The organism is Streptomyces sp. NPDC054796 (assembly GCF_053611545.1).
On record NZ_JBSHAO010000019.1, the window covers coordinates 11,068 to 68,424 of the forward strand.

The window sequence follows — 57,357 nt, forward strand, 5'->3', positions numbered from 1 at the left end:
GCGGGGGTTTCCGCGGCCTGGTGGTGGCCGGACAGGGCGACGGCCCCGCGGCCCCCCCGCCGCTTCCGTTCCGGGGGAGGAGGCCACTGCTCCGGCCTCGCAGCCGCCGATGCCGCAGTCGTCGGCCGCGAGCGGCGGCTGGAACGACTACTCCTGCGACCCCTCCGACGCGCACCCCCGCCCCGTCGTGCTGGTGCACGGCACCGGAGGCAACAAGGTCGACAACTGGCTCGGCCTCGCCCCGTACCTGGTGCGGCGGGGTTACTGCGTCTTCTCCCTCGACTACGGCCAGAAGGCGGGCGTGCCGTTCCTGTACGGGCTCGGGCCCATCGAGAAGTCGGCCGAACAGCTCGCCTCCTTCGTCGAGAAGGTGCGGGCCGACACGGGCACGGCGAAGGTCGACATGGTCGGCCACTCGCAGGGCGGGATGATGCCCCGTCAATATCTGAAGTTCCTCGGCGGGGCCGACAAGGTCAACGCCCTCGTCGGCATCGCGCCCAGCAACCACGGCACCACCCTCAGCGGCCTCGCCCGGCTCGCCGACCAGTACCCCGCCATCGGCGACGCCGTCGAGGACTTCGGCCCGGCGCTGATGCAGCAGAAGGAGGGCTCGGACTTCCTCAAGCGCCTCAACGAGGGCGGCGACACCGTGCCGGGCGTGAAGTACACCGTCATCGCCACCAAGTACGACGAGGTCGTCACCCCGTACACGACCCAGTTCCTGGACGGGCCCGGCGTCAACAACGTGCTGCTCCAGGACCTGTGCCCCGCCAACATCTCCGAGCACCTGGCGATCGGGCTGCTCGACCGGATGGCGTTCCACGAGACGGCCAACGCCCTCGACCCCGCCAACGCCACCCCGACGACGTGCGCGGCCTGACCCGCCTGGTCAGCCCGCCCCGTCAGCCGTCGTAGAGGGTCTCCGCGTACGCGGGACCGTAGTGCTGTTCCAGCAGTTCCAGCGGATCGTTCCGGCGCTCCAGCGCCTTGGACAGCCGGGCGCGGTCGAGCGCGTGCAGCGCGGTACGGGCCTTGTCCGCCGCGTACGGCGCGGGCTCGCCGACGAGTTCGCGGAGTTCGGACTCGGACGTGACCTCCACCATTTCTTTTTCTGTTGTCATGCGCTGATCGTAAATCCGGGTCCGCGCCCGGGGGCGGATGGTGGAGGGCGCGGACCCGGCTCGTACGGCTCGGCCGCGGTGATCGCTGTGACGGATCAGCCGCGGTGACGGCCGCCGAGGGCGCGGCGGCGGGCACCGGCGAAGAGCGCGCCCGCGCCGATCGCGAGGGCCGCGGCACCGCCGATGGCGATGGTGGCGGTGTTGTCGTCGCCGCCGGTCTCGGCGAGGTTGGCCTTCTCGGCGCCGCCGTTGGGCGCGGGCGCGTTCTCCTCCGTGCCGCTGCCCTCGGTGTCCGAGGCGTCGTCGGCCGTGTACTCGGTGCCGTTGTGGCCCTTGTGGTCGGCGCCGTGGCCGCTGTGGTCCACGGTCGACTTGTCGGCCTCGGCGGTGATCTGCTCGTCGCTCGGCGCGGCGGCCTCGGCCGCGTCCTTGTCCGAAGTGGCGGTGGCGGAGCCGCCGAAGGTGACGTCCGAGCAGGTGTAGAACGCCTCCGGGCTGTCCGAGCGCTGCCAGACGCTGTAGATCAGGTGGTGCCCCGACTTCTTCGGCACGGTGCCGTCGAAGACGTAACTCCCGTTCGTCAGCGTGGGGTTGGTGACCTTGGCGAAGGGCTCGGCCTCCAGGTCCGACCACTTCAGCGGCTTGGCCGGGTCGTAGCCGTCCTTGGTGATGTACAGCTCGAACGTGCCCTTGTGCGGCGCGGTGGCCTTGTACTGGAAGGTGTGGTTGCCGCTCGTCATCTTCGAGGCGGGCCAGTCCGTGCGGGGCAGGTCCAGGCCCTTGTACTTGTCACGGCCCGCGCTGCACAGCTTCCCGTCCGGGATGATCTCCTTGTGCTTGCCGGCGGCGTTCGGGATGTTGACCTCGTTCCAGTCGTAGAACGCCTGGGTGCCGCTCGCCGCGACGGCCGCCTTGCAGGCGGCCGACTTCGGGCTCTCGGGCCCCTCGGCGAAACAGGCGGACACCCGGCTGACCGGGTCCGACATCGACCCGTGCGCGACGGCGGGGCTCGCGGCCAGCGCGGTCAGCGCGAGCGGCGCGACACCGAGGGCGGCAACGCTTGCTGCCTTTGCTGCCTTGTGGCGAACGGTCATCGTGGAGGTCTCCTCACGGTGGGACACGTCAGAGGTGTGGGGGTGCGGGGAACCGCAGGGGTGCAGGGACTGTGGGGGACGGTCCGGACCCCGCCTGGCGATCAGCACGTTAGCCCCGCTCAGCAGCGGTTTCGCCTGCTGCGGAGCGTTCTGGGCGATCCTTATGGCCCCTTTAAGACCGGCCTAATCGAGGGCTCAGGAAGAGGGCGGGGGAGGGGGCTCGGAGACGCCGTTCCGACGGAAGGGGCAGGCGTCCGGGCCGGGATCACCATTGGCGTGAATGCCAGGGAGACGTAGATTCACGCCATGGGTTCAAGAGAGAAGCGGGGTGCGGCGTCGGGGCGCGGCGGGCCGGTGCGGGTCGTCGTTCCCGTGCTGGAGGAGACCTCGCTCTTCGAGCTCGCCGTCCCCTGCGCCGTCTTCGAGCCCCCGTACTACGAACTGACCCTGTGCGACAGCACCCCGGCCCCCGGTCCCCGGCGTGCACGGGGCGGGCTGCGGCTGGAGACCGAGCGCGGCCTGGCGGCGCTGGACGAGGCCGATCTCGTGATCGTCCCCGCCTGCGTCGTGGCCTCCTACGAGCCGCCCGCCGCGCTCCTCGCCGCCCTGCGTGCCGCCCACGCGCGCGGCGCGCGGATCGCCTCGCTCTGCTCGGGCGCGTTCGTGCTCGCGGACGCGGGGCTGCTGGACGGGCGCACGGTGGCGACGCACTGGATGTACGCCGACGAACTGCGCCGCCGCCACCCCCGGGTGCGGGTGGACGAGCGGTCGCTCTACGTCGACGACGGCGACGTCCTCACCAGCGCGGGCACCGCCGCGGCGATCGACCTGTGCCTGCACATCGTCCGCCGCGACTACGGCACGGCCACCGCGGGCGAGGTCGGCCGCCGCATGGTGGTGGCGCCGCACCGTGAAGGGGGCCAGGCGCAGTACGTGCCGCCGCGGCAGGCGGCGCTGCCGCGCTCGGCCAAGGGCGCGGCGGAGGGGCTGGCTCCGGTGCTCGACTGGGCCGTCGAACGGCTCCACGAGCCCCTGACCATGGGCCAGTTGGCGTCCCGCGCCGGAACGAGCACGCGGACCTTCGGGCGGTGGTTCGCGAGGGAGGTCGGGACGACGCCGCTGAAGTGGCTGAACCAGCAGCGGGTGGCGCGGGCGCGGGAGCTGCTGGAGACGACCGATCTGCCGGTCGACTCCGTCGCGCAGCGCTGCGGCCTCGGCACGGGCGACGGCCTGCGCCAGCACTTCCGCCGCACCCTGAACACGACCCCGGCGACGTACCGGCGCACGTTCCGCCCGTGACGGCCCTCGCGGGGTGCGGAAGGAAACGGCGAGCCGAGGCCATGGGGCATCGGTGTCTCATCTGCTGCCCCCGAGGGGCCGGAGCCTGGCAGCAGTTGGTTCCACGTGCGCCCGAGACAGCCACGAAGATGATCGCGGCCAGCACCTCCCGGCCCCCATGCCGCCGTCGGCCGGTGCCCTCCGCTCGGCAAGCGAAGCAGGCACTGTCCCAGAGCACCGCAAGATCACACCAGACGAAACGACGCCTAGCTGCCTGAAATCAGTGTTTGTCGTACACGGGATGGTCAGGGGCGCCACGATGTACGCACCATCGTGAGAGGTCATACATGACTACCACTCTTGCCAAAGGCGGCAATGCGGTCTTGTCCGCAGCCATCTGCCGCGTCACTCTCTCCTCGCTTACTACGGGCATCGACGTCTCTGCCGTCCTGCTCACTCAGGACGGCAAGGTGCGAAGCGATGAAGATCTTGTCTTCTACAACCATTCGTCGCAGGACGGGATCGTGCTGGAAGGCCAAACAATCGTCGCGAATCTGGCCGCAGTCCCTGACGCCGTCGATCGCATTGCGATCGTCGCCAGCATCGACCCCGAACTGTGGGCCACCCACTTCGACGTGAGCAATACCCCCGAGGCGGTCATCGAGTGCGGAAGCGCACGGATCACCTTCGCGCCGCCGCCGCTCGCGAACCGGGAAACAGTAGCCATCCTGGTTGAGCTTTACAGGCGTGCAGGTGTGTGGAAGACAAGGGCTGTGGGGCAGGGCTGGGACACTGGACTGGCAGGTCTGGCGTCGGATTTCGGCATCGACGTGGACGACCCAGGGCCGTCCGCAGCGCAGGAGTCATCAGGAGTAAAGACCGCACAGGTCCGGCATACGTCCGCTGCGTCGCCGCCTCCGCATCCACCGCACGTCCCGCCAGCGGTTGCGTCAGTCCCTCAGATGGCACCGCCTCGCCCCCCTGTTCCGCTGGGTAAAATCGCCCTCACCAAGGCCGGCCAGGCAACCATTGATATGCGCAAGGACGATCCCAGCCTTGTGGTGACGGCCACGCTTGAGTGGAACGGCGGGAGCGCGGCCCGTCGGCGAGCCGGTGCTGACCTCGATCTGTACGCTCTCTACCTCCCTAAGAGCCTTGTCACTCCACAAGGAAAGCGCCCGAACAAGTCGGATCAGGTTGTCTACTACCGGCAGCTCGGATCGCCCTTCGCTCCGCCTTACATCGCCCTGGATGGCGACGCGCGAGCGCCAGGTCGCGAGACCATCGCCATCCGCCGTCCCGACCTCCAGGGCTATGTTCTTTTGTGCGCCTACAGCGCGGTGGAGAACGGAGCTGGTTCGTTCAAATCCTATGGGGCTCGGGCAGTCATCACCGATGGCCGGGGCTCTACCGTGACGGTGCCATTATTCAACAACCGTAACTTGTCCTACTGGGTGGCTATTGCTCTCATTGATTTCACTGTTCCTGAAGGCGTCCAGATCCGGCACGTTGAGAAATACAGCGGTAACCACGTCGAAGCCCGCCCCACTCTCTACTCGAATGGAAACTTTCGGATGAGTACCGGGAAGGTCGAGTTCAAGACCAGATAGTTGGGGAGTGCCAAGGGGCAGTGACGTGTACGTCCCACTGCCCTCGCCTACGTCGTCGGCGCCGTCGGCCGGGACGTGTCGAGGGCCAGGGTGACGGCCAGTGCACCGAGCACCGTGCCCATGACGTACCGCTGCACGCGCAGCCACGAGGGCCGGCGGCCGAGGAAGACCGCGATCGTTCCCGCGGCCAGGACGATGGCCGCGTTCACCCCCACGCTCACCGCGATCTGGAGCGTGCCGAGCGCGAGCCCCTGCGCCAGCACATGTCCCGCCCCCAGATCGACGAACTGCGGGATCAGCGCGAGGTACATGAGCGCGACCTTCGGGTTGAGCAGGTTCGTCGTCAGCCCCATCAGGAACAGCCGACGCGGCGAGTCCGGGGCCACCTCGCGGGGCTCGAAGAGGGACGCGCCGCCCGGCTTGAGGGCCTTCCACGCGAGCCACGCGAGATACCCGGCACCGGCCAGCTTGACGGCCACGTACAGCTGGGGCACCGCCAGGAACACGACCGACAGGCCCAGGTTCGCGGCGACGAGGTAGACCATGAAGCCGACGGCGACGCCGCCCAGCGAGACGATCCCCGCACGCCGCCCCTGGGTGATGCTCCGCGAGACCAGATACATCATGTTCGGTCCCGGTGTGAGAACCATCCCGAGGGCGACCGCCACGACGCCGAACACGGCGCTCGTTCCGAGCACGATGAACCCCTTCCTCCGCTGAGGCCGGGCCGACAAGCCATTGAGGCCGGGCCGACAAGCTGGGCCGACAATGCGACGCAGAGTATGTTCCCTTCACAGCTAAGTGCAATATCCTTTATTGCTCTCGGTGCAATGGGAGAAAGGGGCGGGGAGGGTGTTGGAGGAGTACCGGCGGATCGCCGACCGCATCGCGCAGGACATCGCGTCAGGACGGCTCAGACCGGGCGACCGCCTCCCGCCGCAACGCGAGTTCGCGGCCAGGAACCGCGTCGCCAACTCCACGGCGGCGCGCGTCTACCGCGAACTCGCCCGCCGCGGCCTGACGGTCGGCGAGGTCGGCCGCGGTACCTACGTACGGGCCCAGACGCCCCACCCTCGCCCCGGCCGGGGCCCCGCGCTCGCCGAGCCCGCGGACAGCGGGGTGGACCTGGAGCTGAACTACCCCGTCGTGCCGGAGCAGTCCGCGCTGCTCGCCGACGGGATCGGTCCGCTTCTGCGTCCCGACGTCCTGGAGTCCGCGATGCGGCCCGTCGGCGTGACCGGTACGGCCGCAGCGCGCAACGCCGTCGCCGCACTGCTCGCGCGCGGCGGCTGGCGGCCGGACCCGGAACGCGTCCTCTTCGCGGGCAACGGGCGTCAGGCCGTCGCCGCCGCCGTCGCCGCGCTGGTGCCGCCGGGCGGGCGGCTCGGCGTCGAAGAGCTGACGTATCCCGTGCTCAAGGCCATCGCGGCCCGGCTCGGCGTCACCGCGGTACCGCTGGCCATGGACGGGGACGGGCTGGTGCCCGGGGCCGTCGCAGCGGCGCACCGCACCGCGCCGCTGCGCGCCCTCTACGTGCAGCCCACCCTGCACAACCCGCTGGGCCTGGTCATGCCTGATCAGCGAAGGGCCGAACTCGCCGACACTGTACGGGAGTTGGGCATCCCCGTCGTCGAGGACGCGATCTGGGCCTTCCTGCGGGACGACCTGCCGCCGCTGGCCGCGCTCGCGCCCGAGTCGACGGTGGTCGTCGACAGTCTGTCCAAGCGGCTGGCCCCCGGCCTGACCCTCGGCTTCGCCGTCGCGCCCGAGGGCCTGCTGTCCGGGCTCGCCACGGCGCTGCGCTCCGGCGGCTGGGGCCCGGCGCGGTTCGCGCTGGACGCGGCGACCCGCTGGCTGACGGACGGCGCGGTACGGACCGTCGTACGGGCCAAGCGGCGGGACGCGGCGGCGCGCCAGGAGATCGCCGCGCGCCAACTGGACGGTCTCACCGTGCGCGGCGGCCCGTACTCCTACTCCTGCTGGTGGGAGCTGCCGCGGCCGTGGCGGGCCGAGACGTTCGTCGCGGCGGCGGCGAGGCGGGGGATAGCGGTCACCCCGGCGGCGGCGTTCGCCGTCGGCGACTCCCGCGCGCCCCACGCCGTGCGCGTCGGCCTCGCCTCACCGCCCCCCGACGTCCTGGCCCGCGCCCTCGGCACCCTGGCCGGACTGGCCCGCTCGGACCCGGCGGACGCCGTCGTGGAGTGAGCGCGGGCGGGTCGCCGGGTGGCGGGCGGGCTGGGTCCGGGGACGTCAGCCCAACTGGACGGAGCGCTTGGCGAGGCCGCCCCAGAATCCGTCGATGACGGTGCGCGCCCGAGGCAGGTCGGCCTCGCCCGCGCCCAGCGCGACGAACAGGGGCGCGAAGTGCTCGCTGCGCGGGTGCGCCACGCGTCCGGCGGGGGCCTTGTGCGCGAAGTCGAGCAGCGCGTCCACGTCCTGGCGGGCCAGCGCCTCGCCGCCCCACGCGTCGAACTCCCGGGACCAGCCGGGCGCCTCGTCGGGCCCCGTGCCCCACGTCATCCCGCGCAGGTTGTGGGTGAAGAAGCCGCTGCCGACGACGAGTACGCCCTCGTCGCGCAGTGGGGCCAGCCTGCGCCCCAGCTCCAGCAGCCGTGCCGGGTCGAGCGTCGGCATCGACAGCTGGAGCACGGGGACATCGGCCTCCGGGTACATCTCGACGAGCGGGACGTAAGCGCCGTGGTCGAGGCCCCGGTCGGGCGCGTCGTACACCGGGGTGCCGGGGGCGCTCAGCAGCCCCCGTACGCGCTCGGCCAGCACAGGAGCGCCGGGCGCGGCGTACCGCACGTGGTAGTAGCGCTCGGGGAAGCCCCCGAAGTCGTAGACCAGCGGCACCGTCTCCGTCGCGGCCAGCGTGACCGGCGCGGACTCCCAGTGCGCCGACACCATCAGCACGGCCTGCGGGCGCGGCAGCCGCGCCGACCAGCCGGCGAGCTGCGAGGTCCACAGCGCGTCGTCGGCCAGGGGCGGGGCGCCGTGGCTGAGGTAGAGGACGGGCATCCGGGCCCCGGGAGCGGGGGTGGTGGTGCCGCTGGTCATGGTCGTGAGCCTTTCTCGGTCGGGCACCCGGCCGGGGTACCAGCCGGGTGCCGGTCGGCCTCGGCTGCGTACGCGCGTCAGCTACGTGCGAGCAGGTCAGCTGCGTACGCGCGGGTCAGCTGCGTACGAGCAGGACGATCCCCGCCACGACGGCGCCGAGCACGACAGCGCCGGCGCCGTAGGCGAGACGGTGCGCGCGCAGCACGGGCAGCGCGCGGTCCACGGCGTACCGTCCGGGACCCGTCAGGGTGAGGCCCGCGGCCACGGCGGTGAGCAGCAGCTCGTACTCGACGCCCTCGGGCGCGAAGAAGCTGCCGTTCCACTTCACGGCGAGGGCGTTGAGCATGGTGCCGAACACGGCGGCGCCCGCGAGCGGGGTGAGCAGGCCGAGGACGAGCGCGAGACCGCCGAACGTCTCGGTGAGACCGGCGATCACGGCCATGGCCTCGCCGGACGGGTACCCGGCGGAGCTGAAGAACTGGCCGGTGCCTTCGAGGCCACCGCCGCCGAACCAGCCGAAGAGCTTCTGCGCGCCGTGCGCGGCCATGGTCAGACCGAGCGCGATCCGGAGGACGAGCAGTCCGGCGTCGTAGGCGTGCGGCGTGGCCGCCTGCGCGTCGGCGCCGGGGGCGCCGGGGGTGGCGCTGGTCGCGGGACCGGTGTCGGAGGTGTCGAGAGTGTTGGCGTGAGGGGCGTGAGGGGACGGCATGAGCGGAGGCTCCCTACGTCAGTCAGTGAGAGGTGTGTGGTTCCTGCGAGGACGGTTGGCTCGAAGAGGACGGTGAGCTTTCCGTGCCCGGTGAGCCATTGTTCAAATTCGAACCAGCTCAACCCGCCCGACGGTAGTCGATGGTTTGAATTTGAACAACCGCGTACCATAGGCGCATGGGTAAGAGCGGCTGGCTGAACGAGCGGGAGATGGCGGCCTGGCACGGCTTCGTCGAAGCGAGCAACAGGGTCGACCGCCGTCTTGAGCAGCAGCTCAAGGACGACGCCGGGCTCTCGCACCCGCAGTACGAGATCCTCGTCCGCCTCGCCGAAGCGCCCGACGGCGAGATCCGGATGACCGAGCTGGCCAGACTGCTGATCACCTCGAAGAGCGGGCTCACCTACCAGGTCGGCCAACTGGAGAAGCGGGGCCTCGTGCGCCGCCGCTCCTGCCCGACCGACGTACGCGGCGTCTTCGCCGTACTCACCGACGAGGGCAGGCGGCTGCTCGAAGAGGCCGCGCCCGGCCATGTCGCGACGGTGCGCGAGGTGCTGATCGACGTCCTCGACGAGGAGGAACTGGACGTGCTCGCCCGCGCTCTCGGGCGCGTGGGACACCGCCTTCGCGGGCCCGGCCACCAGCCCGGCCACCAGGATGAGGGGAGCCCGCGCGGGTAGAGGCGGGGGTGCGGCGCGGGTACGTGCGCGGGTGGCTGTATGCCCCGTATGCCCTTTGTCACAAGGTGGGCGGCGCGGAACCGGGAAGGTACCTTTCCGCGTTCTGTCCATCACCCGGACCGGCCACCCGGCCGACCGGCCACTCGACCGACCGACCAAGGGCGAAAGGGGAGCGCCGTGAACCTGCTCGACGTACTCCTGCTACTCGCAGTGCTCGTCTACGCCGTCTCCGGCTATCAGCGCGGACTCGTCGCGGGGCTCGTCTCGCTCGCCGGGTTCGTGGGCGGCGTGGTCGTCGGCGTGTGGCTGCTGCCCTTCGCCCTCGATCAGGTGACGGAGGGCACCACGGGCGCGACGGTCGTGGCCCTGCTGACGGTGCTGGTGCCCGCCCTCGCGGGGCACGCGCTCGCGGCGCCACTGGGCTGGCGGCTGCGGCGCGGGCTGAGCTGGGCGCCGGTGCGGTGGGCCGACGGTGCCGGGGGAGCGGTGATCAACGGGCTCGCCGTGCTGGTCGTCGCCTGGGTCGCGGCGAGCGCCCTCGCGGCGTCGCCCTCGCCGGTGCTCAACCAGGCCATCAGGGGCTCCTCCGTCCTCGGTACCGTGCACGACCGTATGCCCGCCCAGGCCGCGACCTGGTTCAACAGGGCGACCGGTGCCCTGACCACCGCCGGCTTCCCGCCCGTCTTCAACCCCTTCGAGCATGAACCGGGCGTCTCGGTCGCCGAACCCTCGGGCGACTCCGTGACCCCGGCGGCGACCCGTGCGGCGCAGCGCAGCACCGTCAAGGTCGAGGGCGTGGCCAACGTGGACGGGCGCCAGCAGGGCCAGGAGGGCAGCGGCTTCGTCTACTCCGGGGACCACGTCATGACCAACGCGCACGTGGTCGCGGGAGTCGACGACCCGACGGTGCGCGTCGGCGGCGTCGGACAGCGCTACGAGGCGGAGGTCGTCCTCTTTGACCCCGGTACCGATGTCGCGGTCCTTGATGTACCGGGCCTCGACGCGCCCTCCCTCGATTTCGCGGGCGACGCCTCACGCGGCGACCCCGCCGTGGTCGCCGGGTACCCGGAGAACGGCGGGCTCGATCTGCGGGCCGCGACCGTCGCCGAACGCGTCAGGGCACAGGGGCAGGACATCTACGGCAGCAGCCTCAGCACCCGCGACATCTACGCCCTGCGCTCCACGGTCCGCCCCGGCAACTCCGGCGGCCCCCTCCTCACCACCGACGGCAAGGTGTACGGCGTCATCTTCGCCCGCTCCACGAGCGACGCGGACACGGGTTACGCCCTGACCGCCGACCAGGTCCGCGCCCACGCGGAACGCGCGTCAAACGCGACCCAGCCGGTGGACACGGGCAACCGCTCCGCGTTGTGAGCGGGGTTCTGGGGTGGGAGCGGTGCTCTCGGGGGTGAGCGGCGCTCTGTGTTGTGGGAGGGCCCGGCCGTCCGCGACGGGGGCTGGTACGCGGACGGCCGGGCTGCCCCGGCGTGGGCCCTCGGCCCCGGCACGGGGTCCGGGTGCCGGGGTCCGGGCGCCGTCGCGCCCACGCCGGGACGTGGGGCCCGTCCCCTGGACCGCTGCCGACGGTTTCCCAGGGGGCGGGGGTTTTATGGGGTGGGTGTGACGGTGGTGAGTTGGAGTGTGCGTCCGCCGACGAGGGGTGCGGTGAGGATGACGGTGCGTCCCTCGTGTTGCAGGGCCTTGCCGATACGGGTGTGACGGGCCTGCCACCAGTGGCGGGGCGCGAGCAGGGTGCTCAGGCAGTCGCGGGTTTCGCCGTCGACGGTGAGGCGTTCGCCCTTCTCGCGGAGGCGGAGTGGGTGGCAGGCGTGGGCGGTGAGGAGGGTGGCGAGGTTGCCTTCCATGATCTCGATGACCTGCCCTCGCGGCATGGGGCGCGGGTAGCTGGTGAGGAAGACGGGGCCCTGTGGGAGTTCGTACATGAGGCGTACGGCGCGGTCCTGGATGCGGCGCATCACGAAACGCGCCTGCTGGCCTTCCAGGACCGCGACGGGGAACCCGGAGGTGGTGGCCCAGCCGTGGGGGTCGTAGAAGACGTCTTCGGGGTCGGCGGGGATGAGAACGGTGTGATCACGGGGCACGGGGCTGCTCCTGGGGTTCAGCGGGTGGCGGTGACGTAGACGAGGGTGACGATGAATGCGGCGAGGACGGTGATGGAGGCGATCTGCTCGCGCCGCCCCGGCGGGCACAGGGGGCAGGCCAGGACGGGCTGTTCCGGGCCGTGCCACTGGACGATGCGTCCTTCTGCTGTCCAGCAGCCGCAGCGGGCGCAGACTCCGTTCACGGGGTGCGTACTACGCGCAGGGTGGGCGGTGATTCGGCATCCGGCTGCGGCTCGGTGTCGTCGGTGCGGCGTTTTCCGGCGCCGGTGAAGACGGTGATGGCGCGGGCGACGGTCTCCCCCGTGACCTCGGCGCGGATGGCGGCGAGGGGGAGGTAGGCACCGTGCCCCGGACACAGCCACACCGGGTTGTGCCAGGGGTAGCGGGCTGTGGGCAGGTAACGCATGACGGGGCCCACGTGACCGCCGCCCTCCACCTCGCACGTGCGGCCGGTCACCGCTCCGCCCCCGGTCTCGCGGCGCGGGCCTCGTCCTCGGCGGCGATGTCGGCCGCGCACCCGTCACACACCTTCACGGGAACGGTGCGTGTGCGTGTCTGCGGGCTCGCGCCCCGCTCGTCACCGGAGTACAGCTCCAGGACCGTCTGCGTGCCGGGCACCCGACAGCACCGGAAACAGCGCGGGCTCACCGCCCGGCCCCACTCTCGCGGGGCCCGTGCTCGGCCCGGATCACCGCATCCAGCACGACGTACAGCAACCGTGCGTCGGTGAACCCGTGCGCGGCCCACGGCCTCATCCAGTGGGGGGACATGGAGCGGGTGCACCAGACGGGCGGGACCGTCAGGTACTGGGTGGTGCTCAGCAGTTGCACCCACGAGGTCTCCGGTACCACCCACTCCCGCGTCGCGCGGGGCGGCACCAGCCAGATCAACCGGCGCCCGTACGGATCCCGGATCACCGCACCCGACTCACGACCGAGCCGCGCCAGCATCTGATCCCCCAAGTACGCGGGCACCTGGCAGGCGTCCCAGTGCACCCCGGCGGGCTCCAGTACGGCGGCGAGCCCGACAGGCGGAGCCCACGACGGCGTGCTCGTCACAGTGCTCACCGGGACGCTCCCGCCTCTGAGACGGACAGGTCGGTTGTCTTCGGCACGTTGACGCCCCTTAGCAGCATTGGCCACGCCCCGGACCGTTCACGCGGTCGCGGGGGTCTTGCCGAAGACACTCGTGCCGGACGTCAGTTGATCCCATCCCATGGCCCTATAGCCGCGCCCTATATTGGAGATATGGGGGACTCTCACATGGACCTGTGGTCTCACCCGGCACTCGCCACCGCAGTCGCGAGCGGGGATTGGGGAGCGCTCTTCCGCGTGTACCGGAAGCTGACCGGGCTGAGCCAAACGGCGCTCGGCGAGCGCGTCGGCCTGGTCCAGCCCGACGTATCCGAGATCGAGCGCGGTCGGCGCCGCGTGACCTCCGTCGAGGTGCAGCGGCGTATCGCCGCCGGGCTCAAGATCCCGCAGCATCTTCAGACCCCTGCGGAGCATCGTCGGCCCGCACCGGTTGCGGCCCTCGCTCTTCCCGGCCCGGGGCCTGACGAGGACCTGCTGGCCCGCGTGACGAGCGTCGTGAACGCCGAGCACCGCGTCGACGCCGCCACGCTGGAGTGGCTGGACCGACTGCTCGCCGAGCACCGCAGAGCAGAGGACCTGATCGGGTCCCGGCCGCTCGTGGACGTGATGCGTCAGCAGCTCCGAACGGTCGTCGACCTGTACGCGGGGGCGCGGGGCCCGCTCGCCGAGCGCGTGGTCCGTCTGGCCTCGGAGCACGCGCAGTTCCTGGGCTGGATGGCTGAGGACCAGGGCGACGAGCCTGCCGCCCTCCTCTGGTACGACCGCAGTCACGAATGGGCGCTGGAAGCGGGGGACGCCAACATGGCTGCCACCACGCTCAACATGAAGGCACACATGGCATGGGGAGACGGGCGTGCCAGCCGATGCGTACGGCTGGCGGAGGCTGCCCGCTGGTCAGCGCCAGGCACGTCCCTCGGCGTGCAGGGCATGGCCGCGCAGATGGCAGGCCGAGGCCATGCGCTCAACGGTGAAGCCGACGACGCCGTACGGCTTCTGGACGAGGCGCAAGACATGATCAGTCGTGCGGCGCAGCGCCCGGAGGACGAGCCGCCGTGGATGTACTTCTACGGGGAGAACTGGTTCACCCTGCAACGGGGCATGGCCGCGCTGCACCTGCGGGACTGGCGGGCGGCCGTGGATCACCTCTCGGTGGGTCTGACGGCGCTGCCGGACGAGTACCGGCGGGACAAGACCTGGTTCCGGGCCTGTCTGGCACACGCGCTCGCCGGGGCCGGAGACGCCGCACGGGCCGGTGCGGTGGCCACGGCGAGTGTGCCCGACGCGGCGGACGTCGGTCGCCCGCACTCCTGGAACGAACTGCACACGACGGCCGCCGTCCTCATGCGCCGGGGAGCGAAGGAAGGACGGCACCTGATCGCCGCTCTCCGGGAGCATGACTGACGTAGGCGCCACCAGAGGGCCCTCCGACGCGGGGGCCGCCCACCGCATCAACTCCACCAGCCGGGCCGACAGATCCCGATGACCGTGCTTGCAGGCCACCGCGTCCGCCGAGCGGTACGCGGCCTCCAGCAGTCGCGCCGCCTCCAGCCGTTTCTCGTCCGGCGCCTCGTGCAGCGCGCGCGACAGCTCGTCCACCACCTCCGGCGCACGGCGTGCGATCCGCAGGTACTGGGCACTCACCCGCCAGTTCACCAGCTCCGAGACCGCGGACCGCAGCTCCCACAAGGGCCGGACCGGACCGTCCTCCGGCATGTCGTACGTCGCGATAGCCCGCGACAGGGCGGGCAGTTCGTCGTGCATCGTCGCGGCCCTGGGCGACGACGGCGCCGACGAGCGCGGAGAGAGTGTGCCGAGGGACGCCGAGCCAGTCCGCCCAGGAGCCCCAGTACCGGTCGTCGCGCGTGAGGGTCTCGCCGGCGTCGAAGACGATGCTCTCGATCACCGCACGAACCCTGCGCGCCGGGCCACGCGCCGCCCGTGTAGCCGCCGCGTAACACCGTGCGCAGGAGAAACGCCAACCACGGCGCACCCTCGGCGGCATGGCTGACGGCGCACCGTAACGCCACGTCCCGTTTGCTCGCGGCGCTGCGAGAGAATCGGCGGCGCACACCACCGACTCCCGCACCCCGACAGACCCCGGAGACCCCGTGCCGCTGAAGATCAGCATCGATCCGTCCGCGCCGGACGCCCCGTACGAGCAGTTGCGTGCCCAGATCTCGCGTCAGGCGCGCGGGGGCAAGCTGCCCACGGGGTACAAGCTGCCGACCGTGCGGGGGCTCGCCGAGGAGTTGGGGCTCGCGGCGAACACCGTCGCGAAGGCGTACCGGGCGCTGGAGGCCGACGGGGTCATCGAGACGCGGGGGCGGAACGGTACGTTCGTCGCCGCCGCGGGCGACGCCGCCTCGCAGGAGGCGGCCGAGGCGGCGCAGGCGTACGCGCAGCGGGCGCGGCGGCTCGGACTCGACCGGGCCGCCGCGCTCGCCGCCGTGGAGGAAGCGGTGCGCGCGGCGTACGGGGCGAGGTAACCGACCGCACCCTCCGTCTCACCACCGCCACCGCCACCGCCCCCACCCCGGTTCCGGTCAGTTCAGTTTGTTCACCGCCGTCGCCGTCGTCTTCTTGAAGGCGGCCAACGGGGCCTGGTCCAGATGGCCCATCTCCGCCCAGCGGACCACGGTCACCGTCTTGCCGTCCCGGCCCACCGCGAAGAGGTTCACGCCCGGCTCGGATTCGGGGATGGAAGTGTGCACGCCGTAGACGTGGGCGCTGTCCCCGGCGGCCACCGTGCCGTAGTCGTCCCAGGAGGCCGAGCCGCCCGGGGTCTCGCGCAGCCAGTCGGCGGCGCAGGCCGCGACCTTCTTCTCCAGCGACGTGGCCAGCGTCTTCGCCGCCGTCACGCTGCTCGCGACGACGCTGACCTGGGCCGCGTGCGTGTCGTAGTCGGTGCCGAAGAAACGGTGGTAGGTGCCGCCCCCGGCCGGGACGGCGCCCTCCAGGCAGAACGGCTCAGGGTCGGGCAGGCCCTTGGTGACCTCCCCGGCGAACCAGGGGGAGGAGCTGTGCGGCGGCAGCTCACCGGCGTCGAGGAACCCGGGGGCCGCGGCCACCCGCCCCCCGCTCCCGGCGGCCTCCGCCGCCCCGGCCGACCCCGTCGTCCCGGTAACCCCCGTCGCCCCCGCCGCCGCTCCCGAGGCGACCATCGTGCCCAGCGCGGCGGCCGTGACGACGGCAGCCGCGACAGCGGTACGGATCGGATTTGTGCGCATTCAATGGACCTTTCCCCCGTAAGAGTGCTGACGTCCCATAAGACAGCCCCGCCACGGTGAAGGTTGCACGGAACGCGGGCCTTCGCTTCGTCCGCCCCCTTGCCCCCTCGCCTCCTTTACCGGGCGGCGGCCTCTTCACAGACGGGAAACCAGGGGCATCCTGGTTCCCATGCCGTACACCGACGCCCGTCTTCCCAGGGCCCTCGTCCGCCGTCCCGGTCCCCGCGTCGCGGAGGGACTGGTCACGCATATCGACCGGTCGCCCGTCGACCCGGGGCTCGCTTCGCGGCAGTGGGCGGCGTACGTACTGGCGCTGCGCGCCCACGGGTGGGAGACCATCGAGACAGAGCCCGCGCACGACTGCCCCGACGCCGTCTTCATCGAGGACACCGTGGTCATATACCGGGGAACGGCGCTGCTCACCCGCCCCGGCGCCGCCTCGCGGCGCGCCGAGACCCGGGCCGTGGAGGCCGCCGTCGGAGCCCTCGGGTGCTCCGTGCTGCGGGTGGAGGCACCGGGCACCCTGGACGGCGGCGATGTGCTGAAGGTCGGCGACACCGTGTACGTCGGAAGGGGCGGGCGTACCAACGCGGAGGGCGTGCGGCAACTGCGCGCCGCGTTCGTGCCGCTCGGCGCACGCGTCATCGCCGTGCCCGTCAGCTCCGTGCTGCACCTCAAATCGGCCGTGACCGCGCTGCCCGACGGCACCGTCATCGGCTATCCGCCGCTCGTCGACCACCCCACACTCTTCCCCCACTTCCTGCCCGTCCCCGAGGAACAGGGCGCGCACGTCGTCCAGCTCGGCGGCACCGCGCTGCTCATCTCGGCCGCCGCGCCCAAGACCGCGGAGCTGCTGAACGACCTCGGCTACGAGCCCGTCCCCGTGGACATCGGGGAGTTCGAGAAACTGGAGGGCTGCGTCACCTGTCTGTCGGTACGCCTGCGCGGCTGAGCAGCCGCGTCCTGGCCGCCATCAGCGCGAACCCCAGCAGATTCTCGCCCCGCCACTGGGCCGGATCGCGCACCCGCTCATCGTCGGCGGTCAGCCCGACGCCCCACACGCGGTCCAGGGGGCTGGCCTCCACCAGCACCCGGCCGTGCGTGCCCAGAAGGAACTCGCGCAGCTCCTCGTGCTGGCCGAACTTGCGCACGCTTCCCTCGACGACGATGCCGAACCGCTCCCGCTCCCACACCCCCTCGTCGAAGCCGCGCACGGCGCGTCCCGCCGACTTCGCCTGGCGCGGGTGCGGGGCCACTATCGCTCTGTGCTCGGCGTCCGCGTCCCCGAAAAGGCGCGCCTTGCCCGCCATCATCCAGTGCTCCGCCGTCGCGTACTCCACCCCGTCAGCCGTGAAGGGCGCGGGCCACCACTGGCTGAGGCAGCCCTTCCCCGCGCTGCCGTCGCGCCGGGGACGGTGCCCCCAGAAATAGAGGTACTTGAAGCGCTCGCCCCGTGCCAGGCGCTCGGTCAGTTCGCCGACGTTCCCCACCAGCTCGTCCATGCGGCGATTCTTTCAGCGGCCACTGACAACGCACGACGCATTTACCGGACCGTGCCGCGCCCCGCCCCCTGCCAGCCCCTCGCCCGGCCGGCGCCCCCGTCACCCATGTGGCGCGGAAGAACGCGCGGCCCGCACGGACGGCGACTTAGCGTGAGGACGGCAGAACACCGCCGGAGCGCCGTAGGAGGGTTCGTGACAGACAGTCCGACCAGCCCGACCCCGGCGGCCAGCCCGGCCAGCCCGGCCAAGCCGGGGCCGGGCCTCGACGGCGCGGCCCGCGAACTCCTGCTGCGGACGGGGCGCTTCTTCACCCGGGGCGTCGTCTCCGACGACCTGCGGACGGTCACGAAGAAGGGCGGACGCGACGGCGACGTCTTCTACCGGGACCGGTGGAGCCACGACAAGGTCGTCCGCTCGACCCATGGTGTGAACTGCACCGGCTCCTGCCGCTGGAAGGTGTACGTCAAGGACGGGATCATCACCTGGGAGACGCAGGAGACGGACTACCCCTCCGTCGGCCCCGACCGCCCCGAGTACGAGCCGCGCGGCTGCCCAAGGGGCGCCGCGTTCTCCTGGTACACGTACTCGCCGACCCGGGTGCGCTACCCGTACGTGCGCGGCGTGCTCCTGGACATGTACCGGGAGGCGAAGCAGCGCACCGGCGGCGACCCCGTGCTCGCCTGGGCCGACATCCAGGGCGACCCCGAGCGCCGTCGCCGCTACCAGAAGGCGCGCGGCAAGGGCGGACTGGTGCGCGCGAACTGGGACGAGGCCGTGGAGCTGGTCGCGGCGGCGCATGTGCACACCATCAAGCGGTACGGGCCCGACCGCGTCGCCGGGTTCTCGCCGATCCCCGCCATGTCGATGGTGTCGCACGCGGCGGGTGCGCGCTTCATGTCGCTGATCGGCGCCCCCATGCTGTCGTTCTACGACTGGTACGCGGATCTTCCCGTCGCCTCCCCGCAGGTCTTCGGCGACCAGACCGACGTCCCCGAGTCGGGCGACTGGTGGGACGCGGCCTACCTGCTCATGTGGGGCTCGAACGTGCCGGTGACGCGGACGCCGGACGCGCACTGGATGGCCGAGGCACGGTACCGGGGTCAGAAGGTCGTGGTGGTGGCCCCCGACTACGCCGACAACACCAAGTTCGCCGACGAGTGGCTGCACCCGCATCCCGGCACGGACGGCGCCCTCGCGCTGGCCATGGGGCATGTGCTGCTCACCGAGTTCTTCGTGGAGCGGAGGACACCGTTCTTCGAGGACTACGTGCGCCGCTTCACCGATCTGCCGTTCCTCGTCACCCTGGAGGCACGCGACGGCGCCTACGTGCCCGCGAAGTTCCTGCGCGCCTCCGACCTGGGCGACGAGAGCGAGGGAGCCGAGTGGAAGACGGCCGTCCTGGACGGCGCCACCGGGCTGCCCGCCGTGCCGAACGGCTCCCTCGGCTTCCGCTGGACCGACAGCGGCAAGGGCAAGTGGAACCTCGACCTGGGCTCCGTCGAACCCACGCTCTCGCTCTACGGGCACCAGGCTGCCGTGGGCACCGAGGTGCTGCTCCCGCGCTTCGACACCGACGGCGGCGCGCACGGACAGGGACGCGGCGACACCGTGCGACGCGGGGTGCCCGCCACCCGATTGGGGGGTCAGGACGGGCCGCTGGTCACCACGGTCTTCGACCTGCTGCTCGCGCAGTACGGCGTCCCACGTCAGGGGCTGCCGGGGAGGTGGCCGGAGGGGTACGGGGACGCGAGCACCCCCGGTACCCCAGCGTGGCAGGAGACGCACACCTCGGTACCGGCGGCGCGGGCGGTGCGTATCGCGAGGGAGTTCGGGCGCACGGCGGAGCGCTCCAAGGGACGCTGCATGATCCTCATGGGCGCGGGCACCAACCACTGGTTCCACTCCGAGACCATCTACCGCACCTTCCTCGCCCTCCTCCAGCTCACCGGGTGCCAGGGCCGCAACGGCGGCGGCTGGGCCCACTACGTAGGCCAGGAGAAGTGCCGCCCCTCCACAGGATGGGCCACCCTCGCCTCCGCCAACGACTGGTCGCGCCCGCCCCGTCAGATGATCGGCACCGCCTACTGGTTCCTCAACAGCGACCAGTGGCGCTACGACCGCTTCACCGCCGACGTCATGGCCTCCCCCCTCGGCAAGGGCGCCTTCGCGGGCATGACCGGCGCCGACTGCCTGGCCGCCGCCACCCGCGCGGGCTGGATGCCCTCGTATCCGACGTTCGACCGCAACCCCCTCGACCTCGTGGACGAGGCCGACGAGACCGGCGCCGGCGACCCTGTCCAGCATGTCGTCGGCCAACTGCGCTCCGGGCGGCTCGGGTTCGCCTGCGAGGACCCCGACGACCCCGCCAACTGGCCCCGCGTGCTGACACTGTGGCGCGCCAACCTGCTCGGCTCCTCCGCCAAGGGCGCCGAATACTTCCAGCGCCACCTGCTGGGCACCGACTCCTCGCTCAGCGCCGAGGAGGCACCGGCCGACGTCAGACCGCGCGACGTGCGCTGGCGCGAGCGGGCACCCGAGGGAAAGCTCGACATGCTGCTCTCCCTCGACTTCCGCATGACGTCCTCCACCCTCATGTCGGACGTCGTGCTCCCCGCCGCCACCTGGTACGAGAAACACGACCTGTCCAGCACGGACATGCACCCCTACGTGCACGCCTTCACCCCGGCCGTCGACCCGCCCTGGCAGGCACGCTCCGACTTCGACGCCTTCCACGCCATCGCCCGCCGCTTCAGCGCCCTGGCCCGCGGCCACCTCGGCACCCGCCGCGACATCGTCGCCACCGCGCTCCAGCACGACACCCCCGGTGAGACCGCGCAGCCCGGCGGCGTGTGGCTGGACTGGCGCGCGGGCGAGTGCGAGCCGGTGCCCGGGAAGACCATGCCCGCGCTGACCGTCGTCGAGCGGGACTACACCGCCGTCGCCGCGAAGATGGCCACCCTCGGCCCCCTCGCCGAGCGGCTCGGCCTGCCCTCCAAGGGCTTCGCGTTCCGGCCGGGCGACGAGGTCGCACTGCTCGGGCGGCTCAACGGCACCCAGCACGACGGGCCCGGCGCCGGACGCCCCCTCCTGGACACCGCAGTCAAGGCCGCCAACGCCGTCCTCACCCTCTCCGGCACCACCAACGGGCACCTCGCCACCCAGGGCTTCCACACCCTGGAGGAACGCGTCGGCACCGGGATGGCACACCTCGCGGCCGAGCACGAGGGCAAACGGATCAGCTACGCCGACACCCAGGCCGCGCCCGTACCTGTGATCACCTCACCGGAGTGGTCGGGCAGCGAGTCCGGCGGGCGCCGCTACAGCCCCTTCACCCTCAACACCGAGCACCTCAAGCCCTGGCACACCCTCACCGGGCGCCAGCACTTCTTCCTCGACCACGACTGGATGCACGAACTGGGCGAGGCACTGCCCGTCTACCGGCCGCCCCTCGACATGAACCGCCTCTTCGGCGAACCGGAACTCGGGCCCGACGGCGAGGCCCAGGTGACCGTCCGCTATCTGACGCCCCACAACAAGTGGTCCATCCACTCCGAGTACCAGGACAACCTGTTCATGCTCTCGCTCTCCCGAGGAGGCCAGAACATCTGGATGTCCCCGCAGGACGCGGAGGCCATCGGCGTCCACGACAACGACTGGATCGAGGCCGTCAACCGCAACGGCGTCGTCGTCGCCCGCGCCGTAGTCTCCCACCGCATGCCGCGCGGCACCGTCTACATGCACCACGCACAGGACCGCACCGTCAACGTCCCCAAGACCGAGGCCACCGGCAAACGCGGCGGCATCCACAACTCGCTGACCCGGCTCGTCCTCAAGCCCAGCCACCTCATCGGCGGCTACGGCCAGCTCTCCTGGGCGTTCAACTACCTCGGCCCCACGGGCAACCAGCGCGACGAGGTCACCGTCATCCGCCGCCGCGCACAGGAGGTGACCTACTGATGCGCGTCATGGCACAGATCGCGATGGTCATGAACCTCGACAAGTGCATCGGCTGCCACACCTGCTCCGTCACCTGCAAGGAAGCGTGGACCAACCGGGGCGGCGTCGAGTACGTGTGGTTCAACAACGTCGAGACCCGTCCTGGCCAGGGCTACCCCCGCCGCTACGAGGACCAGGAGAAGTGGCGTGGCGGCTGGGAGCTGAACAAGCGGGGCCGCCTCAAACTCAAGGCGGGCGGGCGTTTCAAGAAGCTCGTCACGATCTTCGCCAACCCCAAGCTGCCGGACATCAAGGACTACTACGAGCCCTGGACGTACGACTACAAGAACCTCACCGACGCGCCGCTCGGCGACGACTTCCCCGTCGCACAGCCCCGCTCCCTCCTCTCAGGCAAGCCCATGAAGATCGAGTGGAGCGCCAACTGGGACGACAACCTCGGCGGCGCGAGCGAGCACGGGCACCTGGACCCCGTCGTCGAGAAGGTACGCGCACAGGCCGCCGAGCAAGCCGCGAAGCAGACCGCCGAACAGGCGGCGGAGAAGGTGCGGTTCGCGTTCGAGCAGACCTTCCTGTTCTACCTGCCGCGCATCTGCGAGCACTGCCTCAACCCCTCGTGCGTCGCCTCCTGCCCCTCGGGCGCGATGTACAAGCGCAGCGAGGACGGCATCGTCCTCGTCGACCAGGACCAGTGCAGGGGCTGGCGCATGTGCGTCACCGGCTGCCCGTACAAGAAGGTCTACTTCAACCACTCGACCGGCAAGGCCGAGAAGTGCACCCTGTGCTACCCGCGCGTCGAGGTCGGCCTGCCCACCGTCTGCTCAGAGACGTGCGTCGGGCGGCTGCGCTACCTCGGCGTCATCCTCTACGACCCCGACAAGGTCACCGAGGCCGCCGCCACCCCCGACGAGAAGGACCTCTACGGCGCCCAGCTCGGCGTCTTCCTCGATCCCGAGGACCCGGACGTGCGGCGCGAAGCGGAGCGCTCCGGCATCCCGTACGACTGGATCGAGGCCGCCAGACGCTCCCCGGTACACGCCCTCATCAGCACCTACCGCGTCGCCCTGCCCCTGCATCCCGAGTACCGCACCATGCCCATGGTCTGGTACGTGCCGCCCCTGTCGCCCGTGGTCGAGGCGCTGAACGAGACCGGCTTCGACGGGGAGGACGCGGACAACCTCTTCGGCGCCATCGACACCCTCCGCATCCCCCTCGAATACCTCGCCGAGCTGTTCACGGCGGGCGACACCGCGCCCGTGCGCGCCAGCCTGGAGCGGCTCGCCGCCATGCGCGCGCACATGCGGCGCGTCAACCTCGGTGAGGAGAGCGGCATCGAGGAGGAGGCCACGGCCGAGGCCGTCGGGATGACCGGCAGACAACTGGAGGAGCTGTACCGGCTGCTGGCCATCGCCAAGTACGAGGAGCGCTACGTCATCCCCACCGCCGCCGTCGGCGACGCGCGCCGCCTGGAGGAGACCGCACTCCCCGACACCTGCTCCCTCGACTTCGAGGGCGGCCCCGGCATGGGCGGCTCGGGGCCCGTAGGGGAGGCGTCAGGGGGTGTGCCGCCCGTGGCCGTCGAGAACTTCCACGTCCTGCGCGACCGTCAGACCGCGGACGAGCCCGCCGACACCGCCCGCCAGGGCCGCGTCAACCTCCTCAACTGGGACGGCAACGGCCGCCCCGACGGCCTCTTCCCGCCCGGCGGCTCCGGCGGCCCCGGCGACGACGGCGCCCGCACACCGCCCGCCGACGACGACGGCGACGTACCCGCGAGGGAGCCGCGGTGAGACGGCGGCGCGGCGGCGCACCCGGCTCGGGCTCGTACGCCGTCGAGCACCAGGCGGCGGCCCGCTGCCTCACTTACCCCGACGACGCGTTCCACGCAGACCTCCCCCTGCTGCGCCGCGCGCTCGAAGGCCGCCGGGGCGCCCCGGCCCGCCATCTGCGGGCCTTCCTCGATCACGCCGGGGCGGCCGGGCCCGGCGAGCTGGAGCGGCACTACGTCCAGACCTTCGACTTCAAGAACCGCCGCTGCCTGTATCTGAGCTGGTGGACCGACGGCGACACCCGCCGCAGGGGCGAGACCCTCGTCGCCTTCAAGGAGACCTACCGCGCACACGGCCTGGAGTACGCGCACGACGAGGAACTGCCCGACTTCCTCCCCGCCGTCCTGGAGTTCACCGCGCTCAGCGGCAGCGACGCGCTGCTGCGCCGCAACCGCCCCGGGCTCGAACTCCTCCGCCTCTCCCTCGCCGAGTGCGCCACCCCCTACGTCCGCCTCCTCGAAGCCGTCTGCGCCACGCTGCCCGGGCCCTCGCCCAAGGACCGGGCCGCTGCCAAGGCCATGGCACGCGGGGGACCGCCGCGCGAGGACGTCGGCCTGGAGCCGTACGGAACCGGAACCGGAACGGGGCCTGGGCCCGGACCCGGAACCGAACCCGCCGCCCGCCGCCTTCTGCCCCTCCTCGACGGAGAACAGCGATGACCACCACCCCCCTGTGGGGCGCCCTGCCCTACGTCGTCCTCGTCCTGCTCGTGGCCGGCACGGTCTGGCGCTACCGCTACGACAGGTTCGGCTGGACCACACGCTCCTCGCAGCTCTACGAGTCGCGGCTGCTGCGCGTCGCCTCACCGGCCTTCCACTACGGCATCCTCTTCGTGTTCGCGGGCCACCTCGTCGGTCTCCTCATCCCGGAGTCCTGGTCGGCGGCGGCCGGGGTCTCCGAGCACGTCTACCACCTGTTCTCCCTCTACGGCGGCACGGCGGCGGGCGTCCTCACCGTCCTCGGCATCGCCGTCCTCGTCTACCGGCGGCGCACCAACGGGCCCGTCTTCCGGGCCACCACCGTCAACGACAAGCTGATGTACCTCGTGCTGCTCGGCGCGATCGTCATGGGCATGTGGGCCAAGCTCACCCACGCCTCCGGCGACGGCTACGACTACCGCACCACCATCGCCCCCTGGCTGCGCAGCCTCTTCACCCTCCAGCCCGACACGTCGCTGATGGAGGGCGTACCGGTGCTGTACCAGATCCATGTGGTCGTCGGGCTCGTGCTCATCGCCCTGATCCCCTTCACCCGGCTCGTGCACATGTTCAGCGCGCCGGTCCAGTACCTCTTCCGGCCCTACGTCGTCTACCGCAGCCGCGACGAGGGGCAGCTCGCCTCCCGTCCCGAGCGACGGGGATGGGAGCGCGTGCCGTGACCACCCGAGCCCCCTCAGCCGGTGACCCGGCGCCCCCGGCAGGCCCCGGAACCGGAACTGGAACCGGAACCGGATCCGGACCAGGCACCGGCACCGGCACCGGGCCCGGCACCGACGAGGCGCCCCCGGCCGCCGCCTACCGCAACCTGATCATGGCCACCGTCGCCTTCGCGCTGACGTTCTGGGCGTGGAACCTCATCGCACCGCTCGCCTCCGGCCTCGCGGAGAACATCGGCGCCAGCTCCTTCGCGCAGTCCTTCATGGTGGCCGTGCCCGTCATCGTCGGCTCGCTCGGCCGGGTCCCCGTCGGCGCGCTCACCGACCGCTACGGAGCGCGCGTGATGTTCCCGCTGGTCACGGCGCTCACCATCGTGCCCGTGCTGCTGCTCACGCTCGTCGACCACTCGGCCGCAGGCCTGCTGATCGTCGGCTTCTTCCTCGGTCTCGGCGGCACGACGTTCGCCATCGGCGTCCCGCTCGTCAACTCCTGGTTCCCGCCGTCCAGGAGAGGGCTCGCACTCGGCGTGTTCGGCATGGGCATGGGCGGCACGGCGCTCTCCGGCTTCTTCACCCCGCGCATCTACCAGCACGGCGAGAACCTGCCGTTCTACGTCGTCGCCGTCGCGCTCGCCGTCTGCGCCGTGCTCGCCGCGCTGCTGATCACCGACCGGCCGGGGCGCGCCGTCCCCACCACCCCGCTCGCGGCCCGGCTCGCCGCCGCGGGGAAACTGCGGGTCACCTGGGAGCTGTCCGCGCTCTACGCGATCGGCTTCGGCGGCGTCGTCGCCTTCGGCGTCTACCTGCCGACGTATCTGAAGACCTTCTACGAGCTGAGCCCGACCGACGCGGGCACCAAGGCGGCCGGGTTCGCGCTGGTCACGGTCGTCTTCCGGCCCATCGGCGGCTCCCTCTCCGACCGGGTGCACCCGGCCGTGGTCACCGCGTGGGCGCTGGCCGTCGTCGCGCTCCTCGGCATCGTGCAGGCCTTCGACCCGGGCCTGTACCCCATGGGCACCATCGCCCTGCTGATCATGGCGGCGGGGCTCGGCGCGACCAGCGGCAGTGTCTTCGCGCTCGTCTCACGCGTCACCCCGCAGGCCCAGGTCGGCAGCGTCACCGGCATCGTCGGCGCGGTGGGCGGCCTCGGCGGTTTCGTCCCGCCGCTGGTCATGGGCGCGATCTACAGCGCCAAGGACTCCTACGCGATCGGCTTCATGCTGCTGGCCATGCTCGCCCTCGCGGGCTGCGTCTACTCCTACGGGCGCATGCGCGCCGCGGGCACGCCGGGCGCCCCCTGAACCATCCCGCGTGCGCCTACGGCGCCACCCGCGCCACTGTCCCCGACTCCAGCGCCACCCACAGCGCGCCGTCCGGGCCCACCGTGATGCCGTGCGGCTCGGACGCGGACGCCGGCAGCCCGTACTCGGAGACGGCGCCCGCAGCCGTGACGCGCCCGACGCGGTTCGCGTCCCACTCCGTGAACCAGCACTCCCCGGCGGACACCGCGACGATCGCGTGCGGCTTGACGGAGCGGTCGGGGAGCGGGAACTCCTCGACGCCGCCGTCCACCCGCACCCTCGCGACCTGGCCCGCGCCGATCTCGACGCACCACAGGGCCTCGCCGTCGCTCGCGATGCCCACGGGACCGGCGCCGGGAGTGGGCAGCCGGTGCAGCGCTGTCCCGCCGTCCACGCCGACGCGGCAGAGCGCGTCCGCCTGGTTGAGGGTGCACCACAGGGCGCCGTCCGGGCCCGCCGTGATCGCCGAGGGGTAGGCGCCGGGCACGGGCAGCGGGAACTCGGTGAACTCGCCGCCGGGCGTCAGACGGCCGACGCGACCCGCGTTCAGCTCCGTGAACCACAGTGCGCCGTCAGGCCCTGCCGCGATGCCGAAGGGACCGCTCTCGGGCGTCGGCACCTCGAACGAGGCGATCTCGCCCCCGACCGTGATCCGGCCGATGCGGTGGTCCCGGGTACGGGTGAACCACAGCGCGCCGTCCGGGCCCGGCGCGATGACCGTCGGCTGGCACCCCGTCGAGTCCAGCGGATACCGCGTCAGACCGCCGTCGACGGTGAGGCGCGCGATCTCACCGCTCCCGGCGAGGGTGATCCACAGCGCCCCGTCAGGTCCTGCCGCGATGCCGTACGGGCCCGCGTCCGCGTCCGCCACGGGGAACTCCTGGACCAGCGGGGCACCACCGGTATCCGGCACGGCGACTCCTTCCGGGAACGGTGGAACGGCCGGTGACGTGACCGGCCCGGCGCCGCCGCCCGAAGCCCGCGCGGCCGTCCGCCACCGCACCCTCCCCGCGACGAGGCCCCGGCGGCAACCGCTTTTCCGCACGACGGTCGGCCGCCGCCAGGCCGCGCGCCCCGGCACCGGCCCGGCCCGGCGCAGCTACAGGTACAGCCCCGCGCCCTCGCGGTCCGCCTGGGAGGGGAGCGACGAGGGGGACGTGCCCTTGCGGAGCGCGAACAGCTCCGCGAGCGTCGCACCGTCGCGCCCGACGCCCTCCTCCGTGCCGAGCCAGCCCACCGCCTCCTGCCGGGAGAGCGGGCCCACCTCGATACGGGCGAGGCACCGGCCAGGACGCACGACCGCCGGGTGCAGCCGCTCCAGGTCCTCGTTCGTCGTGACCCCCACCAGCACCCGCCTGCCCTGGCCCAGCAGCCCGTCCGTCAGGTTCAGCAGCCGCGACAGGGCCTGGCCCGCCGCGTGCTTCGCCTCCCCGCGGATCAGCTCGTCGCAGTCCTCCAGCAGGAGCAGCCGCCAGCGCTGCTCGTCGTCCTCGTCGGAGTCGTCGGCGCCGATGGCGATGTCCATCAGATAGCCGATGTTGTTGAACAGGTGCTCAGGGTCCAGCACGCAGTCCACCTGGCACCAGTCGCGCCACGAGCGGGCCAGCGTCCGCAGCGCCGAGGTCTTGCCCGTGCCGGGCGGGCCGTGCAGCAGCAGGAGCCGTCCCGCGATCTCGTCCGGAGTGATCTTCATCAGGTCGTCCATGGCCGTGGCCACCCGCGACGTGTAGTTCGCGCGGACGTCCTCCCAGGTGCCCGCCGTGATCGTGCGGGTGGTGCGGCGCGGACCGCGCATGGGGGAGTGGTACCAGAAGCCCATGGAGACCTTGTCCGACTGCGGCTCGGGCTCGTCCTCCGCGCCGTCGACCGCCTGCTTGAGCTGCTTCTCCGCCAGCTCGTCGCTGACCGCCGTCACCGTGACGTCCGCGCCGTGGCTCCAGCGCGAGACGAGCGCCGTCCAGCCCTCGCCCTCCGCGAGCGTGGTGCGGCGCCCGTCGGCCCGCGCCTCGCGCAGCACCTTCGCGCCGGGCGGCAGCAGATCGCGGCCCTTCTTGACGTGGTCCACGGAGTGACTGCGCGAGTACGGCTGCTCACCCCGCGTGAAACGGCCCAGGAAGAGCGCGTCGATGATGTCGGAGGGGGAGTCGGTGTCGTCGAGGGTCAGCCGCGCGGGCAGCGCGTCCTCGGGCGGGGTCGGCGCGGTCAGGGCGTCACTCCTGTCGTCGTGTGCGGGTGCGGTGCGGCGGGTTGCGGACATGCCGCACATGATCCGGCATCGGCCCGGCATCGTGCACGCACGTTTCCTCTCGCGCGGCGGGACGTTACTCACCTGTTCCAGCGGAACCGCTCATACCGGACGCCGCCGCCGATACCGTGGGCCGAATGGGGCCGCACAGCGGGGACAACAGCGGGGACCGCGGAAGCCAGGGAAACCGAGAGGCCCGGGGGCACCGGGGAGACCGGGCAGCGATGAACGTGGCGCGCTGGCGCGCGGCGGGCCTGATCGGCGTCGCCCTCGTGGCGGCCGGACTCCTGCTCGCCCTGTTCGGGACGCCGGGCGGCCCCGGCGAGGACACGGGCGGTGCCGGGGTCTACGGCCACCCCGAGCGCCCCGTCGGCAAGCCCAGGCCCGAGCTGGGCTGGGGCTTCACCCACACCGCCGACAGCGCCGACGAGGGTGAGAAGGCGGCCCGCGACCGTGCCAGGCGGCTCCTCGCGGACGCGAAGCTCCCGCAGAACCAGCACATCATGGGCTGGGGCGCCGACAGCCCCGAGCCCTCACCCGGCGACTACGACTTCGCGGCGCTCGACAGCCGCGTCGAGCTGATGCGTGCGACGGGACAGCCGCCCGTCATCACCCTGTGCTGCGCCCCCGACTGGATGAAGGACGGCGGCGAGGCGGGCGAGACCGACTGGAGCGAGCTGGAGACCGCGCCCAGCCGCAAGCACTACGCGGACTTCGCCGAGCTGGCCGGGAAGATCGCCCGCCGCTACCCGGACGTGCGTCACTTCATCGTCTGGAACGAGATGAAGGGCTTCTACGACGACCGCCTCGACCGGTGGGATCACGAGGGCTACACCGACTTCTACAACCTCGTACACGCCGAGCTGAAGAAGGCGGACGAGGACAACCTTGTGGGCGGCCCGTACGTGGTGATGGACAGCGTGGGCAAGGCCAGCAGGCACGCCTCCGACGTCACCGGCCCCTGGGGCGCCCTCGACCAGCGCGCACTCGACGCCGTCAGCTACTGGAACAAGCACAGGCGCGGCGCCGACTTCGCCGTCGTCGACGGCTCCAGCTACACCATGGACGACCGCCTCGTGCCCGACGAGTTCGCCGCCACCGACAAGCTCACCGCCGTCAGCCGCTGGGTGCGCGAGAAGACGCGGCTGCCGCTGTGGTGGGCCGAGTGGTACGTGGAGGTCGGCGACGAGAACGACGAGCGCGACGCCTGGAGCGAGCCGCACAGGACCGCCGTCCAGGCCGCCGGGATGATCGCCATGGCACGCGGCGGCGCCACCACCGGCTTCTACTGGAACCCGCAGAACAGGGGCGCCAAGTGCGCGGGCTGCCTCTGGCGCAGCACGGAACTGTCCGACGGCGGCACCGGGCTGCCCATGATGGGGCTGCTGTCCCGCTTCGCCCGGGAGTTCCCGCCGGGCACACGCCACGAGGACGTCACCGTCGCCGAGGACGACCGGCCCAACGTCAGGGTCCTCGCCGACGACGCGGCCGTCCTCGTCGTCAACACCCTCGGCCGGGAGATCGACGCGAGGATCGACGGGCGGCGCTTCGCGATGGACGGGTACGAGGTGCGCTGGCTCGAGCGCGACGGCCGCTGAACCCGCCACTGAACCAGCCCCACTCGTCAACTCCCGCCACATCAGGCCCAGTTGGCGCCACGGCGGGCGAGCGGTCCGCGTCAGGCGCGGCTCCGGGGGTACGCGTACACCTGCCCGAGCCCCAGGCCCCCGAGGAGGGTTCATGAGCGCTGCCCCACGCGAAGGCGGGCGCGTCCCGCGGCTGACCGCGTTCCTCGTCGTCCTCGTCCTCGTGCTGGGAGTGGCGGTGCTGGCGGGCCGGAACCTGCTGCCCGACCTGCGCAGCCCCTTCGGAACGGAGACCAAGGACCGCACAGGACCCGTCCTGCTGAAGTCCATCCAGGACATGAGCCGCTACCAGGCGGCGGAGGGCACCTTCCAGGTCGTCGTCGATCTGGAGAAGGACGCCAAGTTCCTCCCCGACGCCGTGCGCGGCAGCCGCACCCTCTACGTCGGCAACGGCAGCGTGGCCTCCTACGTGGACTTCGGCGGCCTCGACGACGGCGCCGTCAAGGTCTCCGACGACGAGAAGTCCGTCTCCGTACGCCTCCCGCACGCGAAGCTGGCCAAGCCCTCGCTCGACGTGGAGCGCTCCTACCCGGTGACGAAGGAACGCGGCCTCCTCGACCGCATCGGCGACTTCTTCACCGACAACCCGGACGACGAGCGCGAGGTGCACAAGCTCGCCGTCCGCCACATCAGCGAGGCGGCACGCGAGAGCGACCTGGAGAAGCGCGCCGAGAAGAACACCACCAACATGCTGGAGGGCATGCTGCGCTCCCTCAAGTTCGAGGACGTCTCCGTCACCTACGCGGAAGAAGCCAAGGGCGACTGACCTGCGCCTTTCGCCCCGCGGCGGCCGGGCGGCCGGGCGGTGCGGCCCGTTGTCGGCCGTCTGTCGGTGCGCTGTGGGCGGCCTGTCGGCACGGGCACGGAGTCTTGCCTGAGAAGCCGCCGGGCGCCCATCCGGCGGGCATCCGACAGGCAAGGAACCAGCATGACCACCGACGTCACGATCATCGGCGCCGGACTCGGCGGCCTCGCGCTCGCCCGGGTCCTCCACGTCCACGGCATCCCGGCCACCGTCTACGAGGCCGAGTCCTCGCCGACCGCGCGCTCGCAGGGCGGCATGCTCGACATCCACGACTACAACGGCCAGCTCGCCCTCGAAGCAGCCGGCCTGATGGACGAGTTCCGCGCCCTCATCCTGGAGGGCCGCCAGGCGATACGGGTCCTCGACCCGGACGGGAACCTCCTGTTCGACAAGGCCGACGACGGCACCGGCGGACGCCCCGAGGTGCAGCGCGGCGAGCTGCGGCAGATGCTGCTCGACTCGCTGCCGGACGGCACCGTCCGCTGGGGCCGCAAGGCCAGCGCGGCGCGCACCCTCGGCGAAGGCCGCCACGAGGTGACGTTCGCCGACGGCGGCACCGTCGTCACAGGGCTGCTCGTCGGCGCGGACGGCGCGTGGTCACGGATCAGGCCGCTTCTCTCGGACGCCGTGCCCGCGTACATCGGCAAGTCGGTCGTCGAGACCTACCTGTTCGACGCGGACACGCGGCACCCCGCCGCCGCGAAGACGGTCGGCGGCGGGTCGATGTTCGCGCTCAAGCAGGGCCGGGAGCTCTTCGCCCACCGGGAGAAGGGCGACACGCTGCACGCCTACGTGGGGATCGCCGAGCCGCTGGACTGGTTCGCCGCCATCGACTTCGACGACGCCGACGCGGCCAAGGTGCGGATCGCGCGGGAATTCGACGGCTGGGCACCGGAACTCACCGCGCTGATCACCACCAGCGACGTGGCGCCGGTCCTGCGCCCCCTCCACGCGCTGCCGCTCCGGCACCGGTGGGACCGTGTCCCGGGGGTGACCCTGCTCGGCGACGCGGCGCACCTCGCGGCCCCCAACGGCGAGGGCGCCAACCTCGCCATGCTCGACGGCGCCGAACTCGGCAAGGCCATCGCCGCGCACCCCGACGACATCGAGACCGCGCTCAGTGTGTACGAGCAGGCCATGTTCCCGCGCAGCGCCGAGGCCGCCGAAGCGGAGGACGCGGCGCCGGACAACCCCGCGCTGGAGGACGTGGTCAACTTCTTCAGCGGGGGCGGGGAGACCCCCTGAGCCGTCGGCCGGAACCGTCACGGCGACCGTGCCTGCCGGGCACCGGGGGCGGGGGCATCACGGCGTTCCGGCGCCGCTCCGCATGGCGGCGCCTGACGCCCGTCCGGCAGACCCGGCAGACCCGGCACCGGTCGGGTCACCCGACGCGTGACCCGGTCGGTCACCTCCCGTGGCGGCCGGAGGAACGGCGTGAGGTGTCACCGCCCCACATCTCGGTGCGCGTGATCTCCGGCCGCCCGGGGCGTCAGACCGCGTCGAGGCCGTCGACCATGCGGTCGAGGAGGCGGGTGAACGTCGCGTCGGGGTCGAGGGGGCCGGAGGGCGCGGCGAGCGCCTTGGCGAGTTCGGGGTGGCGGCCCTCGGCGGCGACGGCCGCCAGGTAGCGGGCCTCGGCCGCCGCGCGGCCCGGCGCGTGCGCCACCGCCGCCTGCGCGACCTCGTGCGCGACGTGCCCCGAGACGAAGCCGGTGAGCAGGCTGAACACCTCCATCCGCGCGCCGCCGTCGAGCCCCGTTGGCCGCAGTGCCACGAGCGCGTGCTCCAGGAAGGCGAGCGTGTGCGGGCCGGGCGAGCGGCGGGCCGTGAGCGCGGCGGGCAGCCAGGTGTGCCGCAGCATGAGGGCGCGCTGGGCGTGCGCCATGGCCTTGAGGTCGGCGCGCCAGTTCCCGGTGAGCGGCTCTCCGGCGGGGAGTTCGGCGCTGACGTGGTCGACCATCAGCTCCAGCAGCGTCTCCTTGTCGGGGACGTAGCTGTAGAGCGACATGACGCCCGCGCCGACCCGCGAGGCGACCTGCCGCATCGTGACCGCGTCCAGTCCCTCGGCGTCCGCGAGCGCGACGGCCGCCGCCGTCACCTGCTCCCGGCTGAACGCGGGCGGCCGTCCCCTGCGCGGCCTGCCGGACCGCAGCCAGAGCCGCTCCGGATCCACGCCCCCGGCCCCGGACCCGCTCCCGCCTCCGGTCCCGGACCCGCCCCCGGTCCCGTCGCCCTCGTGCACGGCGCCGCCGCCCTTCTCCTCGTATCTCCCCGTACCGACCGCCACTTGCCGTCCCCATCCAAGCAGGCGCTATTCTCGTACTACGTACGAGAATAGGCGAGGAGAGCCATGCCACCGCACCCGCGTGACGCCATACCCCGGCCCGGTCGGCCCCCGCGCTCCGCGCGGCTCCTGCGGGCGACCTGGCGCGGGCTCCCGGCCCGGCGGTACGACGTCCGCTGGGAACCCGGGCTCACCGTGCCCGCCGCCGACGGCACCCCGCTGCGCACGGACCACTACCTCCCCCTCGGCCAGGGCGACTTCCCCACCCTCCTGGTGCGCTCGCCCTACGGCAGGGGCCTGCCATGGGCGCCGCTGTACGGGCTGCTCTTCGCCGAACAGGGCTTCCACGTCGTCCTCCAGAGCTGCCGGGGCACCGGCGGCTCAGGCGGCGAGTTCCATCTGTGGCGCGACGAGCCGGCCGACGCGCTGGCCACCGTCGCCTGGCTGCGCGAGCGGCCGTGGTTCGACGGCAGGCTGGGCACCGTCGGGCCCAGTTACCTCGGCTATACGCAGTGGGCGCTCGCGCTCGATCCGCCGCCCGAACTGCGCGCGATGGCCGTACAGGTCGGCCTGCACGACCCGCATGCCCTGTTCCACGCGAACGGCGCGTTCCAGTTGGAGAACGCCCTCACCGTGGGCCTCGGCATGACCCACCAGTACCGTGGGGCCGCCGCCTTCCTCCGGGCCGCGCTGCGTCTGCGGCGCCGCCTGCGCGAGGTCACTCTCGCTCTGCCGCCGCGCGGAGCGCAGACCCGCGCCGTGGGCACCGGGGCGCCCTGGCTGGACGCGGCGACGCGCCACCCCGACGCCGACGACCCGTACTGGGACGGCGCCGATCTGGCCGCGGCGGCCGAGCGGGCGCGCGTGCCCGTCGGACTGGTCACCGGGTGGCACGACGCACTGGCCGCGCAGACCTTCGCGCAGTACGCGCGGCTGCGCGCGGCGGGCTGCGAGACCGCGCTGCTCGTCGGCCCGTGGACCCACACCTCGGCCCTCCAGCAGGGCTGGCCCGAGGTGTTCGCCGAGACCCTGGCCTGGCTGCGGGCCCACCTGTGCGACGACGCCTCAGGGCTGCGCGGCACTCCCGTACGCGTGCACATGGGCGGCGACCACGGGGGAGCCGGGCACGAGGGAGCGGGAGCCGGGGATGCGGGGGAGGCGTGGCGGGACTTCGACGTGTGGCCGCCCGACGGCACGGTGACCACCCCTCTCTTCGCGGCCCCCGGCGGGCGACTCGCCCGGCGGGCGCCCGAGGACCCCGCGCCGCTCGCCTCCTTCCGCTACGACCCGGCCGACCCCACCCCCTCGGTCGGCGGCGCCCTGCTCTCGCGCGGCGCGGGACCCCGCGACAACGGCGCTCTGGAGGCCCGCGAGGACGTCCTGACCTTCACCGGGCCGCCGCTGCCCGCACCCCTGGACGTCCTCGGTCCCGTCGCCGCGCGCCTGCGGGTCTCCGTGGACACCGGGCACGCCGACCTCGTCGCCCGCCTCTGCGACGTGGACGGCGCGGGCCGCTCCGTCAACGTCTGCGACGGCGTGGTCCGCGTCGCCACGGAGGGGGAGCGGATCACCGAGGTCACCGTGCCCCTGGGGGACACGGCGCACCGCTTCGCGGCGGGACACCGCGTCCGTCTCCAGCTCAGCGGCGGCGCCCACCCGCGCTACGCGCGCAACCCGGGCACCGGTGAGCCGTCGGCAGAGGCCACCCGGCTCACCCCCGTGCGGATCACCCTGCACCCGTCCTCGGCGCTGACCCTGCCCCACGAGCCCGGGGCCGACGGAGCCGACGGGACCGACGGGACCGACAGGGCCGACGGGACCGCGTCGGACGAGGCCCCGCTACGACATCGTCCAGAACCGCTGCACCAGCGCGGCCACGAACAGCAGCATCAGCGGCAGTGAGAACCAGAACGTGCTCTGGAGCCACGCGAAGGTGCGCTCGCCAGGCCGCGCCGCCACCCGTACGAACTCGCGCGCCCCCAGCAGCAGGATCAGCGCCAGCGCCGAGAGCCCGCCCATGATCGACCACGAGGTCCAGGTGATGCGCGGGCCGACGGGGCCGGGGTCCGGCGCCGCCGCCTTGCCCGAGGGCCGGTCGCGCAGGGTGTAGAGGACCGCGTCGTCGTTCGCCAGCACCTTGCGCAGCTCCCCGCGCCCGTCCAGCGCCTTCGTCAGCCGGGACTGCCAGTCGTGGGGATAGCCCGAGTCCAGCGCGAGGTAGGTGGACTGGCCCTCGTTGAGCATCAGATACGAGTTCGGCCCGGCCTCGCGCAGCGCCTCGACCAGCGAGGCGGGCCGCTCCGGGTCCAGCGGCGCCGGCGTCGGCACGTACTCCACCCGCTCCATGTCCCGCGCGCCCCAGGGCATGGCCGGAGTCACGTCGTCCACGGTGTCGTTGGTGGGCCACAGCAGGCGCACGGTCGGCTCGTCGTGCGCGTACACGTACTCCATCGCCGCGACCTCACCGGCCCGCGCCCGCTCGAAGGGCTCGTTGCCCCAGCGCGCCACCAGGAAGCCCCCCATCAGCACCAGCCCCGCCGACAGCGCGGCGAGCGGCGCGACATGGCGCCGCCACCACGGCTCGCCGTCGCGCGTGAAGCGGCCCCCCGCGCGGGGGAACAGCGCCAGCGCGGCCAGCACACAGGCGCCGGGTGCCGCGAAGAGGAAGACGCGCAGCGCGATCTCGCCGCCGTAGGACTGGGCGCCGAACGCCAGGAACGGCAGGCAGGTCAGCACCAGCAGCGCCCGGTCCGCGTACCCCTGCCGACGCCGCCGCAGCAGCCCGAGCCCCGCCAGCCCCAGCGTCCCGCCCGCCAGCGCTACCCGTACGTAGAGCACCAGCTTGTGCGTCTCGCTGCCGCCCTCGATGCGCCCGGAGACGGACGAGGACACATTGCCGCCCACGCCCCCGACCCCGCCGAACAGCTCGTCGAAGTGCCCCGACCAGTACGGCTCCGCCAGATAGCACACCCACACCGCCACCAGCACCCCGCACAGCAGCGGCAGCCCGTACAGCGTCGTGCGGCGCACCAGGATCAGCCCGATCAGCACCCCGAGCATCACGAACGGCGTCAACTGGTGCCCCGCGACCGAGGCCACGAACAGCCCGATCAGCACGGCCAGCAGCACGGCGCGCTCGCCCCGCCGCTCCGGGCCCGGCACCTCGTCCGTCTCGCCCGGCTGCCGCTTCCCGCCGCGCAGCGCGCGCGGCTGCCGGAACCACACCAGCAGCAGCGCGACGAACAGCAGATAGAAGAGGAACGTGAAGCCCTGCGGCGAGAAGTAGTCCTGGCCCACCCAGCCGCACAGCGCGAAGAACCACACCGCGCACCACTTGGCACGCCAGTGCGCCCGCACAGCCCGCAACAGCACCGCCAGCGGCGCCAGATACGCGAGCTGGATCACCGTCGGCCACCAGCGGATCAGCCCGGACAGATCGTCGACGCCGCACGCCCGCGCCAGGAAGGCGGCGCCCGCGAAGAAGCCCGGCCAGCTCCAGCGCGCGTCCATGTCGGGGGCCGCCGTGCCCGTGCGCTCGATGTAGTCCAGGAACCCCAGGTGCTGCCACGCGGTCGGGAAGCGCGGCGCGCCCTCCAGCAGGGCGGGGACGGCGTGCAGCGAGAACACCGTCAGCAGCAGCGCCACCGTCAGCAGCGCCCGGTGCTGACGCCCCGTCCACAGCGCCCCCGCGAAGACGGCCACCAACAGCGCGGCGCCCACCAGGGTGGGGACGGGCAGCACGGAGACCAGGCCGAGCCCGCCCATGGCCGTAAGCTCCGCCTCGCCCATGCCGGACAGGGGCAGCCAGTACAGCGCCACGGCCGCGCCCAGCAGCAGCCACAGGCCCGTGGCCGGGCGGCGCAGCCGCCGCAGCGTCGGGCGCAGCCGCTCGGACAGCGGGGGGCGTGGGCCGCGCGGCAGGTCTGGCAGCGGGGTGCCGCGGGGCGGGGTGACGCTGGGGTGCCGGTCCAGGTGCTCGAGGTCGGCGCGGAGCTGGAGCGTCGGCTCGTCCTCGTAGTCGCGGTAGTCGCGCGCCGCCCAGCTCGGGCGCCGCTCGCCGTCACCAGGTTCGCCGTCGCCGCGATCCCTGGCGCCGTCCCCGGCACCGTGCGCCGACGCCTCGGCCACGCTGGTGGCCGGGGCGCGCAGCACCCCGTACAGCTTCCACGCCGCGATCCCCGCCACAAGACCCAGGCTGCCCGCCTCGGCGAGCCCCGCGCCGGTCAGGCCCATGCGCGGCAGCAGCGCCACGGTCAGCCCGACCACCAGCACGCACAGCAGCCCCTGGAGATAGGCGAGCCCGGAGGTGCGGTTCTGGGCGCGCAGCACCGCGTAGTAGACCTCGATGACCACGCGCAGCGCGGCGCCCACCGCGTAGTAGCGCAGCAGCGGCGTCGCGGCGTCGGCGTACCCCTTCCCGAACACGCGCAGGACCAGCGGCGCGAGGAGGAACAGGCCCGCGCACACCGGGAGCATGATGCGCGCCATCCGCAGCAGCGCGGCGCGCGCGTTCTCCGCCAGGCGCGCGGGATCGTGCGAGCCCTCCACGGTGAGCGAGGCCCCCATGTTGAGCGCGAGCAGGTTGATCGTGCCGCCGATCGTCGTCGTGGTGTAGAAGTACGCGTTCTCGGCGGACGGGATCTGCGAGGCGACGATGACGGGGACGAGGTAGACGACGACGAGCGAGAACAGCGCCCCCGTGTAGTCCCCCGCGAGGAAGCGGCCCATCTCGCGCATCCCGGCCGGGCGCGCGGTCTCCCGCGTGGCCCGCACGTGCCGGGGCACGAGCCGGGTGAACACCAGCCAGCCCAGGGGCAGCGCGGACAGCGCGATGGCCGCGACCCAGGAGACGAAGACGCCCGCCGTGGGGACCGCGGCGGCCAGCGCCACCAGCAGGATCAGCTTGGCCGTGGAGAAGACGGTGTTGCCGACCGGCACCCACCGCGCGCTGCGCAGCCCCGTGAGCACGCCGTCCTGGAGCGTCAGCAGCGACCACAGGACGACCGCCAGGACGAACCCGGCGCCCGGCAGCAGCCCGTGCAGGAAGCGGTACGAGTCGCCCCACCAGTCGAGCGTCGCCAGGAAGACCAGCGCGGCGCACACGACGACCACCGAACTCGCCAGATACGTGCGCAGGATGAGCTGCCTGGTGGTGCGCCCCGCGACGGGGATGAAGCGGGCCAGCGCGCCCATCAGCGTCACCGCCGTGAGGCCCGCGAGGAACTTCATGGCGGCGATGGCGGCCGAACCCTGGCCGACGGCGGAGTCCGAGTAGTAGCGCGCCGCCACGAGCCAGTAACCGAGCCCGAGGACCGCGGAGATGCCGGTGTTCAGCATCAGCGCGTAGGCGTTGCGGAAGAGCTGGCTACCGCCGCCCTTGCCGCCGCCACGCGCTGAGCGCCCGGTGGCGGCGGCAGCACCGGACGGCTGTTCCGGTGCGTAGGTGTCAGTCACATGCTCGGTGATCCCTGGCTCCTGGTCGGGCGGTGAGACGGACGGATGGACGGGTGGACGGGTCGGGAGCGCTGTTCGACGGGGGCGGCGGGACGGGTGGGTCCGGGGGTGGTGCCGGTGCGCCGGGCGCGGTCAGTGCGGTGAGCGCCCTGCGACCGCGCCGTACGACCGCGTACCCCCTGCCCAGCACCTTGTCCAGGGCGAAGTCACGGCCCAGGGGCCGACCTTCCACCAGGCGCTGGAACTCGGCCAGGTCCGTGCTGCGGCGCACCGTGTAGCGGGTGAGCGCGTACGGGCCCTGCGTGCGCCTGGCGAGCGCGTTGTTGACGGCGAGGGACTGCCCGAAACCGCCCGCGCGCACGGCCTCGCGCACCCTACGGCTGGAATACCCGTAGGGATAGGCGAAGGACACCGGTCTGGTGCCCGTCTCCGCGGCGATGATGTCGCGGCAGTGCCCGATCTCGTGGGCGAGCGGCCCGTCGTCGAGCTGGTCGAGCTGCGGATGCGTGTGGCTGTGCCCCCCGATCTCCACACCGGCCCGCTCCAGGCCCCGCACCTGGTGCCAGTCGAGCATCGTGTCCAGGGCGCCGCCGCTCTCGTACGGGCCGCGCAGCCAGCCGGTGGAGACGAACAGGGTCGCGCGGAAGCCGTACTCGACGAGTACGGGCAGCGCGTACCGGTGCACGCCCTCGTAGCCGTCGTCGAAGGTCACCAGCACCGGACGGCACGGCAGCGCACGCCCTGTGCGCCAGGCGTGGCCCAGCTCGGCCGCGGTGACCGGCGAGAAGCGGAGCCGGTCCAGCAGGGCCATCTGCGCGGCGAACGCGTCCGGCGCAACGGAGAGGCTGTGCGCCGCTCGCGCGGGCACATGGCTCACCGCGTGATACATCAGCACCGGCACGGGCCCCGGCGCCGCCCCGACGAACCCCCGTCTGTGCCCCGCCCCGCCCCTCACGCGGCGGCCTCCCCGTCCCCACCACCGGCCCCCGCCACCACGGGCGGCGTGCGCTCGCCCACGTCGGCCCCGGTGCCGCTCCGGGCCGGGGACGTGCCTTCGGCCGACGGCCGGTTCTCGGCCACCGTCGCGCCCTCGCCCGCGTCGGTCCGGGTGCCGCTCCGTGCCGGGGACGTGCCTTCGGCCGACGGCCGGTTCTCGGGCACCGTCGCGGCCTCGTCCGCCGAGGGACTGTCGGCCCGCGAGGCGCGGTTGCCCGTCCCCTCGCCCCTGTCGGCCCGGGTGCCGTTCCGGGCCGGACAAGTGCCTCCGGCCGACGACCCGTTCTCGGGCACCGTCGTGCGCGCGGCCCGCGAGGCGCCGTTGCCCGCGCCCGCGGCGAACCCCGCACCCGCGCGACGGGCCCGCAGGCCGCCGAGTGCGTAACCGGCCGCCGCCGCCGCGACGCCCGTCACGACCGCCGCCGCCCTGCCCGCGCCGCCGGGACGGGCGAGGGCGAAGTCGCGCAGACCGCGCGCCACCGCTGCGGGCAGCACCCGCGTCGCGTAGCGGCGCTCCGTCGACAGGCCGTCCCGCGCGCCGACGCTGCTCGCGACCAGCGCCTTGGACAGGCCCTCCGCGTAGGCGCGGCGGCGCAGATAGGCGAAGCGCGCACGGGACGCGGGCACCCGGTGGTGGATGACCGCGCGGTCGTCGACGAGCAGCACCGCGTCCGGGCGCGCCCGGCGCAGCCGGATGCACAGCTCGGTCTCCTCGCAGCCGAGCGGCAGCCGGTCGCCGTCGCGTCCGATGCCGGTGGCGAAGCCGCCGACGGCGTCGAAGGCCGTACGGCGGAAGGACGCGTTCCCGCCCAGCACATTGCGCACCCGCACCCGTCCCGTCGGATGGCCCTTGTACATGCAGCCGACGGCCCAGTCGAACTCCTCGGGGAACCACACGGGTCGGCGCCCCGACTCCCATACGGGCTCGGTGCGCCCGCCGACCGCCATCACCAGCGGATCGGCGTACGCGGCGGCCAGGTGCCGCAGCCAGTCGCGCTCGGCGACCGCGTCGTCGTCGAGGAAGGCGACGATCTCGCCCGTCGAGGCCGCGACGCCGGTGTTGCGCCCGGCGGAGAGGCCGCGTGGCCCCGCGTTGTCGAGCACCCGCACCCGCGCACCATCCGGCCTCGCGCCGCCCGTCGCGCACGCGCCCGACTCGGCGAACTCCGCCGCCAGGCGGCCCCGCAGCAGCGGATTGTGGTCCACGACGAGCAGCGTCTCCCACGCGGCCAGCGACTGCGCCCGCACCGAGTCGACGGCGGCGAGGATGTCGGCCCAGCGGTCCTCCGTGTAGGCGCAGATCACCACGGAGAGCCGCGGGCCACGGGCGTCCGCGCCGCTCACCTGCCCTCCCGCACCATCGCCGTGCGGACCTGCGCGCTCGCGGCGACGACGCGGTTCCTGCGGTCCGCGCGCTCGCGCAGGATCACCCTCAGCACGCGCAGCCCGTCGCGCACGGCGCGCAGATTGCTGGTGCCGTGGATGCGCTCGTACTCGTGGCTGGGTATCTCCTGCACCCGGAACCCCGCCTTGACGACCCTGATGTTCATCAGCGTCTCCACCTCGAAGCCCGCGCAGTCCAGCTTGATGTCGTCGAGGCAGTGGCGCCAGAAGGCGTTGTAGCCGTAGCACAGGTCCGTGTAGCGGGCGCCGAACTTGCGGTTGACGACCGAGGTGAGGACGTGGTTGCCCAGCTTGCGCACGGGCGTCATGTCGTCCGTGCCCCCGCCGTTGGCGAAGCGCGAGCCCTTCGCGAAGTCGGCGCCGCCGACCAGCGCGGAGACGTAGGAGACGATCTCGGCGCCGTCCATGGACCCGTCGGCGTCGGCCATCACCACGATGTCACCGGTGCAGGCGGCGAAACCGGTGATCAGGGCGTCGCCCTTGCCCTTGCCCCGCTGGGTGACGACGGTGATGTCAGGACGCAGCTCGCGGGCCACGGCCACGGTGTCGTCCGACGAGTTGCCGTCCACAAGGACGACCTCGTGCACCCACTCGGGCAGCGACGTGAAGACGTACGGCAGGTTCTCGGCCTCGTTCATCGCCGGGATGACGACGCTGACACGGGGCGCTATCGCCAGGTGCGAGGAGACCGGGCGGTACTCCTGCGGCGTTTCCTCCGTGGCGCTCTCCGGCTCGGCCTCCGCCTCGGCCCCCGCCTCCGCCGGGGCGGCGCCCGTGGGCTTCTCCCCGTTGGGCGGCTGTTCGGCCAGCGGTCGCGTGGTGAACGTCATGAGCTGTTCCCTCTCGTCCGGTGGACCGCCCACCCCAGGACGGTCCCGCACTGTGTCCGGTTCGAAAGGGGGGTTGCCGCCCCGCGTAGTGCGGAGCGCTGGCATACGTGACTCCTCGCGCGGCCCGTGTCCCGACTGCGCCCGTCGCCCCCAGCGACGCGCGTGATCGGCCCCGGCACCCCCCTACCGCGCCCCGCCTCCGCTGCCCGTCCCGGCCGTGCCCTCCCCAGAGCCGATGCCGGTGGGCCCCCTATGTGCGGGGGGATGCGGGTGGATGTACGTCAGTATGGACGTTTGAGTTCTTATGGCAAGACCTGGAGCATCAACTCCGTTTTGCCGTAAGAATGATGTCACCGCCCTTCTGTCCCCTCTTTCTTTCCTGTTTTTCCCGGCTTTCCCGGCCTTCTCGTCCTCGCCGGGTCCGACGGGTCCACCGCGCCGCCCGGGCGCAGCGCGCCCACCTTCTTCAGAGCCCGGTCGGCCGGTTCGAACAGCGCCGGTCTCGCCAGCACCGCGTTGCGCAGCGCGCGGACGGGCGCGCGGTGCGCCCTGCGGCCGTACGCCACCGGGTGGGGCCGGGTCACCCAGCCCTCGTGCACCGTGATCTCACGGGTCTTGAGGGAGTCCTTGTACTGCTTCTGGCCGCGCCCCAGATCCACGTACGAGAGCCCGTCGGCCGCCGCGCCCTCGGCCATCCGCAGATGCATCAGGAGGCCGGGCGAGAACGGCGCGAACTCGGGGTCGTAGGCGGGGAACCAGCAGGTGTGGACCCGGTCGGTACGCGGCCCGAAGTGCGCCGCGACCGGGCGCGAGCCCGCGTAGAGGACGGAGAGCTGGCCCGCGAACGCGTCCGAGCGGGAGTGGAAGAGCTGGTGCACCAACTGGACGATCCAGGGGCGCGCGAAGCGGTCGCTGCGCCCCGTCCTGCGGTACTGCGCCGATTTCCAGGCCATCAGCGTGTGCAGCACGGCGGGATCGCGCTCGTCGTGCACATAGCGCACCTCGCCGACCCTGCGGCCGAGCTTGCGCTCCTTGTAGAACGTCTCGCGCACGAACCTGGGCGAGGCGGCGCGCAGCCGCGCCAGGTAGGCGTCGAAGCCCTGGTCCACGTCGATCACCGGGGAGGCGAAGGAGGCGGTGACGCCGTCGCCGAACGCGTCCTGGCCCTCGGCGAGGTGGTCGAACTCCCACATGGACAGCCCGCAGGCGCGCAGCAGTTCCCGCGCGTCCCAGGTGAACCCCGGCCGGTGCACGACGCCCTGGCAGTCCGAGACGCCCAGCCCGACCGCGCGGCCGACCCCGAGGGGCCCGCGCTGGTACGGGAAGAACGCGGCGGGCTCGCCGTCCTCGTCGTGGAGCACCGCCACCCGCACGTTCCCCCGGCTGCGGCCCACGGCGAGCGTGAACTCGGGCGAGAGGAAGGGGTTGGCGAGCTGCGGCGCGCCGTGCAGATGCGCCTTCGCCTGGAGGGAGGTCCACGCGGCCCGGTCGGCGTCCGTGAGTGCGCCCGGCCTGCGCACCTGGATGTCCACGTCAGCCGCCCCGCCGGGCGCCGCTGCCGCTGCCGCCGGTTCCGGTGCCGCCGCTTCCGTTCCGGCCGAGCGCGAGCGGCGTCAGCAGGAGCAGCCCGCTCAGCACCCCGACGGCGACGATGCCGCCGCGCACCGACCACGTATGCGTCGCGATCATCACCTGGGCGACGAGCAGGTCCAGCGCCGCTGCCCCGACGACGGCGACCACGGCGCGGGTCAGCGCGTCGAGACGGCGCAGCGAGGCCGCGAGGGCGAGCGCGGGCGCCGCCAGCAGGAAGAAGAGGGTGAAGGGGGCGCGCAGGGGCGAGGCGACATCGGCGAGCGCGAGCGCCGCACCCACACCGCCGACCCCGACGGCCGCGCCCGCCAGCAGCGGCAGCGAGTCGGTCCTGGCTGAACCGGAGCCGGAGCCGGAACCGGAACCGGGCCTGTCCGTCCCACCGGGCGTGCCGGGTGTCATGGAATCACCGGGTCTCCGCGTGGATTCGCCGGATCTCTGAATGATCTGCATTGGTGGCCAGTCCCCCCGGAATGCCCCCGAAGCGCAGGATATGAGCACTCAATCTGGCGGCATCTCAGCAGCCTCGTCAAGCGTGCGCCAGGACTGTGACCGTGTAACAGCGAGCGGCCCGTGAGCGCCCGTACCGGAGTACTCGCTGGGGGAGTCGCCGGGCTCGCAGGTCACCGTGAAGTCCACCGCGTCGGACTCCGCCGCGCGCGGCGAGCGCACGGCGACCTTCATCGAGTCCTCGCGCGTCTCGTCAGCCGTATAGGTGGTCTCGGTGTGGTCCACGGTGCGGGACTTGGCGCCCCCGGCCGCGAAGTGGAGGGTCTGCCAGCCCGGCGCCGAGGTCGTGCCGCTGCCGGTGGTCCAGCGGTACTCGACGTCGGCGGGCAGCTTCCTGGCGGTGAGCTTCGCGGTGAAGGAGGGCGCCTCGGCCGAGGGCGGCGGGCAGGCTCCCGCGTAGCTGTCGCGTACGGCCGTGACCGTGACGGTGATCTTCTGCTCGTACGAGCCGCCTCTGTCACCCCCGTCACCCCCGTCGTCTCCGCCACCCGTGTCGCCTCCGGTGCTCCCGCCGTCGTCGCCCCCGCCCCCGCTGCCGCCGTCGTTCCCGCCCGTACCGCCCCCGTCGCCGCCGTCCCGTCCGCCGTCGGAGTCCTGGCCTTCCGTGCCGTCCGTACCGCCCGAGGAACTGCCGGAGCCGGAGCCGGACCCCGAGCCCGAGCCGCCCGCCTCCCCGCCCCCGCCGCGGGTGCCCTCCCACACGAGCCAGCCGACGAGCAGCGCGGCGAGCAGCGCCACCGTCAGCAGCCACACGAGGCCGTGCCGCTTCGGCCCGTCGCGTCGCGGCGCGGACGTCGAGGTGAGGGGCCCGTCCATCGCGGCGGGCCCGAAGCCGGGCGGCGGCCCGGCCGTGGCCCCCGTGCGGGTGGCGGCCGTGGGCGCGCCCGGGTCGGCCGGGGACCAGACCGTCGGCGCGTAGGCGGCCGGAGGAGTGGAGGTGTCGCGCGGGGTGCCGCCCGCCGAGGCGCTGACCAGCATCCGCGCCGCCTCCTCGGCCGGGAGCCGCAGCTCCGGGTCCTTGCGCAGCAGCCCCTCGATGACGGGGGCGAGCGGCCCGGCGTGCGAGGGCGGCGGCAGTTCCTCGTCGACGACGGCGCGCAGCGTGCTCAGCGCGGAGTCGCGGCGGAAGGGCGTGTTCCCCTCGACCGCCGCGTACAGCAGCACTCCCAGCGACCACAGGTCGGAGGCGGGACCCGGCGGACGTCCCATCGCTCGTTCGGGTGCGAGGAACTCGGGAGAACCGACCAGCTGGCCGGTCATGGTCAGCGCCGAGCTGCCCTCGACGACCGCGATCCCGAAGTCGGTGAGGACCGTGCGCCCGTCGTTGCCGACGAGGACGTTGCCGGGCTTCACATCGCGGTGCAGCACCGAGGCCGCGTGCGCGGCGCGCAGCGCGGCGAGCACCTCGGCGCCGATGGCCGCCGCCCGTTCGGGCGCCAGCCGCCCCTCCGCCTCGAGTACCTCGTACAGGGAGAGTCCGCGCACCAGTTCCATGACGATCCACGGGCGGCCGTCGTCGTTGACGACGTCGTAGACCGTGACGACGTTACGGTGCGTGACGCGTCCGGCGGCCCACGCCTCCCGCTCCAGACGGGTGTAGAGCTGTGTGATCTCCCGCTCACTCAGGACGTCGGGAGCACGCACCTCCTTGACGGCGACGTCGCGGTCCAGGCGCTCGTCGTGCGCCTGCCAGACCACGCCCATCCCGCCCCGCCCCAGCTCCCGCAGGAGCCGGTAGCGGCCGGACAGAACCCGTTGCGCGCTCATTGCGCCCCCCTTGCCCCCTTCTTCGTGATGCTGAGCGCTCGTACGGTGTTCGTCAACCGGCTTGTGGGGCAGGTGAATCCTGTGACCGGGATACACGCGTGTCGGACTCGGGAGATAGGGTTACTCTGCCCGGGCCGGGTGCCCTCGTACGGGTGGGGAGTGTCATGGAACAGATAACAGTGAGCAGCAGGGCGCGAGTGCCTGCGATCAAATGCGGGACGAGCGCGACGAGTTCGCGTCTCGACCGGCATCTGGCCGTGCTCGCCGGCCCCGCTGTGCCGCAGGGCCAGACGGAAGAGGCGACGACGCTGATGCGTGAGCTCACGCAGCGCGACGCCGCGCGAAGCGGTGCGAAGAACCGCGGTGCGCGGGTCTCGCTGTTCGCGCCTCTGCGCAAGCTGCGCCGCACCCTCTTCGGAGGGCGCGGCTGAGCCTCCGCGCTCCGCGCGGGGGTTGTGGGCATCCGTTCCACCTGACGGAACGGATGGACGCAACCCCCACCGGCCCGTAACCGGTACTCGGCCATGAGAGCCAGGGGCACGCCCCTCCCGCGTCCGCGCGGGAGGGCCCCTGGTCCCCGGCCGTTCACCTCTCCGGGACCCGGGCCCGTCCCGTCAGCTTTCCTCTCAGAGTTCACCCCGCGAATCCGCGCCGTGGCAGGGCACCCGGCACCCTTCCCCCGGCACCCCCCCGGAGTTCGCGCGAAGCACCCCCAACATCCCCGGCCTCCCCAGCCGATCCCCCCCGCCGCCCCACGCTCCGTCACAGCAGCGCCAACTGCCCCTCGGGGCCCTCCTCGCGCAGATCGAGGACCGAGGCCGGACGCCGTGCCCCGTCCGGAGGCGGCAGCACTCCCGCCTCCCGCAGCTCGGCCGCGCCGATGACCGGCTTCCCTGGCAGCGCCTCGGCCAGCTCCCGCAGCTCCGGTTCGAGACCGGCCAGCAGCGTCAGCACCGTGATCAGTTCCAGCAGCTCCGACGTCCACTCCTGAGGCCACTCGCGCGGTCGTACGGCAGCCAGCGAGCCCGGCTCCGGGGCCTCCTCGGGCGAGACGGGCGCGGCCCTGCGCGCGAACCAGGTCTCCAGTACCCGCGTACCGCCCGCCGTGTACTCCCACGCGGCCCGCTCCACGGGCGACACCCGCCCCTCGCCCACACACAGGGCTCGCTCCTCCTCGTCGTAGGCCAGCGCGTCGATGGCCGGACGCGCGGGGAGCGGGGCGCGTACGTAAGGGCGTTGCCCGCCGGGCAGCCTCGGCCGCCCCGGCCCGTCGGCGGCTCCGTCGCCCCCGCACCGTTCGCCGCGCGTGTGCAGCCACAGCGAGCGCCGTCCCAGCGCCACGCCCCGCTCCCACAGGTCCGCGTCCGCGGTGAAGGGCACCCTGCGGCCGTCAGGGCCCGCCGTGGCGGTCGCGGCCGTCCAGGCGAGCACGTCCTCGGCGCTCACCGGGTGCTCGAGGCGCCGCGCCAGGTGGTCGAGCAGCCCCGGCGCGAGGTTGGGTTCGAGGCCGCCCGGGCGCCGGTGCAGCGGACGCACCCGCCCCGGGCGTCCGGCGGGGGAGTGCCCGTCGGGCAGCAGCGCGGTGAAGGCGAGGGAGACGCCGGGCGCACGCGGGTCGTACGCGGTCTCCACCAGATGGATCTGACGCTCGTCCGTGACCCGCCACAGCTCGGGCCGCGCCACGTCGATGAGCCGGTGGTCGGGGAGCAGCCACTGCTGGTCGTACGGGCCGTGCAGCACCCGTACGGGCTCGGGGCAGGGCCCGGACTCGGCGGCCAGCCGGGCGCCGTGCGCGGGCCGCCCCGGCAGCGGTGCCACCGCGCTGCGGAGCGTACGGGCGCGGCTGGGCCGGAACAGCGCGGCGCGCCCCGCCTCGTCACCGGCGCGCAGCAGCGCGGCCCAGCGCCCCCGCAGGGACGCGGCGTCCGGGGCCAGTACCCAGGTGCGCCCGAGGCGCAGCGGGGCGACGGACCAGGGCATCACATCGTCGAGCAGCGGCGCCTCGGGCGCCTGGGCTACGTCTTCGCTCACCGCTCGATGCTACGAGCGGACCTCAGGGCGCTTCCACGGTGACCGAGAAGGAGAACCGGTCGCCCCGGTAGTGGATGCGCACGACGTCCACGACACGCCCTGTCCCGTCCCAGGTGACGCCGGTGTAGTGGAGGATCGGGCTCAGCAGCGGCACGTCCAGGAGCCTGGCGGTCTCCGGGTCCGCGAGCCTGGCCTCGACGGTGTCGGTGATACGGCTGATGCGCACCCCCGCCACGTCGCGCAGCACTTTGGTCATGGGCCAGCCCCGCTCCAGGTCGGCGGGGTCGATGCGGCGGGCCGCGTCGGGGTGGACGTGGTTCTCGGCCCAGTTGGTGGGTTCGCCGCTCGCGCTGTCGTGCCGCAGCCGCCGGTAGCCCATGGCCTCGCCGAGACCGGGGAAGTGCTCGGCGAGTTCGGCGGGCACGGCGCGTGGGCCGTGGTCCAGCAGCGTCGTGCGGTCGCCGCTCTGCTGGGCGACGATCGCGTCCACCGAGCCCATCACGCGCACCGCGCGCTCCCTGCGCGCCTCCGGTTCGATGAAGGTGCCGCGGCGCCGGTGGCGGGTGATCAGGCCCTCGGACTCCAGCTCTTTGAGCGCCTGCCGCATGGTGAGCACGCTGACGCCGTAGTGCCGCGCGAGCCGCTCCTCTGTGGGCAGCCGCAGCGGGGCGTCGGGGGAGCGGCCGAGTATGGAGGCGCGCAGCGACTGCGAGACCTGGTACCACAGCGGGAGCTTGCGGTTCAGCTCCAGCGAGTCGGGGGCGAAGACACTCACGGCACCCTCTTCGTGCTCTTCGTGTCGGGACTGCCGGAGCTGCCTGAGCTGCCGGGGTTCCCGAAGTGGCGCTCCAGACCCTGCCACACGTCGTCGTAGCCGCTCTGGAGGTGGTCAGCGTCCCGTGCCTGGCGGGTGAGGGTGACCGGCCAGCGGGTCTCGAACATGAAGGCCAGCCCGTCGTCCACCTTCTGCGGCGTCAGCTCGGCAGCGCTGGCGCGCTCGAACGTCTCCCGGTCCGGGCCGTGCGCGGACATCATGTTGTGCAGCGAGCCGCCGCCCGGTACGAAGCCCTCGGCCTTGGCGTCGTAGGCGCCCTCGATCAGGCCCATGTACTCGCTCATCACGTTCCGGTGGAAGTACGGCGGCCGGAACGTGTCCTCGCCCACCAGCCAGCGCGGCGCGAACACCACGAAGTCCACGCCCGCCAGGCCGGGAGTGTCCGTGGGCGAGGTGAGCACCGTGAAGAGGGACGGGTCCGGGTGGTCGTAGCTGATCGAGCCCAGGACGTTGAAGCGGTGCAGGTCGTAGACGTAGGGGACGTGGTTGCCGTGCCAGGCGACGACGTCCAGCGGCGAGTGCGCGTACGTCGCGCTCCAGAGGTTGCCGCAGAACTTGTTGACGACCTCGACGGGGCGCTCCTCGTCCTCGTACGCCGCCACGGGCGCGAGGAAGTCGCGCGGGTTGGCGAGGCCATTGGCGCCGACGGGGCCGAGCTCGGGCAGGGTGAAGGGGGCGCCGTAGTTCTCGCAGACGTAGCCCCGTGCCGTGCCCTCCGGCAGCTCCACGCGGAAGCGCACCCCGCGCGGGATCAGCGCGATGTGGCCGGGCTCGGCGCGCAGCAGCCCGAACTCGGTGCGCAGCAGCAGCCCGCCGCGCTCCGGCACGATCAGCAGCTCGCCGTCGGCGTCGCCGAAGACCCGGTCGGTCATGGAGGCGTTGGCCGCGTAGAGGTGGACGGCCATGCCCGTGCGCTGGGCCGCGTCCCCGTTGCCGCCCAGGGTCCACAGGCCCGCGAGGAAGTCGGTGCCGGGCGCGGGCTCGGGCAGCGGGTTCCAGCGCAGCCTGTTGGGGTCGGGCTCCGACTCGGTGAAGGGCGCGGTGCGCAGCCCGCCGTTGTCCGCGCGGACGAAGCGCGGGTGGGCGGCCGAGGGACGGATGCGGTACAGCCACGAACGCCGGTTGTGGGCGCGCGGTTCGGTGAAGGCGCTGCCGCTGAGCTGCTCGGCGTAGAGGCCGAGGGGGGCGCGCTGCGGGGAGTTGCGCCCGAGTGGCAGCGCGCCCGGGACCGCCTCGCTGCTGTGCTGGTTCCCGAACCCGGAGAGGTGGGCCGCGGGGTGCGCGGCGGAGTGGGCTGGGCCCTCGGCCGTCTCGTGCGCCCGCTCGCCCGTGGCGCGTGCGCGCTCGCTGGTGCCGCCCGTACCGACGCTCATCGCCGTGCTCCCGCCGTCTCATGGATCCCGCTGGATTCCTTCGCAAGACCATAGGAATCGAAGGGTCGCCCGTCAATGACCGGCGACGGACGGCGAGGGCGGGTGCGGGGGCGGGGGTTCGTCCGGGCCGCCGGGCAGCGCGCGGGCGAGGAGGTCCACCACGGCGCCGCGCGACCGGTAGGGGGTGAGCGCCCTCCGCATCCCCTGTATCGCCTGTTCCGCTTCACCGGAGCGCAGCCGTACGTAGCCGTCCAGGAACCCGTGCCAGGCCGCGCACGCGTCGTCGAGCCGCCCGCAGCGCAGGAGCAGCCGTCCCATGCGGGCCTGGGACAGGGCGTGTCCGCGCACGTCGGCCGGCTGCCGTTCGGCGCGGGAGCGGCCGAGGGCGCTGAGCGCGCCGGAGAGGTCGCCCAGCGCCTCCAGGGTGAGCGAGACCTGGAAGGAGAGCGCGGCAGGGGAGTACACGTCGAACGGGCCGCCGCCCGTCTGGGTCCCGTCAGCCGTCGGTTCGGGGAGGGCGCCGCCCTCCGCGCGGGACGCGGTGCGCGGCGGCGGTACGGAGGGGGCCCGTAGGGCGCCGCCGGGCGCGGGGCCGTACGTGGTGCCGGGTGTGCGCCTCTGCTGCCGGGGGGTGTGCGGCTCCGGGGGGTCCGGTCGCGTGGGCGGGCCGCTCGGGCCGGGTGGGTCGGGCAAGGGATCGGTTTCCGGGGCTGTGCTGTTGGCCGTCGGGCCGCTTGCGGGATCGATTCTGCGCGGGACGACCACGGGGCCTTCGGGCTCGATCCCGGTTCCGGTTCCGTTTCCGGTCCTCGCCTCCGTTCCGGTTCCCTTCTCCGGACCGGGTTCGGCGGACCCGGACCCCGCCCCGGACCCGGAGCCGTTGCTGTTCGCGTTCGCGCCGCGCGTCCGCTGCGGCCGGTGCGCGGAGCGGTGGCCGCCCGAGCGGTCCGACGCGTACTCCGCGGCCGAGAGCGCGGCGAGCGCGCCGCGCCGGTCCCCGGAGCGGGCCCGTACGACGGCCAGCTCGGCCTGCACGTACGCGCGCCGCGGAGGGCTCGCCGTACGGACCGCTTCGGCCGCCGCCTCGGCCAGCCGCAGCCCGGGGCCGATGTGGCCCAGTCGCCGTGCCTGCGTGCCCATCGCGCGCAGCACCAGGCCCCAGTCCGCGCGGTCGCCCGCCTCCGCGGCGAGCCGGTGCGCGTGCGTGTAGCAGTGCTGCGCGAGGCCGTGGAGCTGCCCGTCCTCGTACATCCGGGCCAGCAGGAAGGACAACCGGCTCGCCGTGCGCAGCAGTTCGGGCCGGTCCGGGTGGCGGGCGCGGGCGCGCAGCAGAGGCCCGACGTCGTCGGCGAGATAGGCGGCGAGCGCGGAGCGTCCGTTGCGCCCGCCGTGCGCGTCGATGGAGGAGGCGAAGAACCGGACCGCGTCGTGCAGCGCGAGGGCGCGCGGCGAAGGGGCCGCGGGCCCGGCCCTGCCGTACCACGACGAGAGCGTGGCGGGCCTGGGCGGCACCTTCGCGTCCGCCAGCCGGTAGGGGCGCTGCTGGAGACGCACCCTGCGGGGTGCGTCCGCGTCGGAACGGCTGAGCGAGGTGATCGCGCTGACGGGATCGGCGCCCCTCGGCTCGGGCGCGGTGGCGCTGAACCCCGCGGACTCCGGGGTGATCGTACGGTCCACGCGCCGGGACAGCGCCTCGGCGACGAGCTCGGGCACGGGGCGGCGTGGCTGGGTGCCGCTGAGCCAGTGGGCGACGGCGGTGCGGTCGTAGTGGAGTTCGCTGCCGATCTCGGAACCCAGCGCGTTGACCGCTCGCGCCAGCGCCTCCTGGGTCCAGTCGGCCTCGCTGAGCAGGGAGCGGAGCCGCTGGTTGGGCCTGCGCCGATTGGTCATAGTCTCTTCGTCTCACGCGCGGGAGATGTGCGGCAGGGGCGTACGGAGGCATCGGCGGACGGGGGTACGCCTCACGCTCACACGAACGGGCGAGACTGACGTGCGTTCAGCGGCCCTTGAGTGGCCGGTTCTCCGCGCACTGGCGACGGTCGGAGTATGAACGATCCCTTCTCCCTCGCGCCCCCCGCCTTCCCCGCCTCCCCCGCCCGCCCCAGGCCGCGCACCGGCCCCGGCACGGCGCCGGTTCCCCGTGCGGGGGTGGCGGACCGTGCGGCGGGACCGGCCGCCCGTACGGGGACGGCCGGCGCTGACCGACCGGCCAGCCCGTCGAGCGGAGAGTAACGCCCGTCACGTTCCCCCTTCGCGCGGTTCCGTTGTCGGTGCCCGCCGTTAGAGTCGGCGGCATCCGAAGACAGTGCTGTCCTTGAGGGGGAGCTATGGCGGAGACGGCCCCGGCGTTGCGCATCTGCCCGTTGTGCGAGGCCACGTGCGGCCTCACCGTCACGGTCGAGGACGAGCGGATCACCGCCGTGCGCGGAGACAGGGAGGACGTCTTCAGCCGCGGCTTCATCTGCCCCAAGGGCGCCTCCTTCGGCGAGCTGGACGAGGACCCGGACCGGCTCACCCGCCCCCTGGTGCGGGGCGCGGACGGCGAACTGCGCGAGACGGGCTGGGACGAGGCGTTCGCCGCCGTCGCCGCCGGTCTCGGCGGGGTGCTGGGCCGCGGCGATCCCCAGGCCGTCGCGCTCTTCCTCGGCAACCCGAACGTGCACACCATGGCGGGCTCGCTCTATCCGCCCGTGCTGATGAGCGTGCTGCGCACCCGGAACGTGTTCACGGCCAGCACCCTCGATCAGATGCCCAAGCACGTCTCCAGCGGCCTGCTGTACGGGGACGCGTTCGCCATCCCCGTCCCCGATGTGGACCGCACGGATCATCTGCTGGTCATCGGCGCCAACCCGCTGGACTCGAACGGCTCGCTGGCCACCGCGCCCGATTTCCCCGGCAAGCTCAAGCGGCTGCGCCGCCGCGGCGGGCGTCTCACCGTCGTGGACCCGCGCCGCACCCGTACGGCCAAGCTCGCCGACCGCCATCTGGCCGTCCGCCCCGGAAGCGACGCACTGCTGCTGATGGCCATGGTGCAGGTCCTCTTCGCCGAGGGCCTGGTGGAGACCGGCGAGCTGGGCGCGCACCTCTCGGGCGTCGAGGAGGTCGGACGGCTCGCCGAAGGCTTCACCCCGGAGGCCGTCGCGGACGCGTGCGACGTACCGGCGGCGGAGATCCGTGCCCTCGCCCGCGAGATCGCCGGTGCCGGGCGCGCCGCGGTATACGGCCGGGTGGGCTCCTCGACGGTGGAGTTCGGCACCCTCACCAACTGGCTGGTGGACGTCCTCAGTGCCCTGACGGGGAATCTGGACCGCCCCGGTGGCGCCATGTTCCCCCTCTCGGCCACAGCCCGGGCGCCCCGGCCCCACGCGCCAGGCAAGGGCTTCGCCCTCGGGCGCTGGCGCAGCAGGGTGAGCGGGCACCCCGAGGCCAAGTCCGAGCTGCCCACGGCGGCGCTCGCCGAGGAGATCAGCACCCCGGGCGGGGGCCAGGTGCGCGCCCTCGTCACGCTCGCGGGCAACCCCGTGCTCTCGGCGCCCGACGGCGCGGCGCTGGACGAGGCGCTGTCCGGGCTGGAGTTCATGGTCAGCGTCGATCCGTATCTGAACGAGACCACGCGCCACGCGCACGTCGTCCTGCCCCCGCCCCGCCCCAGCCGCTCCGCTCACTTCGACTTCGCCTTCAACGGCTTCGCCGTGCACAACCAGGTGCGCTACACGCGTCCCGTCGTCGAGCGCGCCGAGGGCGAGCCGTCGGAGAGCGAGATCCTGGCGCGGCTCGTGCTGTGCGCCTCCGGCACCCCGGAAGCCGATCCCGGTTCCGTGGACGAGATGGTCATCGGCGGCGCCCTCGCCAAGGCGGTGGCAGAGCCGCACTCTCCCGTGCACGGCCGCGATCCCTCGGAGCTGGCCAAGGCACTCACCGGGCGCGACGGCGCGGAACGGCGCCTGGACATGATGCTGCGCCTCGGCCCCTACGGGGAGGGCTTCGGCGCGGACCCGGAGGGGCTGACGCTGGAGAAGGTCCTCGCCCATCCGCACGGCATCGATCTCGGCCCGCTGCGTCCGCGTGTGCCCGAGGTGCTCAGGACCCGCTCAGGCGCCGTCGAGCTGTGCCCCGAGCCCCTGGTGGGCGAGGTGGCCAGGCTGCGCGGGGCGCTGCGCGCCAGGTCGGAAGGCGCCGGTTCCGGTTCCGGTCTTGTGCTGGTGGGCCGCCGCCATCTGCGGTCCAACAACAGCTGGATGCACAACCTCCCCGCGCTGCGCGGCGGCACCAACCGCTGCACGCTCCAGATGCACCCCGAGGACGCGGCCAGGCTCGGCCTGACGGACGGTGCCCAGGCCCGGATCAAGGGCGACGGGGGAGAGGTGGAGGCGCCCGTCGAGATCACCGAGGCGGTGCGCACGGGCGTGGTCAGCCTGCCGCACGGCTGGGGCCACGACCGCCCCGGCACCCGGACGCGGGTGGCCTCGGCCGAGCCCGGCGTGAACGTCAACCAGCTCCTCGACGGCACCCTGCTCGACCCGCTCTCGGGCACCGCCGTGCTCAACGGGTTCCCCGTCCAGGTGGCTCCCGTGGCTCCCGTGGCCGTCGTCCGAGCCGGGCTGTAGGGGTCCCCTCAGCAGGCATAAGGCTCTGAGCTGGGGTTTTGCTCTTATTGTTCACGGCGGGAACTCTTGTGGAGGTGATTTGAGGGCACCTACGGTCGTCCAGCCGCCTCAGGTTCGTCGACGAGACACCTGCGCCGTGGCGGAGTTCAAGGGCGAACGTAAAGGTGATCCATGCTGACCATTCTCGGCTTCGTCATGATCGCGACATTTCTGACGCTGATCATGACGAAGAAGATGTCGCCCCTGGCGGCCCTGATCCTGATACCCGCGCTCTTCTGCATCCTCGCGGGGCAGGGCGCGAGCCTCGGGGACTACGTCCTCAAGGGCATCGGTGATCTCGCGCCGACGGCCGCCATGCTGATGTTCGCCATCATCTACTTCGGGGTGATGATCGACGTCGGGCTCTTCGATCCGATCGTGCGGGGCATCCTCAAGTTCTGCAAGGCGGACCCGATGCGGGTCGTCGTCGGTACGGCCGTGCTCGCGGCGGTCGTCTCCCTCGACGGCGACGGCTCGACCACCTTCATGATCACCGTCTCCGCGATGCTGCCCCTCTACCGGCGCCTCAAGATGAGCGTCCTGGTCATGACGGGTGTGGCCGCCACGGCGAACGGCGTCATGAACACCGTCCCCTGGGGCGGGCCCACAGCGCGCGCCGCGACGGCGCTGAAGCTCGACCCGGGCGAGATCTTCGTCCCGATGATCCCCGCGCTCGCCGTCGGGCTGCTCTTCGTCCTCCTCCTCGCCTGGGTGCTCGGGCTGCGCGAGCGCCGCCGCCTCGGCGTGCTGACGCTGGACGGCGACGCGGCGCCCGGGGACGCCGCCGAGGCCGGGGACGTGCGCGAGAAGGTGCTCGCGGGTGCGGGTGCGGGTGCGGGTGCGGGCGTCGGCTCGGCGTCGGCGGGTGCGGGGGCCGTGATGGGCGCGGGCGGTTCCGGCAAGGGCCGCGGCCTCTTCGGCCGCAAGCGCGCGACGGGAGCGGGCGGCTCCGGTACGGCCGCCGCTGCGGCCACCCCCGCAGGCCCCGCAGGCCCCGCAGGCCCCGAAGGCCCCGCGAGCACCGCTGGCCCGGACGCCGACGCCGCCGACGACGACCTCATCGGCCTCGACCCCCACCGCGCCACCCTGCGCCCCAAGCTGTTCTGGTTCAACGCCGCGCTGACGGTGGCCCTGCTGACGCTGCTCATCATGCAGACCCTGCCCATCCCGGTGCTGTTCCTGCTCGGCGCGGGCATCGCGCTCACCGTCAACTTTCCGAACATGAAGGACCAGAAGGCCCGCATCGCCGCGCACGCCGACAACGTCCTCAACGTCTCCGGCATGGTCTTCGCCGCCGCCGTCTTCACCGGCGTCCTCACCGAGAGCGGCATGGTCGACGAGATGGCCCGCTCGCTGGTCAACGGGCTCCCGGACGGGCTGGGCCCGTACATGACCGTCGTCACCGGCGTGCTGAGCATCCCGTTCACGTACTTCATGTCCAACGACGGCTTCTACTTCGGCATCGTGCCGATCCTCGCCGAGGCGGGCGCAGCGCACGGCGTCTCCTCCGTCGAGATCGCCCGCGCCTCCCTCGTCGGCCAGGCGCTGCACATGTCGAGCCCGCTCGTGCCCGCCGTCTACGTCCTCGTCGGCATGGCCAAGGTGGAGTTCGGCGACCACACCCGCTTCACCGTCAAATGGGCGGCGCTCACCTCGCTCGTCGTCCTGGGCGCCGGTCTGCTGTTCGGAATCCTGTAGGTGAGCGGCATACCGGAGAGCGGCCGGCCGCGCTCGCGCGGCTGGCTGCTGCGCCTGGTCATCGCCTTCGCGTTCGCGCAGGGCGCGGTGAGCATGGCGCGGCCGGCCGTCTCGTACCACGCGCTGGCACTGGGCGCCGACGCGCGCGCCGTCGGCGTCGTGACCGCCGTCTACGCGCTGCTGCCCCTGGCCGTCGCCGTCCCGCTGGGCCGGCGCACGGACCGGGGGCGCTGCGGTCCGCTGCTGCCCCTGGGCGTCGCGCTGATCGCGGCGGGCTGCGCGCTGTCGGGTACGGCGGACTCGCTCGGTCCGCTCGCGGCCTGGAGCGCGCTGATGGGCCTGGGGCATTTGGCCTTCGTCATCGGCGCCCAGTCCCTGGTCGCGCGGCAGAGCGGCCCCGGCGAACACGACCGCAACTTCGGCCACTTCACCATCGGCGCCTCGCTCGGCCAGCTCGTCGGCCCGCTGCTGGCGGGCTGGCTGGTCGGCGGCGGTACGGGGGCCTCCGGAGGCGTGGGTGGCACGGGCGCCGGGGCGGCCGGGCTCGACGGCTCCTTCGCGCTGTTCGCCTCCGGCGTGCTCGCGCTGTGCGCCGTCTTCTCCCTGTGGCGGATCGAGGACCGGGCCGTGGTCGCACGGGCCGCGCGGGCCGCGCGCGACGCGGGGGAGGGCGCGGGCCCGGTGCCCGTCAGCAGCATCCTGCGCGCCCGTGGCGTCCCCGCCGGGATCTTCACCAGCCTCGCCGTCCTCTCCGCGACGGACGTGCTGACCGCGTACCTTCCCGTCGTCGGCGAGGAGCGCGGCATCGCGCCCGCGCTGGTGGGCGTGCTGCTGAGCCTGCGGGCCGCCGCCTCCGTGGCCTCGCGCCTGGTGCTGCCGCCCATGGCCGCGTGGCTGGGACGGCAGACGCTGCTGGTCGTGAGCTGCCTGCTGGGCGCGGTGCTGTGCGTGCTGCTCGCGGTGCCCGTCCCCGTGTGGGCGCTCGCCCTCGCGCTGGTGCTGCTCGGCTTCTGCCTCGGGGTCGGTCAGCCGCTGACCATGACGACGGTCGTCCAGGCGGCACCCGTCGGCGCCCGGTCAACGGCGCTCGCGCTGCGGCTGACGGGCAACAGACTGGGCCAGGTCGCGGCGCCCGCCGGCGCGGGGCTGGTCGCGGGCGTGGCCGGTGCGGCGGCGCCCTTCGTGCTGCTGGGCGCCCTGCTCCTGGGCGCCTCGGGCACGGCGGCCAGATCCCGCCCGGAACCGGAACGCCCCTGAGAGCCTGTGGGGGCGCGACGCCCACGCCCGCGCCT

46 protein-coding genes and 2 pseudogenes are annotated in these 57,357 nt (G+C 73.0%); 22 read left to right on the forward strand and 26 right to left on the reverse strand.

What is annotated here, in order from left to right:
• Nucleotides 1–109: 109 nt before the first annotated feature.
• Nucleotides 110–880, forward strand: a complete 771-nt coding sequence (locus tag ACWGJ2_RS17780) for an esterase/lipase family protein (RefSeq protein ID WP_453347037.1) — start codon at nt 110–112, stop codon at nt 878–880.
• Nucleotides 881–902: 22 nt separating this feature from the next.
• On the opposite strand, the gene ACWGJ2_RS17785 is transcribed toward ACWGJ2_RS17780, so the two are convergent.
• Entirely contained in the window at nt 903–1,121 is a 219-nt protein-coding gene (locus tag ACWGJ2_RS17785; RefSeq protein WP_453347038.1) for a hypothetical protein, read from the reverse strand.
• A 95-nt stretch (nt 1,122–1,216) separates the two neighbouring features.
• Entirely contained in the window at nt 1,217–2,215 is a 999-nt protein-coding gene (locus ACWGJ2_RS17790; protein ID WP_453347039.1) for a lytic polysaccharide monooxygenase auxiliary activity family 9 protein, read from the reverse strand.
• Nucleotides 2,216–2,521: 306 nt separating this feature from the next.
• On the opposite strand from ACWGJ2_RS17790, the gene ACWGJ2_RS17795 reads away from it, so the two are divergent.
• Nucleotides 2,522–3,514: a GlxA family transcriptional regulator gene (locus tag ACWGJ2_RS17795; protein ID WP_453347040.1), complete on the forward strand. Its 993-nt coding sequence runs from the start codon at nt 2,522–2,524 to the stop codon at nt 3,512–3,514.
• Between the two features lie 326 nt (nt 3,515–3,840).
• Nucleotides 3,841–5,103 (forward strand): TerD family protein, encoded by a 1,263-nt coding sequence (locus tag ACWGJ2_RS17800; protein WP_453347041.1) that lies wholly within the window; start codon nt 3,841–3,843, stop codon nt 5,101–5,103.
• Nucleotides 5,104–5,150: 47 nt separating this feature from the next.
• Here ACWGJ2_RS17800 and ACWGJ2_RS17805 read toward each other — a convergent pair whose 3' ends face one another.
• A complete protein-coding gene (locus tag ACWGJ2_RS17805) occupies nt 5,151–5,753 on the reverse strand; it encodes a LysE family translocator (protein ID WP_453347138.1) in 603 nt (200 codons plus the stop codon).
• 205 nt (nt 5,754–5,958) lie between these two features.
• Here ACWGJ2_RS17805 and ACWGJ2_RS17810 point away from each other — a divergent pair, with 205 nt between their 5' ends.
• Nucleotides 5,959–7,308: an aminotransferase-like domain-containing protein gene (locus ACWGJ2_RS17810; RefSeq protein ID WP_453347139.1), complete on the forward strand. Its 1,350-nt coding sequence runs from the start codon at nt 5,959–5,961 to the stop codon at nt 7,306–7,308.
• A 45-nt stretch (nt 7,309–7,353) separates the two neighbouring features.
• Here ACWGJ2_RS17810 and ACWGJ2_RS17815 read toward each other — a convergent pair whose 3' ends face one another.
• Together ACWGJ2_RS17815 and ACWGJ2_RS17820 are read right to left on the reverse strand one after the other, a co-directional pair.
• Nucleotides 7,354–8,160: a dioxygenase family protein gene (locus ACWGJ2_RS17815; protein WP_453347042.1), complete on the reverse strand. Its 807-nt coding sequence runs from the start codon at nt 8,158–8,160 to the stop codon at nt 7,354–7,356.
• A gap of 115 nt (nt 8,161–8,275) precedes the next feature.
• The gene (locus tag ACWGJ2_RS17820) at nt 8,276–8,869 is read right to left on the reverse strand and encodes a DoxX family protein (RefSeq protein WP_453347043.1); all 594 of its coding nucleotides are present in this window, start codon (nt 8,867–8,869) and stop codon (nt 8,276–8,278) included.
• A 176-nt stretch (nt 8,870–9,045) separates the two neighbouring features.
• Here ACWGJ2_RS17820 and ACWGJ2_RS17825 point away from each other — a divergent pair, with 176 nt between their 5' ends.
• A complete protein-coding gene (locus tag ACWGJ2_RS17825; protein ID WP_453347044.1) occupies nt 9,046–9,546 on the forward strand; it encodes a MarR family winged helix-turn-helix transcriptional regulator in 501 nt (166 codons plus the stop codon).
• Between the two features lie 177 nt (nt 9,547–9,723).
• Complete coding sequence (locus ACWGJ2_RS17830; RefSeq protein ID WP_453347045.1) at nt 9,724–10,920, forward strand: MarP family serine protease; 1,197 nt, start codon at nt 9,724–9,726, stop codon at nt 10,918–10,920.
• 233 nt (nt 10,921–11,153) lie between these two features.
• Here ACWGJ2_RS17830 and ACWGJ2_RS17835 read toward each other — a convergent pair whose 3' ends face one another.
• The 5 genes from ACWGJ2_RS17835 to ACWGJ2_RS17855 are packed head-to-tail and all read right to left on the reverse strand — an operon-like array spanning nt 11,154 to nt 12,736.
• Nucleotides 11,154–11,648, reverse strand: coding sequence for a hypothetical protein (locus ACWGJ2_RS17835; protein WP_453347046.1), 495 nt, complete (start codon nt 11,646–11,648; stop codon nt 11,154–11,156).
• A gap of 17 nt (nt 11,649–11,665) precedes the next feature.
• On the reverse strand, nt 11,666–11,851 hold the full coding sequence (locus ACWGJ2_RS17840; protein ID WP_453347047.1) for a hypothetical protein: 186 nt from the start codon (nt 11,849–11,851) through the stop codon (nt 11,666–11,668).
• A complete protein-coding gene (locus ACWGJ2_RS17845) occupies nt 11,848–12,126 on the reverse strand; it encodes a hypothetical protein (protein WP_453347048.1) in 279 nt (92 codons plus the stop codon). The genes ACWGJ2_RS17840 and ACWGJ2_RS17845 overlap by 4 nt, the downstream gene beginning before the upstream one ends.
• Nucleotides 12,123–12,287: a hypothetical protein gene (locus ACWGJ2_RS17850; RefSeq protein WP_453347049.1), complete on the reverse strand. Its 165-nt coding sequence runs from the start codon at nt 12,285–12,287 to the stop codon at nt 12,123–12,125. The genes ACWGJ2_RS17845 and ACWGJ2_RS17850 overlap by 4 nt, the downstream gene beginning before the upstream one ends.
• Nucleotides 12,288–12,313: 26 nt before the next feature.
• Nucleotides 12,314–12,736, reverse strand: coding sequence for a hypothetical protein (locus ACWGJ2_RS17855; protein ID WP_453347050.1), 423 nt, complete (start codon nt 12,734–12,736; stop codon nt 12,314–12,316).
• Between the two features lie 180 nt (nt 12,737–12,916).
• On the opposite strand from ACWGJ2_RS17855, the gene ACWGJ2_RS17860 reads away from it, so the two are divergent.
• Nucleotides 12,917–14,164, forward strand: coding sequence for a helix-turn-helix domain-containing protein (locus tag ACWGJ2_RS17860; RefSeq protein ID WP_453347051.1), 1,248 nt, complete (start codon nt 12,917–12,919; stop codon nt 14,162–14,164).
• 707 nt (nt 14,165–14,871) lie between these two features.
• Entirely contained in the window at nt 14,872–15,249 is a 378-nt protein-coding gene (locus tag ACWGJ2_RS17865; RefSeq protein WP_453347052.1) for a GntR family transcriptional regulator, read from the forward strand.
• A 57-nt stretch (nt 15,250–15,306) separates the two neighbouring features.
• Here ACWGJ2_RS17865 and ACWGJ2_RS17870 read toward each other — a convergent pair whose 3' ends face one another.
• Nucleotides 15,307–15,990, reverse strand: a complete 684-nt coding sequence (locus ACWGJ2_RS17870) for a hypothetical protein (RefSeq protein WP_453347053.1) — start codon at nt 15,988–15,990, stop codon at nt 15,307–15,309.
• Nucleotides 15,991–16,159: 169 nt separating this feature from the next.
• Here ACWGJ2_RS17870 and ddaH point away from each other — a divergent pair, with 169 nt between their 5' ends.
• A complete protein-coding gene (ddaH, locus tag ACWGJ2_RS17875; RefSeq protein ID WP_453347054.1) occupies nt 16,160–16,942 on the forward strand; it encodes a dimethylargininase in 783 nt (260 codons plus the stop codon).
• Here ddaH and ACWGJ2_RS17880 read toward each other — a convergent pair.
• Nucleotides 16,911–17,492, reverse strand: a complete 582-nt coding sequence (locus ACWGJ2_RS17880) for an NADAR family protein (RefSeq protein ID WP_453347055.1) — start codon at nt 17,490–17,492, stop codon at nt 16,911–16,913. The two genes, ddaH and ACWGJ2_RS17880, sit on opposite strands and share 32 nt — an antisense overlap.
• A gap of 192 nt (nt 17,493–17,684) precedes the next feature.
• Between ACWGJ2_RS17880 and ACWGJ2_RS17885 the strand changes: the two genes are divergently transcribed.
• From ACWGJ2_RS17885 to ACWGJ2_RS17905, 5 genes are all read left to right on the forward strand, one after another.
• Nucleotides 17,685–21,449 carry a nitrate reductase subunit alpha gene (locus ACWGJ2_RS17885; protein WP_453347056.1) on the forward strand — a complete coding sequence of 1,255 codons (3,765 nt, stop codon included), beginning with the start codon at nt 17,685–17,687 and terminating at the stop codon, nt 21,447–21,449.
• On the forward strand, nt 21,449–23,236 hold the full coding sequence (gene narH, locus ACWGJ2_RS17890; RefSeq protein WP_453347057.1) for a nitrate reductase subunit beta: 1,788 nt from the start codon (nt 21,449–21,451) through the stop codon (nt 23,234–23,236). The genes ACWGJ2_RS17885 and narH overlap by 1 nt, the downstream gene beginning before the upstream one ends.
• Nucleotides 23,233–23,934: a nitrate reductase molybdenum cofactor assembly chaperone gene (gene narJ / locus ACWGJ2_RS17895; RefSeq protein WP_453347058.1), complete on the forward strand. Its 702-nt coding sequence runs from the start codon at nt 23,233–23,235 to the stop codon at nt 23,932–23,934. The genes narH and narJ overlap by 4 nt, the downstream gene beginning before the upstream one ends.
• Nucleotides 23,931–24,653 carry a respiratory nitrate reductase subunit gamma gene (gene narI, locus ACWGJ2_RS17900; protein ID WP_453347059.1) on the forward strand — a complete coding sequence of 241 codons (723 nt, stop codon included), beginning with the start codon at nt 23,931–23,933 and terminating at the stop codon, nt 24,651–24,653. Before narJ ends, narI begins: the two co-directional genes overlap by 4 nt.
• A 152-nt stretch (nt 24,654–24,805) precedes the next feature.
• Nucleotides 24,806–25,951 carry an MFS transporter gene (locus ACWGJ2_RS17905; RefSeq protein WP_453347140.1) on the forward strand — a complete coding sequence of 382 codons (1,146 nt, stop codon included), beginning with the start codon at nt 24,806–24,808 and terminating at the stop codon, nt 25,949–25,951.
• A gap of 16 nt (nt 25,952–25,967) precedes the next feature.
• Here ACWGJ2_RS17905 and ACWGJ2_RS17910 read toward each other — a convergent pair whose 3' ends face one another.
• Nucleotides 25,968–26,864: a virginiamycin B lyase family protein gene (locus ACWGJ2_RS17910; RefSeq protein ID WP_453347060.1), complete on the reverse strand. Its 897-nt coding sequence runs from the start codon at nt 26,862–26,864 to the stop codon at nt 25,968–25,970.
• A gap of 186 nt (nt 26,865–27,050) precedes the next feature.
• Complete coding sequence (locus tag ACWGJ2_RS17915) at nt 27,051–28,208, reverse strand: DUF5925 domain-containing protein (RefSeq protein WP_453347061.1); 1,158 nt, start codon at nt 28,206–28,208, stop codon at nt 27,051–27,053.
• Nucleotides 28,209–28,420: 212 nt separating this feature from the next.
• On the opposite strand from ACWGJ2_RS17915, the gene ACWGJ2_RS17920 reads away from it, so the two are divergent.
• The 3 genes from ACWGJ2_RS17920 (at nt 28,421) to ACWGJ2_RS17930 (ending at nt 31,892) form a co-directional block, all read left to right on the forward strand.
• Nucleotides 28,421–29,794 (forward strand): xylan 1,4-beta-xylosidase, encoded by a 1,374-nt coding sequence (locus ACWGJ2_RS17920; protein WP_453347062.1) that lies wholly within the window; start codon nt 28,421–28,423, stop codon nt 29,792–29,794.
• 142 nt (nt 29,795–29,936) lie between these two features.
• A complete protein-coding gene (locus ACWGJ2_RS17925) occupies nt 29,937–30,608 on the forward strand; it encodes a DUF4230 domain-containing protein (protein WP_453347063.1) in 672 nt (223 codons plus the stop codon).
• A 162-nt stretch (nt 30,609–30,770) separates the two neighbouring features.
• Complete coding sequence (locus ACWGJ2_RS17930) at nt 30,771–31,892, forward strand: FAD-dependent oxidoreductase (RefSeq protein ID WP_453347064.1); 1,122 nt, start codon at nt 30,771–30,773, stop codon at nt 31,890–31,892.
• Between the two features lie 244 nt (nt 31,893–32,136).
• Here ACWGJ2_RS17930 and ACWGJ2_RS17935 read toward each other — a convergent pair whose 3' ends face one another.
• A complete protein-coding gene (locus ACWGJ2_RS17935; RefSeq protein ID WP_453347141.1) occupies nt 32,137–32,889 on the reverse strand; it encodes a TetR/AcrR family transcriptional regulator C-terminal domain-containing protein in 753 nt (250 codons plus the stop codon).
• Between the two features lie 108 nt (nt 32,890–32,997).
• On the opposite strand from ACWGJ2_RS17935, the gene ACWGJ2_RS17940 reads away from it, so the two are divergent.
• Complete coding sequence (locus ACWGJ2_RS17940) at nt 32,998–34,833, forward strand: CocE/NonD family hydrolase (RefSeq protein WP_453347065.1); 1,836 nt, start codon at nt 32,998–33,000, stop codon at nt 34,831–34,833.
• On the opposite strand, the gene ACWGJ2_RS17945 is transcribed toward ACWGJ2_RS17940, so the two are convergent.
• The 7 genes and pseudogenes from ACWGJ2_RS17945 to ACWGJ2_RS17975 form a co-directional block, all read right to left on the reverse strand.
• A complete protein-coding gene (locus tag ACWGJ2_RS17945) occupies nt 34,771–38,385 on the reverse strand; it encodes a lipopolysaccharide biosynthesis protein (RefSeq protein WP_453347066.1) in 3,615 nt (1,204 codons plus the stop codon). The genes ACWGJ2_RS17940 and ACWGJ2_RS17945 overlap by 63 nt on opposite strands.
• A gap of 142 nt (nt 38,386–38,527) precedes the next feature.
• Nucleotides 38,528–39,274 (reverse strand): annotated as a pseudogene (locus ACWGJ2_RS17950) (polysaccharide deacetylase family protein); the annotation flags it as partial.
• A gap of 416 nt (nt 39,275–39,690) precedes the next feature.
• Nucleotides 39,691–40,725, reverse strand: a pseudogene (locus ACWGJ2_RS17955) (glycosyltransferase family 2 protein); the annotation flags it as partial.
• On the reverse strand, nt 40,722–41,615 hold the full coding sequence (locus ACWGJ2_RS17960; protein WP_453347067.1) for a glycosyltransferase family 2 protein: 894 nt from the start codon (nt 41,613–41,615) through the stop codon (nt 40,722–40,724). The gene ACWGJ2_RS17960 and the pseudogene ACWGJ2_RS17955, both read right to left, overlap by 4 nt.
• Nucleotides 41,616–41,965: 350 nt before the next feature.
• On the reverse strand, nt 41,966–43,147 hold the full coding sequence (locus ACWGJ2_RS17965; protein WP_453347068.1) for a GNAT family N-acetyltransferase: 1,182 nt from the start codon (nt 43,145–43,147) through the stop codon (nt 41,966–41,968).
• Between the two features lies 1 nt (nt 43,148).
• Nucleotides 43,149–43,607, reverse strand: coding sequence for a hypothetical protein (locus ACWGJ2_RS17970; RefSeq protein ID WP_453347069.1), 459 nt, complete (start codon nt 43,605–43,607; stop codon nt 43,149–43,151).
• Nucleotides 43,608–43,706: 99 nt separating this feature from the next.
• Entirely contained in the window at nt 43,707–45,482 is a 1,776-nt protein-coding gene (locus ACWGJ2_RS17975; protein ID WP_453347070.1) for a protein kinase domain-containing protein, read from the reverse strand.
• Nucleotides 45,483–45,646: 164 nt separating this feature from the next.
• Here ACWGJ2_RS17975 and ACWGJ2_RS17980 point away from each other — a divergent pair, with 164 nt between their 5' ends.
• Complete coding sequence (locus ACWGJ2_RS17980; RefSeq protein WP_453347071.1) at nt 45,647–45,913, forward strand: hypothetical protein; 267 nt, start codon at nt 45,647–45,649, stop codon at nt 45,911–45,913.
• A 331-nt stretch (nt 45,914–46,244) separates the two neighbouring features.
• Here the strand turns inward: ACWGJ2_RS17980 and ACWGJ2_RS17985 are convergent, their stop codons facing one another.
• From ACWGJ2_RS17985 to ACWGJ2_RS18000, 4 genes are all read right to left on the reverse strand, one after another.
• Complete coding sequence (locus ACWGJ2_RS17985; RefSeq protein WP_453347142.1) at nt 46,245–47,462, reverse strand: type ISP restriction/modification enzyme; 1,218 nt, start codon at nt 47,460–47,462, stop codon at nt 46,245–46,247.
• A gap of 73 nt (nt 47,463–47,535) precedes the next feature.
• Nucleotides 47,536–48,288: a GntR family transcriptional regulator gene (locus ACWGJ2_RS17990; RefSeq protein WP_453347072.1), complete on the reverse strand. Its 753-nt coding sequence runs from the start codon at nt 48,286–48,288 to the stop codon at nt 47,536–47,538.
• Nucleotides 48,285–49,721 carry a homogentisate 1,2-dioxygenase gene (gene hmgA, locus ACWGJ2_RS17995; RefSeq protein ID WP_453347073.1) on the reverse strand — a complete coding sequence of 479 codons (1,437 nt, stop codon included), beginning with the start codon at nt 49,719–49,721 and terminating at the stop codon, nt 48,285–48,287. The genes ACWGJ2_RS17990 and hmgA overlap by 4 nt, the downstream gene beginning before the upstream one ends.
• 72 nt (nt 49,722–49,793) lie before the next feature.
• Nucleotides 49,794–51,611 (reverse strand): hypothetical protein, encoded by a 1,818-nt coding sequence (locus ACWGJ2_RS18000; RefSeq protein WP_453347074.1) that lies wholly within the window; start codon nt 51,609–51,611, stop codon nt 49,794–49,796.
• Between the two features lie 437 nt (nt 51,612–52,048).
• Between ACWGJ2_RS18000 and ACWGJ2_RS18005 the strand changes: the two genes are divergently transcribed.
• The 3 genes from ACWGJ2_RS18005 to ACWGJ2_RS18015 all read left to right on the forward strand — a co-directional run bounded on the left by ACWGJ2_RS18005 (nt 52,049) and on the right by ACWGJ2_RS18015 (nt 57,322).
• Nucleotides 52,049–54,328, forward strand: a complete 2,280-nt coding sequence (locus tag ACWGJ2_RS18005; RefSeq protein ID WP_453347075.1) for a molybdopterin-dependent oxidoreductase — start codon at nt 52,049–52,051, stop codon at nt 54,326–54,328.
• Between the two features lie 171 nt (nt 54,329–54,499).
• Nucleotides 54,500–56,065 carry a CitMHS family transporter gene (locus tag ACWGJ2_RS18010; protein WP_453347076.1) on the forward strand — a complete coding sequence of 522 codons (1,566 nt, stop codon included), beginning with the start codon at nt 54,500–54,502 and terminating at the stop codon, nt 56,063–56,065.
• Nucleotides 56,066–57,322 (forward strand): MFS transporter, encoded by a 1,257-nt coding sequence (locus ACWGJ2_RS18015; protein WP_453347077.1) that lies wholly within the window; start codon nt 56,066–56,068, stop codon nt 57,320–57,322. It begins immediately after the preceding gene.
• Nucleotides 57,323–57,357 lie beyond the last annotated feature (35 nt).

Excerpts from the sequence above, each read along its gene's own strand:
- ACWGJ2_RS17985 (WP_453347142.1), bottom strand. The coding sequence starts at position 47,462 with ATGCCCTGGTCCGTCGCCCCGCTGCGCCTCGGGCGCACCTGGGTACTG.
- ACWGJ2_RS18010 (WP_453347076.1), top strand. The coding sequence starts at position 54,500 with ATGCTGACCATTCTCGGCTTCGTCATGATCGCGACATTTCTGACGCTG.
- ACWGJ2_RS17975 (WP_453347070.1), bottom strand. The coding sequence starts at position 45,482 with ATGAGCGCGCAACGGGTTCTGTCCGGCCGCTACCGGCTCCTGCGGGAG.
- ACWGJ2_RS17870 (WP_453347053.1), bottom strand. The coding sequence starts at position 15,990 with ATGCGCACAAATCCGATCCGTACCGCTGTCGCGGCTGCCGTCGTCACG.
- ACWGJ2_RS17860 (WP_453347051.1), top strand. The coding sequence starts at position 12,917 with ATGGGGGACTCTCACATGGACCTGTGGTCTCACCCGGCACTCGCCACC.
- ACWGJ2_RS17940 (WP_453347065.1), top strand. The coding sequence starts at position 32,998 with ATGCCACCGCACCCGCGTGACGCCATACCCCGGCCCGGTCGGCCCCCG.
- ACWGJ2_RS17905 (WP_453347140.1), top strand. The coding sequence starts at position 24,806 with ATGGCCACCGTCGCCTTCGCGCTGACGTTCTGGGCGTGGAACCTCATC.
- narH (WP_453347057.1), top strand. The coding sequence starts at position 21,449 with ATGCGCGTCATGGCACAGATCGCGATGGTCATGAACCTCGACAAGTGC.
- ACWGJ2_RS17920 (WP_453347062.1), top strand. The coding sequence starts at position 28,421 with ATGAACGTGGCGCGCTGGCGCGCGGCGGGCCTGATCGGCGTCGCCCTC.
- ACWGJ2_RS17960 (WP_453347067.1), bottom strand. The coding sequence starts at position 41,615 with ATGACGTTCACCACGCGACCGCTGGCCGAACAGCCGCCCAACGGGGAG.
- narI (WP_453347059.1), top strand. The coding sequence starts at position 23,931 with ATGACCACCACCCCCCTGTGGGGCGCCCTGCCCTACGTCGTCCTCGTC.
- ACWGJ2_RS17970 (WP_453347069.1), bottom strand. The coding sequence starts at position 43,607 with ATGACACCCGGCACGCCCGGTGGGACGGACAGGCCCGGTTCCGGTTCC.
- ACWGJ2_RS17780 (WP_453347037.1), top strand. The coding sequence starts at position 110 with ATGCCGCAGTCGTCGGCCGCGAGCGGCGGCTGGAACGACTACTCCTGC.
- ACWGJ2_RS17790 (WP_453347039.1), bottom strand. The coding sequence starts at position 2,215 with ATGACCGTTCGCCACAAGGCAGCAAAGGCAGCAAGCGTTGCCGCCCTC.
- ACWGJ2_RS17800 (WP_453347041.1), top strand. The coding sequence starts at position 3,841 with ATGACTACCACTCTTGCCAAAGGCGGCAATGCGGTCTTGTCCGCAGCC.
- hmgA (WP_453347073.1), bottom strand. The coding sequence starts at position 49,721 with ATGAGCGTCGGTACGGGCGGCACCAGCGAGCGCGCACGCGCCACGGGC.
- ACWGJ2_RS17820 (WP_453347043.1), bottom strand. The coding sequence starts at position 8,869 with ATGCCGTCCCCTCACGCCCCTCACGCCAACACTCTCGACACCTCCGAC.
- ACWGJ2_RS17880 (WP_453347055.1), bottom strand. The coding sequence starts at position 17,492 with ATGGACGAGCTGGTGGGGAACGTCGGCGAACTGACCGAGCGCCTGGCA.
- ACWGJ2_RS17915 (WP_453347061.1), bottom strand. The coding sequence starts at position 28,208 with ATGTCCGCAACCCGCCGCACCGCACCCGCACACGACGACAGGAGTGAC.
- ACWGJ2_RS18000 (WP_453347074.1), bottom strand. The coding sequence starts at position 51,611 with ATGACCAATCGGCGCAGGCCCAACCAGCGGCTCCGCTCCCTGCTCAGC.
- ddaH (WP_453347054.1), top strand. The coding sequence starts at position 16,160 with ATGCCGTACACCGACGCCCGTCTTCCCAGGGCCCTCGTCCGCCGTCCC.
- ACWGJ2_RS18005 (WP_453347075.1), top strand. The coding sequence starts at position 52,049 with ATGGCGGAGACGGCCCCGGCGTTGCGCATCTGCCCGTTGTGCGAGGCC.
- ACWGJ2_RS17795 (WP_453347040.1), top strand. The coding sequence starts at position 2,522 with ATGGGTTCAAGAGAGAAGCGGGGTGCGGCGTCGGGGCGCGGCGGGCCG.
- ACWGJ2_RS17930 (WP_453347064.1), top strand. The coding sequence starts at position 30,771 with ATGACCACCGACGTCACGATCATCGGCGCCGGACTCGGCGGCCTCGCG.
- ACWGJ2_RS17980 (WP_453347071.1), top strand. The coding sequence starts at position 45,647 with ATGGAACAGATAACAGTGAGCAGCAGGGCGCGAGTGCCTGCGATCAAA.
- ACWGJ2_RS17805 (WP_453347138.1), bottom strand. The coding sequence starts at position 5,753 with ATGGTTCTCACACCGGGACCGAACATGATGTATCTGGTCTCGCGGAGC.
- ACWGJ2_RS17925 (WP_453347063.1), top strand. The coding sequence starts at position 29,937 with ATGAGCGCTGCCCCACGCGAAGGCGGGCGCGTCCCGCGGCTGACCGCG.
- ACWGJ2_RS17785 (WP_453347038.1), bottom strand. The coding sequence starts at position 1,121 with ATGACAACAGAAAAAGAAATGGTGGAGGTCACGTCCGAGTCCGAACTC.
- ACWGJ2_RS17815 (WP_453347042.1), bottom strand. The coding sequence starts at position 8,160 with ATGACCAGCGGCACCACCACCCCCGCTCCCGGGGCCCGGATGCCCGTC.
- ACWGJ2_RS17825 (WP_453347044.1), top strand. The coding sequence starts at position 9,046 with ATGGGTAAGAGCGGCTGGCTGAACGAGCGGGAGATGGCGGCCTGGCAC.